Below are 57,671 nucleotides of genomic sequence, written 5' to 3' on the forward strand. Positions count from 1 at the left end.
GTAGCCGCCGTTGGCAAAGGTGCTCCAGCCGGTGGCGATTTCCATCGGCGTGAGGGTTGCGGTACCCAGGGCCAGGGACAGGTTCGGCGGCAGGTCCGACTTGGCGAAGCCAAAGCGCGTCATGTAGTCGATGGTCTTGCCTACGCCCATCGCCTGCAACAGGCGAATCGACACCAGGTTGCGCGACTTGTACAGCGCCTCGCGGATACGGATCGGGCCGAGGAACGTGTTGGTGTCATTTTTCGGGCGCCAGACCTTGTCCAGGTATTCGTCGACAAACACGATTGGCGCGTCGTTGACCAGGCTGGCGGCGGTGTAGCCGTTGTCCAGTGCCGCACTGTAGACGAACGGCTTGAAGCTGGAGCCTGGCTGGCGCTTGGCCTGGGTAGCGCGGTTGTAGTTGCTCTGCTCAAAGGCAAAACCGCCGACCAGCGCACGGATCGCACCGTTCTGCGGGTCCAGGGACACCAGGGCACCCTGGGCGAGCGGCACCTGGCTGAATTTGAGGCTGTCATCCTTCTGGCGTTGCACGCGGATCAGATCACCCGCCTGGGCCACGTCGGAGGGCTGCTTGGGCATCGCGCCCATGCTGTTGGTGTTCAGGAACGGGCGCGCCCACTTCATGCTGTCCCAGGCTACATGGGCTTCGCCAGAACGGGTCAGCACTTGGATGCCGTCTTTCGATACCTGGGTAACGATGGCCGGGTCCAGGCCGCTGATCGAACGCTGTTTGCTCAATTCGGTGGTCCAGGCACTCAGGGTCTTGCCCGGCAGGCGCGACTCGGGACCGCGGTAGCCGTGACGCTGGTCATAAGTAATCAGGCCTTCATGTACCGAATGGTTGGCGATTTCCTGCAAGTTGCTCGGCACCGTCGTGGTGACGCGGAAACCTTCGGTGTAGGCCTCGCTGCCATAACGGCCAACCATCTCGGCGCGGGCCATTTCAGCGATATAGGGTGCATTCACTTCGGGCGTCGGCACGTGATAGCTGGCATTCAGCGGCTCGGCCACGGCGCTTTCATAAGCGGCCTGGTCGATCTTGCCCAGCTTGTACATGCGGCCCAGGATCCAGTCGCGGCGTTCTTTGCTGCGCGCCGGGTTGGCCAGCGGGTTGAAGCGCGAAGGTGCCTTGGGCAGGCCGGCAATCATGGCCATCTGCGCCAGGCTGGCGTCACGAATCGACTTGCCGTAATAGACCTGGGACGCGGCCTCGATGCCGTAGGCGCGGTTGCCCAAGTAGATTTTGTTGACGTACAGCTCGAGGATTTCATCCTTGGTCAGCTGGCGTTCGATCTGCAGCGCCAACAGGATTTCGGTGGCCTTGCGGGAAAAGCTGCGCTCGCTGGTGAGGAAGAAGTTCTTCGCCACCTGCATGGTGATGGTGCTGCCGCCGGATTGAATGTGTCCGCTTTTTACCAGTTGTGTGGCTGCACGCACCAGGCTGCTGGGGTCTACGCCGTAGTGGTTGGCGAAATTATCGTCTTCGGCGGACAGCAATGCGCTGATGAAATTGGGTGGAATATCGGCGAAACGGATCGGTGTGCGGCGCATTTCGCCGAACTCCGCGATCAACTTGTCATCGCTGCTGTAGACCCGCAAAGGAATCTGCAACTGGATACTTCTGAGGGCCTCTACGGAGGGCAAACCCGGACTAAGGTAGAGGTAGGCCCCGCTGAACACGAGCAGCAGCCCGCAGACGATGGCGACAATGGAGTACCCGAAAAACTTCAGCAGACGAATCAAGGCTTTTGGATTTCCAGAGAAAAGAAAGAGTTACGCGTCGGGGCATGCATGGCAAACGATGGATCGACCCGGGCAGCAGATAAAAAGCGGGAAAAAACGCTGGGCATTAAAGCATTTTTCGGCTTGGGGCGTCATTCGCGAGCCTTGAACAAGCCGACCGAATGCAAGGTGCCTGGCAGCAATCAGGCGAGATGACAGCCGGTATGACAGGGAAAGTTTTGGGGAGTTTTATGGGAAAGGGATTTTTCAGGCGAAAAGTCGACACGGTGTTGGGGGTCGATATCAATGACAGTGGCATCAAGCTGATCGAACTGGGCCGTTCATCCGGCGGTTTCAGCGTCCAGGGCTACGCCACGCAAGTGCTGGCGCCCCACGCGGTGGTCGACGGCACCCTGCTGGACCTTGAGGGTGTGGGCCGGGGGCTGCAACAGGCGCTGTCGCGCCTGGGTACCTCGGCCCGGTACGCCGCCGTGGCGGTTGCGGGCCCGTCGGTAATTACCCGGCTGATTGACATGGACGCAGGCCTCAGCGACGAGGAAATGGCCTGGAAGATCCAGATGGAAGCCGACCAGTTCATCCCTTATCCATTGGATGAAGTGGCCATCGACTTTCAGGTTCAAGGGCCATCGGCTCAAGGGCCACAGTGGGTGGAGGTGATGCTGGCGGCGTGCCTGCGCGAGCAGGTCGAAGCGCGCGAGGCGGTTTTGGCCCTGGCGGGGCTGGTGCCGCGGGTGGTTGATGTAGAAGGGCTTGCATTGCAGCGCGCTTGCCTTCAGGATTTTGCCAGCTTCACGCCGGGTCACAGAGTCGATGGTGCACAATGGGCCTTGGATGCCCAAGGGATGGGAGTGGCTTGCGGGCTGGCCCTGAGGAGTTTCGCTGGATGACACGAATCAATCTTTTGCCTTGGCGCCAGGCCCTGGCGGAGCGCAGGCGCAAATACCTGTTGATGCTATTGCTGGCGTTTGCCTGCATGGCGCTCGCGGCATTGTGGTTGGCTGATCAAGTGATCGACCAGGCGATAGACCGGCAGGTAAGCCGCAACAGCCGCCTGGAAGAGCACATCGCCACCCAGGACTCGCGCATCAAGACGATCGACGATCTTCAGGAGCGAAGCCAGCAACTGGCCGAACGCATGAAGGTGGTTCAGGACCTGCACGATGCCCGCTCTTCCGGGGCTCGATTGTTCGAGCAATTGGCGCGTGCGGTGCCTGAAGGTGTCCATCTGCATGAGGTGGTCGCAAACGGCGACACCATCAGCATTCGCGGCACGGCTGAAAGCAACCAGGATATCGCCCGTTTGATGCAGCAGCTCAAGCCAACCCAGGGTTCCAGTTCGACCCGTCTGCAGCGCGTGCAGGCCGAAGGTGCGCGCGGCGAAAGTGAATTTCAGCTGATGGTGCGCCAGGGAGAATCCAGCGAGGCGCAACCATGAGCCTGCCCAGGCTCGATTTTTCCACGCTCTCTTACAACGCTGCTAAATGGTCCCTGCCGGGCAAGGTGCTGCTTGGCTGTGCGCTGGCCGGCCTGGTGCTGGTGATAGGCGAGGTTTCGCATGGGGGGCCGCAGCGGGAGCGATTGGACGGGCTTGAGGCGCGGGAGCAGGCGCTGCAGCAGCAACTCACAGAAAAGTCCGACCTGGCCGCGAGCCTTGAGCTGCGCACCCGGCAAGTCCGGAGCATGGAAGACAACCTTGCCAGCCTTCTAGGGCAATTGCCCGGCGAGTCCGAGCTGCCTGCCGTGCTGGAAGACATCGCCCGGCTGGCGGCTGCCCATGGGGTGTGGGTCGAAGGCATCACCGTGCTGGATGAAGCGCCTCGGCAGCTTTATATCGAACAACCCATGCAGATAAGCGCGTCCGGGGTTTACCACGACCTGGCGACGTTTGTCAGTGCCTTGGGTGGGTTGCCGCGGGTCGTTACCGTGCAGGATGTTGCGCTCGGGCATCAGGGTGCCTTGTTGCGTCTGAACATGCTCGCCAAGACCTATCGCAGCACCCTGCAAAACGGCAAGGCCCGCCAGGTGCTCGACCCAGGGCCGCAATTTGTCTACGAGCCCTCGTCCTTGCGCGACCCGTTCACGCCGCCCGCTTTGCAGGCACCCCACGTTCCAGGCCGGCCGGCCCTTGCCCCGGATTTCACCCGGCCACGGGGACTGTTGGAGGGTATGCGTCTCGACCAGTTCGAAATGGTCGGCACGTTGTCCCGTGGTGCGCAGGCCTTTGCCTTGTTGCGGGCTGGGGCCAGGGTGTATCGGCTGGCGGTGGGTGATTACCTGGGGCCGGACCATGGCCAGGTCACGGCCATTCAAGACGCTGCTGTCGAGCTGGTGGAGCTGTTTCCCGATGGACAGGGTGCCTGGCTGGAACGCCCGCGAACCCTTGTGCTGAACGTCAACTCATAACGGAATCAAACAATGAAAAGGACCTTCTCGTCCTTCGGTGTGGCGCTATGGATAGCGTTCACGGCACCGATGGCTGCTGCTGTGCCCAATCGCCTCGACCTTATCCAACTGCCGCCGCCCGACAGCGCCCCGCCGGTCAGCTATACAGGCGCCAAACTGACCCTGAATTTCCAAGACATCGACTTGCGTGCGGTATTGCAGCAAATCGCCGATGTCGCCGGGCTCAACCTGGTGACCAGCGATGAGGTGCAGGGCTCGATCACCCTGCGGCTCAAGGATGTGCCCTGGGACCAGGCTCTGGACCTGGTACTGCAAACCAAGGGCTTGGACAAGCGAGTCAAGGCGGGCGTGCTGCTGGTGGCGCCCGCCGATGAATTGGCTGCCCGAGAGCTGTTGATGCTGGAGTCGCGCAAGCAGATGGCCGAGCTGGCGCCCTTGCGTCGGGAGCTGCTGCAGGTCAATTACGCCAAGGCCGCCGACCTGGCCAAGCTGTTTCAGTCGGTGACCGGCTTTGAGGGCGCCACCGATGAGCGCGGTTCGGTGGCGGTGGATGACCGCACCAACAACATCATCGCCTACCAGACTGGCGAGCGGCTCGAAGAGCTGCGGCGCATCGTGGCGCAGCTGGATATCCCGGTACGCCAGGTCATGATCGAGGCGCGGATTGTGGAGGCCAATGTCGACTACGACAAAAGCCTGGGTGTGCGCTGGGGTGGGCGGCTCACCCGCGGCAACGGCGGCGTTGGCGGTATTGCCAAGCCGCCGGCGGAGGGTGCCGAGCCGCCGCAAAACCCACCCAGTTCACCCTTTGTCGACTTGGGGTCGCTGGCCGGAACCTCGGGCCTGGGGATCGCCTATATCACCGACAACCTGTTGCTGGACCTTGAGCTGACCGCCATGGAAAAAACCGGCAACGGTGAGATCGTCTCGCAGCCCAAGGTCGTCACCTCCGACAAAGAGACTGCACGCATCCTCAAGGGCACCGAGATTCCTTACCAGGAATCCACCTCCCAGGGCGCCACCTCGGTGTCGTTCAAAGAGGCTTCGCTGTCGCTTGAAGTCACGCCGCAAATCACCCCCGACGACCATGTGATCATGGCGGTCAAGGTCACCAAGGATGAGCCTGACTACCTGAATCGCCTCAATGACGTGCCGCCGATCAAGAAAAACGAGGTCAACGCCAAGGTTCTGGTCAGGGATGGCGAGACCATCGTCATTGGCGGGGTTTTCTCCAACACCCAGAGCAAAGTGGTAGATAAAGTGCCATTTTTGGGCGATGTGCCGTATCTTGGCCGCCTTTTCCGGCGCGATGTGCTGGCGGAGAAAAAATCCGAGCTGCTGGTATTCCTGACTCCGCGTATCATGAATAACCAGGCGATTGCTGTGAGTCGTTGATTCTGTGCGAAATTTGATTCTTGTAGGGCCGATGGGGGCTGGAAAAAGCACCATCGGCCGTTTGCTGGCCAAAGAGCTGCGCCTGCCGTTCAAAGATTCCGACAAGGAAATTGAATTGCGCACGGGTGCCAATATCCCATGGATCTTCGATAAAGAAGGCGAGCTGGGCTTTCGTGACCGCGAGCAGGCGATGATTGCCGAGCTGTGCGGCTGCGATGGCGTGGTATTGGCGACCGGTGGTGGCGCTGTCATGCGCGATGAAAACCGTCGGGCGCTGCATGCCGGTGGTCGAGTGGTGTATTTGCACGCGTCGGTCGAGCAGCAGGTGGGCCGTACCGCCCGTGATCGCAATCGCCCGTTGTTGCGCACTGCCGACCCGGCCAAAACCCTGCGTGACCTGCTGGCGCTGCGCGATCCGCTGTACCGGGAAATCGCCGATCTGGTGGTGGAAACCGATGAGCGGCCACCTCGGATGGTCGTGCTCGACATCCTCGAGCGCTTGCAACAGTTGCCACCCCGTTAAAGCCTGGCCCGAAATGCGCTATTCTCGGCGGCGCGCCATCACCCTGTAAGGTATGGCGTAGAGCCACTAGGCGGTGTCGAGATATCGACAGTGCCGGTCGTCAATACATCTTCAACGCGGGGACACATGCAGACACTTAAGGTCGATCTAGGCGAGCGCAGCTACCCGATCCACATTGGCGCAGGTCTGTTGGACCAGCCCGAACTGCTTGCGCCGCATATTGCCGGCCGACAGGTGGCGATCATCTCCAACGAAACGGTCGCGCCGCTGTATCTTGAGCGTCTGAGCCGCAGCCTGGCGGCGTACTCGGTGATCTCCGTGGTGTTGCCTGACGGCGAAGCCCACAAAAACTGGGAAACCCTGCAACTGATCTTTAATGGCCTGCTGACTGCGCGCCATGACCGTCGAACCACTGTGGTCGCCCTGGGCGGCGGTGTGATTGGCGACATGGCCGGGTTTGCCGCGGCCTGCTACCAGCGCGGCGTGGATTTCATCCAGGTGCCGACCACCTTGCTGTCCCAGGTCGATTCGTCGGTGGGCGGCAAGACCGGTATCAACCACCCGTTGGGCAAGAACATGGTCGGCGCGTTCTACCAGCCTCAGGCTGTGCTGATCGACACCGCTACCCTCAACACCTTGCCGCCGCGCGAGCTGTCGGCGGGGCTGGCGGAAGTCATCAAGTACGGCCTGATTTGCGATGAGCCGTTCCTGACCTGGCTGGAAGAACACATGGACGCCTTGCGCGGCCTCGACCAGGTGGCGCTTACCGAGGCGATTTCCCGCTCATGCGCGGCCAAGGCGCTGGTAGTCAATGCCGACGAGCGCGAGTCCGGTGTGCGGGCCACACTGAACCTGGGCCACACCTTCGGCCATGCGATCGAAACGCACATGGGCTATGGTGTGTGGTTGCATGGGGAAGCCGTAGCGGCTGGCACGGTGATGGCATTGGACATGTCGCAGCGCCTGGGCTGGATCAGCGCCCAAGAGCGTGATCGCGGTATCCGCCTGTTCCAGCGCGCCGGTTTGCCGGTTATTCCGCCCACGGATATGACCGAGGCGGATTTCCTTGAACATATGGCGATAGACAAGAAAGTGATCGACGGTCGACTTCGACTGGTACTGCTGCGCCACATCGGCGAAGCCGTGGTGACCGACGATTATCCAAAAGAGATTCTACAGGCCACGCTGGGAGCGGATTACCGCGCCCTGGCCCAGCTCAAAGGTTAATAAGACCCGATGACTAGTTTGCATGCCGACGAGGCGTTCCTCGGCCATTACCACTTGAGCCACGACCCCTTTGCTCCACGGGTGCCGGGTTTCAAATTCTTCCCCGCCCAGCGCAAGCCGGTACTGGGGCAGTTGCATCACCTCGCGCGCTACAGCCAGTTGCTGCTGGTGGTCACCGGCCCTCTGGGCAGCGGCAAGACCTTGCTGCGCCAGGCGCTGGTGGCCAGCACCAATAAGCAATCGGTGCAGAGCGTGGTGGTATCGGCCCGCGGTGCCGGTGATGCGGCCGGCGTATTGCGCCAGGTAGCGCAGGCGTTGGACGTCTCCAATGCCGAGCCGAACGCGATTCTCAAGCAAGTGGTGCAGTTGGGCCTGACCGGCCAGGAAGTCTACCTGCTGGTAGATGACGCCGAGCAGCTCGACGAATCCGCCCTCGAAGCGCTGCTGGCGCTCGCGGCGGGCACGCCGGAAGGTCGCCCGCATGTGTTCCTGTTCGGTGAGTCGTCGCTGATCGCCGATCTGGAGCAGATCAGTGGTGAGCAGGAGCTGTTCCACGTCATCGAGTTGCAGCCGTACGAAGAGGAAGAAACCCGCGAATACCTGGCACAACGCCTTGAAGGCGCCGGGGCGGGTATCGAACTTTTCACCGCTGCGCAGATCTCTGATATTCACGAAAGCTCCGATGGCTGGCCTGGAAACATCAACCAGGTTGCCCGCGATGCGATGATCGAAGCCATGATTGCCAGCCGCTCTGCGGTCAAGCGTCCAAAGATGGGGTTCACTATGCCTAAGAAGCACGTATTGGCTATTTCCGCCGTTGTCGTGGTCGCTGTAGCCGCCGCCTGGTTGATCCCGGGTCGCAACAAGGCACCGACAACCACCGGCGCGCCAACTGAGCAGGCGCAGTTGCCATTGGGCAAGCCCACGCCAAACGTCGAATTTGCCAACTCCGGCCAACCGACCAACCTGCCGATGGTCGGCCAACCGGTGATGCGCGGCCCGCTGGCAGAAGAAGCCGGTGGCATCTCCGAAGGCGACGACGGAGTGCCGGTGGAAGGCTCCAGCGCCACGCCGCCGACTGTGACCACCACCGCGCCACCTGCGGGCGTACCGGCTGGCACGCCAGCCACTCCGGTAGCGCCAGTCACACCGGTAGCGCCAGCGGCCAAGCCAACGCCTGCGCCGACCGTTGCCACCGCCAAGCCGGCACCGGTAGCAAAACCAGCGCCGGCTCCAGCGCCAGCCGCCAAGCCTGCTGAAAAACCAGCCGCCACCGTGGCCAAGGCCGGTGCCGCCGGCAGCAGCTGGTACAGCAGCCAGCCTACCGGCAATTTCGTGGTGCAGATCCTCGGCACCAGCTCCGAAGCTAACGCCCAGGCGTTCGTCAAAGAGCAGGGCGGCCAGTACCGTTATTTCAAGAAAGTGCTCAACGGCAAGCCTCTCTACGTGATCACCTACGGCAGCTTCCCAAGCCGCGCCGCAGCCGATTCTGCTATCAAAGCCTTGCCAGCGAAGGTTCAGGCTGGTAAACCTTGGCCTCGCACTGTTGCCAGCGTTCAACAAGAACTGGCAGCAACTCGCTGAAGATCCGGCGGCCTTACCCAGGCCGCCCTCCCGGCACCTCAAAAAAATCCGCAAGTGCGTGCAGTCTCCCGAGACCGCGCGCTTTGTGGTGTCTGCGTCACAGTGGCTTTTGAGTCGTAGCGGTCAGAATTAAAAAAGTTTTGACTAGCACAGCATATCGCTTTAAACCTTTCATAAATGCGACATAGATTTGCGACATTTCGTCGCTAAATTTGTGAGCGTCTGTGTCGGTGTGTACAATGACCTCCCTTTTGCCCCCGCTAAGCCGGCGTACGTTCGGCGTGGAAGGTAACCGGTTGAATTGAAAAGAAATTTGCCTCGATATAAGAGGCAGCCTGGTGAGAAAGTGTCTATGAAAGCAGGTCTGTACCAACCCGATGAATTCAAGGATAACTGCGGTTTCGGCCTGATAGCCCACATGCAGGGCGAACCCAGTCATACCCTTTTGCAAACGGCCATCGAGGCCCTGACCTGCATGACCCACCGCGGTGGGATCAACGCCGACGGCAAGACCGGTGACGGCTGTGGCTTGCTGATTCAAAAGCCCGACCAGTTCCTGCGTGCTGTCGCCAAAGAGCAATTTGCGGTCGAACTGCCCAAGCAGTACGCCGTGGGCATGGTGTTTTTCAACCAGGACCCGGTAAAAGCCGAGGCCGCTCGCGAGAACATGAACCGCGAGATCGTTGCCGCCGGCCTGCAGATCGTCGGCTGGCGCAAAGTGCCCATCGACACCAGCGTACTCGGCCGTCTGGCCCTGGAGCGCCTGCCGCAGATCGAACAAGTGTTCATCGCCGGCGATGGCCTGAGCGACCAGGACATGGCGATCAAGCTGTTCACCTCCCGTCGTCGTTCGTCGGTGCTCAACGCCGCCGACACCGACCATTACATCTGCAGCTTTTCCCACAAGACCATCATTTATAAAGGCCTGATGATGCCGGCGGACCTCACCGCCTTCTATCCAGACCTGAGCGATGAGCGCCTGCAAACCGCAATCTGCGTGTTCCACCAGCGCTTCTCCACCAACACCTTGCCGAAATGGCCGCTGGCTCAGCCATTCCGCTTCCTCGCCCACAACGGCGAGATCAACACCATCACCGGCAACCGCAACTGGGCTCAGGCCCGGCGCACCAAGTTCGCCAACGATTTGATGGACCTCGAAGAGCTCGGCCCGCTGGTCAACCGCGTGGGTTCGGACTCCTCCAGCATGGACAACATGCTTGAGCTGATGGTCACCGGTGGCATCGACCTGTTCCGTGGCGTGCGCATGATCATTCCGCCAGCGTGGCAGAACGTCGAGACCATGGACCCGGACCTGCGTGCGTTCTACGAGTACAACTCGATGCACATGGAACCGTGGGACGGCCCGGCCGGCGTGGTCATGACCGACGGCCGCTACGCGGTGTGCCTGCTCGACCGTAACGGCCTGCGCCCGGCGCGTTGGGTCACCACCACCAATGGCTTTATCACCCTCGCCTCGGAAATCGGCGTGTGGGACTACAAGCCTGAAGACGTGATTGCCAAAGGCCGTGTCGGCCCTGGCCAGATCCTGGCTGTGGACACCGAAACCGGACAGATCCTCGACACCGACGCCATCGACAACCGTTTGAAGTCGCGTCACCCGTACAAGCAATGGCTGCGCAAGAACGCCCTGCGCATCCAGGCGACCATGGAAGACAACGACCACGGTTCGGCTTTCTACGACATCGACCAGCTCAAGCAGTACATGAAGATGTATCAGGTCACGTTCGAAGAGCGCGACCAGGTGCTGCGCCCACTCGGTGAGCAAGGCTACGAAGCCGTAGGCTCCATGGGTGACGACACGCCAATGGCCGTGCTGTCCCAGCGCGTGCGCACGCCGTACGACTATTTCCGCCAGCAGTTCGCCCAGGTGACCAACCCACCGATCGACCCGCTGCGCGAAGCCATCGTGATGTCCCTGGAAGTGTGCCTCGGTGCCGAGCGCAACATCTTCCAGGAATCGCCTGAGCATGCGTCCCGCGTGATCCTCAGCTCGCCGGTCATTTCTCCGGCCAAATGGCGCTCGCTGATGACCCTGGAGCGTCCAGGCTTCGACCGCCAGATCATCGACCTGAACTACGACGAGAGCCTGGGCCTTGAAGCGGCTGTACGTAACGTTGCTGACCAGGCTGAAGAAGCCGTGCGCGCCGGCCGTACCCAGATCGTACTGACCGACCGCCACATCGCGCCGGGCAAGTTGCCGATCCACGCGTCCCTGGCGACCGGCGCGGTGCACCATCGCCTGACCGAAAAAGGCCTGCGCTGCGACTCCAATATCCTCGTGGAAACCGCCACCGCCCGCGACCCGCACCACTTTGCGGTGCTGATCGGTTTCGGCGCCTCGGCGGTGTACCCGTTCCTCGCGTACGAAGTGCTGGGTGACCTGATCCGTACCGGTGAAGTGCTGGGCGACCTCTATGAGGTGTTCAAGAACTACCGCAAGGGCATCACCAAAGGCCTGCTGAAGATCCTGTCGAAGATGGGTATCTCTACGGTCACCTCGTACCGTGGCGCTCAGTTGTTCGAAGCCATCGGTCTGTCCGAAGAAGTCTGCGAGCTGAGTTTCCGTGGCGTACCGAGCCGCATCAAAGGTGCGCGTTTCGTCGACATCGAAGCGGAGCAAAAAGCCCTGGCCTTGGAGGCCTGGAGCGCGCGCAAGCCGATCCAGCAAGGTGGCCTGCTCAAGTTCGTGCACGGTGGCGAATACCATGCCTACAACCCCGACGTGGTCAACACTCTGCAAGCCGCTGTACAGCAGGGTGACTACGCCAAGTTCAAGGAATACACGAGCCTGGTGGATAACCGCCCGGTGTCGATGATCCGCGACTTGTTCAAGGTGAAGACCCTGGACACGCCGATGGACATCAGCCAAGTCGAGCCGCTGGAATCGATCCTCAAGCGTTTCGACTCCGCCGGTATTTCCCTGGGTGCCTTGTCGCCGGAAGCTCACGAAGCCCTGGCCGAAGCCATGAACCGCCTGGGTGCGCGTTCCAACTCCGGCGAAGGTGGTGAAGACCCGGCGCGCTACGGCACGCTCAAAAGCTCGAAAATCAAGCAGGTGGCCACCGGCCGCTTTGGTGTGACCCCCGAGTACCTGGTCAACGCCGAAGTGCTGCAGATCAAGGTGGCCCAAGGCGCCAAGCCGGGTGAGGGTGGGCAACTGCCAGGCGGCAAAGTCAACGGCCTGATCGCCAAGCTGCGTTACGCCGTACCGGGTGTGACGTTGATCTCGCCACCGCCGCACCATGACATCTACTCGATTGAAGACTTGTCGCAGCTGATCTTCGACCTCAAACAAGTCAACCCTCAGGCCCTGGTCTCGGTGAAACTGGTGGCAGAAGCCGGCGTCGGCACCATTGCCGCTGGCGTGGCCAAGGCCTATGCCGACCTGATCACCATCTCCGGCTACGATGGCGGCACCGGCGCTTCGCCGCTGACCTCGATCAAGTACGCCGGTGCGCCGTGGGAACTCGGCCTGGCCGAAACCCACCAGACCCTTCGCGGCAACGATCTGCGCGGCAAGGTGCGGGTGCAGACCGACGGCGGCCTGAAAACCGGCCTCGACGTGATCAAGGCCGCGATCCTCGGCGCCGAAAGCTTCGGCTTCGGCACCGCGCCAATGATCGCCCTGGGCTGCAAATACCTGCGCATCTGCCACCTGAACAACTGCGCTACCGGCGTAGCGACTCAGAACGAAAAACTGCGCAAGGATCACTACATCGGCACCGTCGACATGGTGGTGAATTTCTTCACCTACGTCGCCGAAGAAACCCGTGAGTGGCTGGCCAAGCTGGGCGTACGTTCGCTGGAAGAGCTGATCGGTCGCACCGACCTGTTGGATATCCTCGAAGGCCAGACCGCCAAGCAACAACATCTGGACCTCACCCCGCTGTTGGGCAGCGATCACATCCCGGCAGACAAGCCACAGTTCTGCCAGGTGGACCGCAACCCACCGTTCGACAAAGGCCTGTTGGCCGAGAAAATGGTCGAAATGGCCGGCTCCTCGATCAACGACGCCAGCGGTGGCGAATTCGCCCTGGATATCTGCAACTGCGACCGTTCCATCGGCGCACGCATCTCCGGCGAAATCGCACGCAAGCACGGCAACCAGGGCATGGCGAAAGCGCCGATCACCTTCCGCTTCAAGGGCACTGCGGGCCAAAGCTTCGGCGTGTGGAACGCCGGCGGCCTGCACATGTACCTGGAAGGCGACGCCAACGACTACGTGGGCAAGGGCATGACCGGCGGCAAGCTGGTCATCGTCCCGCCGGCTGGCAGCGTGTACAAGACCCAGGACAGCGCCATCATTGGCAACACCTGCTTGTACGGCGCCACCGGTGGCAAGCTGTTTGCCGCAGGTACCGCCGGTGAGCGTTTCGCCGTGCGTAACTCCGGTGCCCACACCGTGGTGGAAGGTACTGGCGATCACTGCTGCGAGTACATGACCGGAGGCTTTGTCGCGGTACTGGGCAAGACCGGTTACAACTTCGGTTCGGGCATGACCGGCGGTTTCGCCTACGTGCTCGACCAGGACAACACCTTCGTCGACAAGGTCAACCACGAGTTGGTCGAGATCCAGCGCATCAGCGGCGAAGCCATGGAATCCTACCGGAACCACTTGCAGCACGTGCTGGACGAGTACGTCGAGGAAACCGGCAGCGAATGGGGTCGTAACCTCGCCGAAAACCTCGATGATTACCTGCGTCGTTTCTGGCTGGTCAAGCCCAAGGCTGCCAACCTGAAATCGTTGCTTTCCAGCATCCGTGCCAACCCGCAGTGATATGCGCCTGAACAGTTTGATGAGGTTTTAACATGGCTGAACGTCTGAATAACGACTTCCAGTTCATCGATGTCGGGCGCAAAGATCCGAAGAAGAAACTGTTGCGTCAACGCAAGAAAGAGTTCGTGGAAATCTACGAACCCTTCAAACCCCAGCACTCGGCCGACCAGGCCCATCGCTGCCTGGGTTGCGGTAACCCGTATTGCGAATGGAAGTGCCCGGTGCACAACTTCATTCCCAACTGGCTCAAGCTGGTGGCCGAGGGCAACATCCTCGCCGCCGCCGAGCTGTCTCACCAGACCAATACCCTGCCGGAAGTCTGCGGCCGGGTGTGTCCGCAAGACCGGCTGTGTGAAGGGGCCTGCACCCTCAACGACGGCTTCGGCGCGGTGACCATCGGTTCGGTGGAGAAGTACATCACCGACACCGCGTTCGCCATGGGCTGGCGCCCGGACATGTCCAAGGTCAAGCCGACCGGCAAGCGCGTCGCGATCATCGGCGCAGGCCCTGCTGGCCTGGGGTGTGCCGACGTGCTGGTGCGTGGCGGCGTGACCCCGGTGGTGTTCGACAAGAATCCGGAAATCGGTGGCTTGCTGACCTTCGGCATTCCCGAGTTCAAGCTGGAAAAAACCGTACTGAGCCACCGTCGTGAAGTGTTCACCGGCATGGGTATCGAGTTCCGTCTCAATACCGAAATCGGCAAAGACATCACCATGGAGCAACTGCTCGCCGAATACGATGCGGTGTTCATGGGCATGGGCACCTACACCTACATGAAGGGCGGCTTTGCCGGTGAGGACTTGCCAGGCGTGTATGACGCGCTCGACTTCCTGATCGCCAACGTCAACCGCAACCTGGGCTTTGAAAAGTCGCCGGAAGATTTCGTCGATATGAAGGGCAAGAAGGTCGTGGTGCTGGGCGGTGGCGACACCGCGATGGACTGCAACCGCACCTCGATCCGCCAGGGCGCCAAGTCGGTGACCTGCGCGTATCGCCGTGACGAAGCCAACATGCCCGGCTCGCGCAAAGAGGTGAAGAACGCCAAGGAAGAAGGCGTGAAATTCCTCTACAACCGCCAGCCGATCGCCATCGTCGGTGAAGACCGCGTCGAAGGTGTGAAGGTGGTCGAGACCCGTCTCGGCGAGCCGGATGCCCGTGGCCGTCGCAGCCCCGAGCCGATCCCGGGTTCCGAAGAAATCATCCCGGCTGACGCCGTGGTCATCGCCTTCGGTTTCCGCCCAAGCCCGGCACCGTGGTTCGAGCAGTTCGAGATCCAGACCGACAGCCAGGGCCGCGTCGTCGCCCCGGAGCAAGGCCAGTACAAGCACCAGACCAGCAACCCGAAGATCTTCGCCGGTGGCGATATGGTGCGCGGGTCGGACCTGGTGGTCACCGCGATCTTCGAAGGCCGTAACGCCGCCGAAGGCATCCTGGACTACCTCCAAGTCTGATGATCATTCCCACGCTCCGCGTGGGAATGCCGCCAGGGACGCTCCGCGTCCCGAACAGCATGACGCGGAGCGTCACAGGAGGCGTTACCACGCGGAGCGTGGGAACGATCCTGCGGCGGCATTGCCGCGACAAATTGACCCGATAGACAAAAGGCACGGTGCATTCCGTGCCTTTTGCGTCGCGCTCTGAGAAAATGCCCGCACTTTTTTTGCGGATGCCGACATGACTGCCCTCAAGAACGACCGTTTCCTTCGTGCCCTGCTCAAGCAACCCGTAGACGTCACCCCGGTGTGGATGATGCGTCAAGCCGGTCGCTACCTGCCGGAATACCGCGCCAGTCGCGCCAATGCGGGCGATTTCATGAGCCTGTGCATGAATCCTGCGTTCGCCTGCGAAGTCACGATGCAGCCGCTGGACCGCTACCCACAACTGGACGCGGCCATCCTCTTCTCCGATATCCTCACCATCCCCGACGCCATGGGCCAAGGCCTGTACTTCGAAACCGGCGAAGGCCCGCGCTTCAAGAAAGTCGTCAGCACCCTGGCCGATATCGAAGCCCTGCCGATCCCTGATCCACACAAAGACCTGGGCTACGTGATGGACGCCGTGAGCACCATCCGCCGCGAGCTTAACGGCCGTGTGCCGCTGATCGGCTTTTCTGGCAGCCCATGGACCCTGGCCACCTACATGGTCGAAGGCGGCTCGTCGAAAGACTTCCGCAAGACCAAGGCCATGCTCTACGACAACCCGCAAGCCATGCACCTGTTGCTGGACAAGCTGGCGCAGTCGGTCACCTCCTACCTCAACGGCCAGATCATGGCGGGCGCCCAAGCGGTACAGATTTTCGACACCTGGGGCGGCAACCTGTCGGCGGCGGCGTACCAGGAGTTCTCCCTGGCCTACATGCGCAAGATCGTCAGCGGCCTGATCCGCGAACACGAAGGCCGTAAAGTGCCGGTGATCATGTTCACCAAGGGCGGCGGCCTGTGGCTGGAAAGCATCGCCGACGCGGGCGCCGATGCACTGGGCCTGGACTGGACCTGTGACCTCGGCGAAGCGCGCCGTCGCGTCGGCAACCAGGTGGCCCTGCAAGGCAACATGGACCCGACCGTGCTGTACGCCAAGCCAGAAGCGATCCGTACCGAAGTAGGTCGCATCCTGGCCAGCTACGGCAAAGGCACCGGCCATGTGTTCAACCTCGGCCATGGCATCACCCCGGAAGTGAACCCGGAGCATGCGGGTGCGTTCTTGCGCGCAGTGCACGAACTGTCGGCGCAGTATCACGAATGACGAAAAAGCCCGGCTTGAAGCCGGGCTTTTTCATGGGTAAACACAAAACAAATGTGGGAGCGGGCTTGCTCGCGAATGCGCAGTGTCAGTCGACAAATTCGTCACTAGACCACCGCATTCGCGAGCAAGCCCGCTCCCACATAAAGCCAATCGCGTCAGGTCTGCATATTTCCCAGTGGCGGCAACTTCGCCAGCTTCAACGCCACCAGCAACGCGCCAATCAGCAGCGCGACGATAAACCCGCCAATCCCATTCCACCCGGCAAAGTGCCAGAAAAACCCTCCCGCCGTCCCGGCAATACTCGATCCCACGTAATAGCAGAACAGATACAGCGACGACGCCTGCCCCTTGGCTTTCACCGCACGGCGCCCGATCCAGCTGCTGGCGACCGAGTGGGCGCCGAAAAAGCCGAAGGTGAAGATCAGCATGCCCGGCACCACCAACCACAGCGGGGTGAACAGTGTCAGCGCCATGCCGGCGAGCATCAGCACGATGGTGCCCCACAGCACTCGGCGGCGGCCGAGGCGGTCGGCCAGGGAGCCGATCTTGGCCGAGCTGTAGATGCCCGACAGGTACACCACTGACAACAGGCCAACCACCGCCTGGCTCAGCTCATAGGGTGAGGCCAGCAGGCGATAGCCGATGTAGTTGAACATCGTCACGAAGGCGCCCATCAGCAGGAAGGCTTCAAGGAACAGCCACGGCAGGCCGGCGTCCTTGAAGTGCATGACGAAGCCGTCCACCAGGTTGCGCGGCTTGAGGCTGCTGGCGCGGAAGTTGCGCGACTCGGGGAGGATCCTCCAGAACACTGTGGCGGCGATCAATGCCAGGGCACCGATGATCAGCATTGCGGTGTGCCAGCTGACGAAGTCGATCAACACGCCGATGATCAGGCGCCCGCTCATGCCGCCAATCGCGTTGCCACCGATGTACAAACCCATGGCCAGGCCAATGTGTTGTGGGTGGATCTCTTCGCTCAGGTAGGTCATGGCCACGGCGGCCAGGCCGCTCAAGGACAGGCCCACCAGTGCGCGCATCAACAGGATGCCCTCCCAGCTCGGCATCAGGCCGCTGGCGATGGTGGCCAGCGCCGCACAGAACAACGCGGCAACCATCACCGGCTTGCGCCCCAGCCTGTCGGATATCGGCCCGGTGATCAGCAGGCCGCAGGCGAGCATCGCGGTGGCGACGGATAGAATCAGGCTGCTCTGCGCGGCATTGATGGAAAACTCGTGGGACAGCGCCGGCATCATCGGCTGCACGCAATACAACAGCGCAAAGGTGGCGAACCCGCCGGAGAACAGCGCCAGCACGGTGCGCATGAACATCGGCGTGCCTTTTTCGATGTACGCGTCGTTGAGCTGCGCCACTACGTCATCAAGGGCTGAGGGCGAGGTGTGTTGGGCAAGTGGGGCAACAGCAGGATTCACGGGGGACCTCGGGGAGGAAAGTCTGCCAGGACTGACAATGCAAAAAAGAATATAGCTGGCTAATGATTCTTTCCAATATATTGTTCGACCTGTTTGATAGCTTTTACGACCTAATGAGGCTTGCATGGAATTTCGCCATTTGCGCTACTTCATCGCCGTTGCCGAAGAACTGCACTTCGGCCGCGCCGCGCAGGTGCTGGGCATCTCGCAGCCGCCCCTGAGCCAGCAGATCCAGGCGCTGGAACACGAGCTGGGCGCACGCTTGTTCGAGCGTACCAATCGTCGGGTCGAGCTGAGCGAGGCCGGGCGCTTGTTCTTGCAAGAGGCACGGCTGGTGCTGGCCCAGGTCGACAAGGCGGCAGATGTGGCGCGGCGTGCGCAGTTGGGGGAACTGGGTGAATTGAAGATCGGTTTCACCTCGTCTGCGCCGTTCAACGCCAGCATTCCCCAGGCGATCTTTGCCTTCCGCCAGGCATTCCCGGCGGTGCATCTGAACCTGCAAGAAATGAGCAGCACCCAAGTGGCCGAGTCGCTGGTGGACGAGTCGATTCAGGTTGGGTTGATGCGGCCTTTGCCCTTGCCCGACTCACTGAACGTGATCGAGTTGATGCGCGAGCCATTAGTCGCGGTACTGAGCGCCGGCCACCCATTGGCCCACGGCAGCGAGCGCGGCTTGCATCTGGAGCAATTGGCCGAGGAGCCTTTTGTGTTCTTCCCGCGCAGTTACGGCAGCGGCTTGTACGCGCAGTTGCTCAACCTGGCCCGCGACGCCGGGTTCAGCCCGCACTTTGCCCAGGAAGCAGGGGAAGCAATGACCATCATCGGCCTGGTGGCAGCGGGGTTGGGGGTGTCGGTGTTGCCGGCGTCTTACCAGCGCATCCGCATTGACGGCGTGGTCTATCGCACCTTGCTCGACCCGCAGGCGGTGACGGCGGTGTGGCTGGTGCAGCGTAAGGGCGCGCAAACGCCGATGGCGAAAGGGTTTGTGGAGTTGTTGACGCGTAAGGCCGCTCAATAACCTGTGGCGAGGGAGCTTGCTCCCACTGGGTCGCGTAGCGGCCCTAAAAAATGGGCCTGCTGCGCAGTCCAGCGGGAGCAAGCTCCCTCGCCACAAGGGGGTCAGTTTTGGGGCGAAGTATTTGCTTCATTCACGCTGTAAGTACGCAACCCCGCCAGAATATCCCGATCCAGCATGCTCACCCAACGGTTGTAGTTGCGATGGATCTTACCGTCCTTGTAGCCCAGGTCGCGGCTGTCGCGGTAGGTGATGGCGTAGCTGTTGCGGGTGTAGCGGATGTCGATGGCGGCGTAGAACTGGCCGCGCACGGTGATCTCGGCCTGCACCAGTTGTGGGCTCAGGCGTTGTACCGTCCACTCGCGTTTTTGCAGGGCGGCGACGATCACTTGCTTCATTTTTTCTTCGCTGACCTGGCTTGTGGCCGGTAACTCATGCTGGGTGTTGAGCACGGGTTTGCTGGTGCAGCCAGCCGTGGTCAGCAGGGCCAGGGTGATCAGGGCAGCGCGTAGCAGGGAAGACATTCCGTTTTCTCCAATCGATTAAAAAGTCAGGCCCAGCGGCGGAAGATCAACGAGGTGTTGACCCCGCCGAAGGCAAAGTTGTTGTTCATCACGTAGTCGTTGTGCATCTGGCGAAAGCCACCTTGCAGGTAGTCCAGCTCGCCGCATTGCGGGTCGACCGCGTCCAGGTTGAAGGTGTGCACGTACTGGTCGCGGTTCATCATCTCGATGCTGAACCACGATTCCAACGCCCCGCACGCGCCCAAGGTGTGCCCCAGGAAACTTTTCTGCGAACTGATCGGCATACGGCTGCCAAACAGGCTGCTGGTGGCCAGGGTTTCAGCGATGTCGCCCTGGTCGGTAGCCGTGCCGTGGCCGTTCACGTAGCCGATGGCGGACGGTTCAAGACCTGCGTCTTCCAGGGCCAGCTCCATGGCGCGGCGCATGGTTTTCTGTTCCGGGCGGGTGGTGTGCTGGCCGTCGGCGTTGCTGCCGAAGCCGACCAGCTCCGCATGAATATGCGCGCCTCGCGCGAGTGCGTGTTCCAACTCTTCGAGCACCAACATGCCGCCACCTTCACCGATCACTAGGCCGTCGCGGCCGCTGTCGTAGGGACGAGGGCTGGTTTGCGGCGCATCGTTTTTCAGGCTGGTGGCGTACAGCGCATCGAACACCATGGCTTCGGTGGGGCACAGTTCTTCTGCGCCGCCCGCAAGCATCAACGGCAGGCGCCCGAACTTGATTGCCTCATAGGCGTAGCCGATGCCCTGGCTGCCGCTGGTGCAGGCGCTGGAGGTAGGAATCAGCCGGCCCGTGAGGCCAAAGAAGATGCTGATATTTGCCGCCGTGGTGTGCGGCATCATGCGCACATAGGAGTTGGCATTGAGCCCCTCGGCCACCGAGTTGAGCAGCATATTGCCGAACGCCTTGATCTCATCGGTGCTGCCGGTGGACGAGCCACAGGCCACGCCCATGCGCCCGTCCTTGATCGACTCGTCACCCAGCAAGCCGGCGTCCCGCAACGCCTGCTCCGCCGCCCACACCGCCAGGCGCGAGACGCGGCCCATGCTGCGCAGTTGTTTGCGCGTCCAGTGAGCGGGCACGACGAAATCGTCGATAGGGCCGGCCAGGCGGGTGTTCAGTTCGGTGAAACGGTCCCACTCATCCATGCGCCGAATGCCGCTGCGGTTGGCGCGAAAGTTCGCGGCGATGGTGTCCCAGTCGCTGCCCAGGGAGGTCACGCCGGCCATGCCGGTGACGACAACGCGCTTCATCAGCACAGGCCCCCGTTCACGGCCAGCACCTGGCGCGTGATGTAGCCGGCTTCGGCCGACATCAGGAAGTTCACGGCGCCAGCGACTTCTTCCGGCGTGCCCATGCGTTGGGCCGGGATCATTTTCATCAGTTCTTCTACCGGCACGTTTTCATCCAGCATCGCGGTGTCGATCAGGCCCGGCGCCACGCAGTTGACGGTGATCTTGCGCTTGCCCAATTCAATGGCCAGCGCCTTGGCCGCACCGATCAAGCCGGCTTTGGAGGCGCTGTAGTTGACCTGGCCGCGGTTGCCGATCAGCCCGGACACCGAGGTGATACACACGATACGCCCGGCGGCGCGGCGCCGAATCATCGGCATCATCACCGGGTGCAGCACGTTGTAGAAACCATCCAGGTTGGTGCGCATCACCACATCCCAATCGTCTTCCGACAGCGCAGGAAAGGCGCCGTCGCGGGTCAGGCCGGCATTGAGCACCACGCCGTAATAGGCGCCATGCTGCTCCACATCGGCCTCAAGGATCTCTTTGCACGCAGCGCGATCCGCCACGTCGAACTGCAGCACGCGTGCCTCGCGCCCCAGGGCTTGGACCTCGAGCTGTACCGCGTCGGCTTCGGCACGGCCGCTGCGGCAATGCAGCACGATGTCATGGCCGGCCTGGGCCAGGCGCAGGGCAATGGCGCGGCCGATACCACGGCTGGAGCCGGTGACCAGTACGGATTCAGTCATGGCGTTTCGTCCTTCGATTCATCTAAATAGTTGGCCGCCTGGGGCGGTCGAAATACGTTCAAGCGCGCGCTGGCCTGGATACCGTCGCCGGTGAGGTGGCATTCGAACACGCCCATGCCGTTGTCGTCTTCCAGGGAGCGCAGGCCGTGGATATTCAGCTCGAGGCCGGCCGGAAAGTGCTCCACGTTGCACTCGAACTTACGTGTGCCCAACAGGAAACCGAGTTCCACGGCCTTGCCTTGCTGGCGTGCATGGCAACCGGCATAGGCGGCGACGCTTTGCGCCATCAGCTCGATGCCGACCCAGGCGGGCAGGCTACCGTCAGCACGGTTGAACAGGCCGCCGGGCTTGACGGTGACGCGGGTGTGGATCTGCTCTTCATCGAACGACAGCACCTGGTCGATCAGGATCATGTCGCCCGCATGGGGCAGCAGTTCGGCAAGTGGCCAATCGATCATGGGGCCTCTGCGATTATCAGGCTGACATTGTTACCGCCGAAGGCAAACGAGTTGCTCATCAGGCAGGGTTTTTTCAAGCTGTCGCCGCTGCGCGCCCATTGCAACGCGGGCAGCGCCGGGTCGGGGTGGCCGTCCCATACGTGGGGTGGCAGCAGGCGATGGGTCAGGCTCAGCCAGCAGAACGCGGCTTCCAGTGCCCCGGCAGCGCCGAGGGTGTGGCCGGTCATGGGCTTGGTCGATGAGCAGGCGACGCCGCCTGGAAACAGGCTGGCGACCGCCAGGCTTTCCATGGCGTCGTTGTGTTGGGTTGCGGTGCCGTGCAGGTTCAGGTAGCCGATCTGCTCGGGCGAAAGCTTTGCACTGGCCAGGGCCTTGCGCATGGCCAGCAACGCGCCCTTGCCGCTGGGCTCGGGCGCAGAGATATGGTGCGCGTCGCAACTGGCGCCGCTGCCCAGCAAGGCGATGGGGGCCGGCTCGCGGCTCATCAGGAACAGCACCGCCGCTTCACCGATATTGATGCCGTTGCGGTTCACCGAGAACGGATTACAGCGCTCCGCAGACACGGCTTCCAGCGCGGTAAACCCGTTCAGTGTCAGCTTGCACAGGCTGTCCACGCCGCCGCAGATCACCGCATCGCACACCCCCAGGTCCAACAGGCGCTGGGCGCTCATCAATGCTCGGGCGCTGGAGGTGCAGGCGGTGGAAATCACATAGGCCGGGCCGCTCACGTTCAACCAGTCAGCGAGGAAGTTGGCCGGGGCGCTGAGTTCCTGTTGCTGGTAATCGTAGTCGGCGGGGAACTGCGTGTTTTGCAGGTAATGGGCAATGCCACGGCTGGCTTCGTCAATGCCCGAGGTGCTGGTGCCGAGCACAACCCCGACCCGGCCAGGGCCGTAGGTTTGGATGGCCTGACGAATCTGATCTTCAATTTGCAGCGCCGCTTCCAACAGCAACTGGTTATTGCGACTGCTTTGCTTGGCCAGTTCCGGGGGCAGGCTCGCCAGTTCGCCGTGTACGGCGGCCACCGGCACTACGCGTTCCGGCACCCAGCCGCTTTCGGCACGCATGCCCGAACAGTCGCCGGCAAACAGCTTGCGGCTGACTTGCGCCTGGCCACGGCCAAGGGCGCAGATCACGCCAAGGGCATTGAGGTAGGCGGTCATCGGCTCATACCCAGCGGGGTGATGCGGTAACTCAATGGCGGGTCGGCCATGTTCACGCTGAACACCTCCGAAGACTGGTAGACGATCTGCCAGTGGCCCGGCAGCGTGCGCGTCAGGTCCATGGCCTGGGCCGTGGGATACAACGCTGGTACGTCACCGGGCGCGGTCAGGGCAAACAGCAGCGCGGCAAATAGCGTGCGCGCCTGGGGGTTGGGCGGCAGCAAGCCGTCTGCCTGCCACTGCCCATCAAGCAGTTTTTGCCGGGCCAGGGGAATGCCCAGCGGGTCCATCATCGACCAGCGAATCGCGCGGCCTTCGCGCTGGATCACCAGCAGCCAGTCCTGGCTCTGGCTGTCCGCCAGGCGCTGCACATGCAATTGCATCGGCAAGGCCAGGGCCGGCATTTTTTCCGGCAGCGGCGCCTGGCTGGCACAGGCACCGAGCAGCAACAGGCAACTTATCAACAGCAGGCGCATCATGGGACCGCATTCTCCACAGGTTTACGGGCCACGCAGTTGACCAGGGTTTCCTCGCGCTGGCCCACAGGCGGTGCCTTGCGCAGGCCCCAGCGTTCCAGCAGGCCGAAGTCACTGGAACGGCTCCACCACAAGTAAGGGTACGAAATGTTCTGAGCATCGAATTCAAAGCCCTGCTCGCGCAGCATCTCCAAGTACTCGTCGGCGCTCTTTTGCACATGCATCGGGTGGCGGAACAGCCAGCGAATCACCCAGGTGTCGATGTAAGCTTCGGTTGATTCGGCAAACAGCAGATAGCCGCCCGGCTTGAGCACCCGATAGAACTCCTTGAGTGCGCGATGTTGTTCCACCAGATGATGGAAGGTCTGGTGGCAGAACAGGATATCGACGCTGGCATCCGCTAGGTTGAGGGTCGCGCAGTCGCTGCCGATCAACTCCACGTCCAGGCCCAGCCGCGCGGCTTCTTCGCGGCTCAGTGCCAGGCTGTGAGGGTCCGCATCCAGGCCGATCAGGCGCGAAGGCGCAAATACCTGATGCAGCAACTGGAAGGATTTGCCTTGGCCGCAACCGGCATCCAGCAACACCGGCGCCACCGGCAGCGGCTCGCTGAACAGGCTGCGCAGGTCATTGATCGCCACGCGCAACACGTGATGCTGCCAGGTATGGCTGCGCAGGAACCAGAAACCGAACTTGGTTTCTTCGACGTAGTTTTGACTCAGGTAGTTTTTTTCGACGCCCGGGCTGCTCATACCGCTTCACTCGCACAAATATCCGACAACATCCGCAAGCGCCGTTTCGGCTCGCTGACAAACGGGTTGCGTTCATCCCAGGCGTAACCGGCCAGGATAGAGCTGATCATGCGGCGAATCTCCGGTGAACTGCCAGGATGGAAAATCACGTCCTGGAACGTGCCCGCATACCAGCCTTCGACGTAGCAACGGAAGGTATCGACACCGCGCTTGAGCGGTTCGGCGAACTCGGTTTGCCAGTCCACTGTTTCGCCGCTCAATTGGCGGTGCAGCACCCCTGCGGCCATGCTCGCCGAACGCATGGCAATGGTCACGCCGGAAGAGAACACCGGGTCGAGGAACTCCGCCGCATTGCCCAGCAGCGCAAAGCCTGGGCCGTGCAGGGTTTTGACGTTGGCCGAGTAGCCGCCGATGGTGCGCGCCGGGGTGTCCCAGACGGCATTTTGCAGCACGCCGGACAGGCTTGGGGTTTGCTCGATAAAGCCGCGCAGGCAGGCGTCGAGGTCGCTGTCGGCACCCTCGAAATGCTCCTTGGCCGCAACCACGCCCACCGAACAACGGCCATTACTGAACGGGATGGTCCAGAACCAGATATCGCGCTGGGTCGGGTGAGTGGTCACCAGGATTTTGCTGCGGTCAAAGCCTGGGTGTTCGATACGGTCTTCGACGTGAGTGAACACGGCCTGGCGCAGCGGGAAATTCGACGGTGCTTCCAGGTCCAGCAGGCGTGGCAACACACGGCCATAGCCACTGGCATCGAGCACGAACCTGGCCTTGAGGTGGTACTCGCTGCCATTCTGGCGGCGCACATGCAAATACCGGCTCTCGGCAGAAAAATCCACGCCGACAATGGTTTGGCCATAGCGGATTTCCACGCCTTGCAGTGCCGCCTGGTCGGCCAGCAATTTGTCGAACTCGCCGCGCTGCACCTGGAAGGTGGTGGGCTTGCCGTTGCTGAAGGTGTCGCTGAAATCAAAGGCACTGTAGCGCTCGCCCCAGGCGAAGGCCGCGCCGGTTTTTACCTGGAAGCCTGCAGCTTGCACAGCGTCGAGCATGCCGGCTTCTTCGATAAAGTCGATGCAGTGCGACAGCAGGCTTTCGCCAATCGAGAAACGCGGGAAATGCTCGCGCTCGATGATCAATACATCATGCCCTTTGCGCTTTAACAGCGCGGCCGCGATGGCACCGGAAGGCCCGGCACCGATCACCACCACCTGGCGACGTTCCATTTCAACTGTGGGCACGAGGGCTCCTTGCCGCATAGGCGCTAATCACATTCATAAGGCGTGTTTCTGCCGGCCGGCCCAGGGCGCCAGCATAAAGCTGAACGCCAGGCCCAGGCTGACCGACAAGCCGAAATTACTCACGGCCGGTGTACTGGAGACCGCCAGCAGGCCGAACGACAACCAAGTCGTCAGCGCTGCCAGCAGTGTTCCCAACAGGCTGACGGCAGGGCCGCCGATCTGCTCGCGCATCAAAATCGCATAGTCGACGCTGATGGCCGTGACCAGCAGCAGGCCAAACAGGCTGAACAAAGTCAGCGGCTGGCCCAGCCAACCGAGGCTGGCCAGGCTGCACAACGCGGCCAGCAGCGGCAGGGCGACGATACGCAAGGCGCCGCCAACGCCGAAGGGCGCAATCAGCAATAGCACGATCAGCACGCAAGACAGCAACTTCAATTCGGCAGCGCTGATCTGCGTGTCGGCAAATACGCGGTTCAAGTCGCCCAGGCGGTCGACCAGTTGCACACCGGGCAAGTCCAGCGCCTGCACCCGCAGCAGCGCCGGGTTGTTCAAGCCTTGCAGGCTGACCATGGCCGCCACGCCACCGTCCACCGGGCCCAGCCACAGCGTGCGCCACGGCTCGGCCAGCGGGCCTTGCAGTGCGGCGTCGATGTCTGCGGTAGGCAGCGCCTGCAATTGCGCCACTTCGGCTTGCAGGGCACTGAGGGGCAGGCCGAGGTCCAGTAGCGGTTGCCAGTGTAGCGCCAGGTTGTTCAGCGCCTCGCGCAACTGTTGTTGTTCTGCGGGGAGGTTGACCAGTTGATTGAGCGCCAGGTAGCCCTGAAGCTTGTCCATCTGCACCAACTGGTCCAAACGTTTGCCCAGGGCGGCCTGGCGTTCCAGCAACTGCTGCTGATTGTCCGCCCGCACCAGGAAAAACTGGCTGGTGGGCTGGAACCCGGTGATGCGCGCCACGGCCTGGGCTTCCTGCAGCAACTGCGGCGGCGCACCGATCCATTGGCGGATATCGTTTTTAGTGTTCAGTTGCCAGAGGCCCGCCGCGCAGAACAGCAGCACCCCCACCAGCAGTACCGAACTGGGCACGCGTTTGAGCAAGGCCGTGCGCAGCTGCCATAGGCTTTGGGCGACACGCAGCGGCCATTGCGCCGGGCGCAGTTCCACGCCCTTGAGCAGCGCGGGCAACAGGCACACGGCACACAAATAGGCACCGACCAAACCGGCAGCCGAAAACACCGCAATCTGGGTCAGCGCCGGGAACGGCGTCCAGGCCAGCGCCAGGTAGCCGATAGCGCTGGTGGCCAGGCTCAGGCTCAGCCCTGGCAGGGTCAGGCGCAACGCCGGCCAACTGCGCCACGGCTGCAGGCTCCAGCTTTTGGACAGGTAGTGCAGTGGGTAATCCACCGCCACGCCGATCAGGCTGGAACCCAGCACCAGGGTCATCACATGCATATGCCCAAACAGCGCCACACATGCCACCGCGCCAAACAGCATGCCCACCAGTACCGGCACGAACGCCAGCAGCACCCGCCAGCGTCGGAACGCCAGCAGCAGCAATAACAGGATGCCCAGGGTGGCGCCGCCGCCGACCCAGGTCATTTCCCGCGTGGCCTGCTGCTGCCCGTTGGCCGCATAGAGTAAACCGCTGGCGGCGAGCAGTTGCGCGCCGTGTGCGCCGGCTTGCTCGCGGCTGGCCTTCAGCAAGTCCGCCACTTGCAGCGGCAGCTTCATATCGAAGGCGTTGCCGGTAGTGCGCGCTCGCAGTAGCACCCAACTCTTGCCGTCGGCATCGGCGATCAAGGCGCCGCTGCCGATGTCCATTTGCACCGCACCGTGTTGCGGCTGGCTGTTCTGGATGCGCCCGGTCAGGCCGAGCCAATCGTCCTGGCTTGGTACCAGGCTGAAACCGGTGAAGGGGTCGAACAGCGATTGCACGCGTTGCTGGATGAACGCCTCAGGCTGCTGGATCAGTTGTTCGCGGTCCTTGGACGAGAGCATCGACAAACGCCCACGCAGCAGTTGTTCGCGCAACGCTGGCAAGTCGGCTTGCAGGTTCCACTGCACCTTTTCAAACAGGCCGCTGGCCTGCCAACGCTCACCCAGTTGCTGCGCCACGGCCACCGCTTGCTGGCGGTCGGCATGCCCCACCAGTACCAGCATTTCGCGGTTGAGCGGCTCTTGCATGCGCTGTTCGGCTTGCAGTTCCAAGGCGTCCGGCGTGCTGCCGGGCACCAGTTCCATCAGGTTGGCCGACAACGGCGCGCCATCACGCCACTGCCAGCCTGCCAGGGCCAGCACGGCCACCAGCAAGGTCAGGAACAGGCGCGGCAGCAGGCGCTCACTGGGCAAAGTCGTGTTGCTCCGCATTGCTCAACGGCTGGTCGGCGGTATTGTCCTGCATGCGCAACAGCGTGCTGTCGCCTTGGGTTTCCAGCAGTTCAATGGTGCGCACCAGTGCGCCGCCGTCGATATTGATCTGGGTGAAGACTTGCTTGAGCAGCAGTGAGCGTGGGGTCAGCGTGAGCTTCCATTGTTGGGCCTCGCCTTGCAGTTGCAGGTCGAAGTCGCGCTGCAGGCCACTGCTGTCGCCCTGCAGTACTGCCAGGAACAAACGATTCTGTTCGGCGCCGGCACTCTTGTTTGGCAGTAGTTGCCAGCCATTGGCATCGCGGCGGGCAATGCCCTGGGCTGTAATGCGGTAGTCCTGTTGCAGCGGGCTTTTCAACAGCCACAGCAGGCCTTGATCCTTGGCGAGCACGAAGGTGCCTTTGCTCACCAGTGGCTGGGGCAGGGCACGCAGGTGTTTTTCCTGGATGAAGTTGCCGTGGATCACGGAGGGTTTGGCAAGCTGATCGCTCAACTGCTGGAGGTCGAAGGCGTGGGCGCTGAAGCTCAGCAACAACGCGATCAATGTGGGCGCGGGCTTGCCGGCGAAGAACCTGAGGGCGCTGCGCAGCGTCAGGCGACCTGCGTTATCGTTAACGTCCATCGCGGGCAAGCCCGCTCCCACAGGGGATCTCATTTCAAGGCTCTCTCTACGGCATCGGTGAAGACTTTGGGCGAGGCCAGTTGCATCTCGCGGCTGGCGATTTCCACCGCTACTTGCACGGTGCTGGCGCGGGTCAAGCGTTCGCCGCTGGCCAGGTCGGTAATCAGGTAGTTCACCTTCAAACGGTTCTCCCATTCCACCAGGCTGGCGCGCACATTGATGGTCTGGCCGAAGGTCGCGCCGCGTACATAGCGTAGCTGCATGTCGATCACTGGCCAGGCGTAGCCGGCTTCGAGCATCGCCGTGTAGTTATGGCCGATCTTGTCCAGCAACGCACAGCGCGCCACTTCCAGGTACTTCACGTAGTGCCCGTGCCACACCACGTTCATGGTGTCGATGTCGAAAAACGGCACGAGGATTTCAGTGTCGCTGTGCAACACGCCGGGGCTACGCATGCAGCCTCCAGTGTTGCGCGGCGATGCGTTGCAGGCACAGGCGCAGTTCGCCTTCCAAGGCGCGGTCTTCGATGACCGGCGCAAAGTCCTGGGCCAGTTCCGCGTGCATCGCGGCCAGTGCCGGTGGCAGTGGGCGGGCATCCTCGGCCTGGGCGCGCAGCCACACGCCCTGGTTGGCGGCGAGCAGGGTCGCGGCGGCCACCTGTTCGGTCAACTCCAGCACGCGGATCGCATCGCGGGCAGCGATGGTGCCCATGCTCACCTTGTCCTGGTTGTGGCACTCGGTAGAGCGTGAGAACACGCTGGCCGGCATGGTGTTTTTCAGCGCTTCGGCGGTCCAGGCGCTGGTGCCGATCTGCACGGCCTTGAAGCCATGGTTGATCATCGCGCGATCAGCCGGGGCGCCCGACAGGTTGCTCGGCAGGCCATGGTTGTAGCGCACGTCCACCAACAGTGCGAGCTGGCGGTCGAGCAGGTCGGCAACGTTGGCGACCAGGGTCTTGAGGCTGTCCATGGCGAAGGCGATATGCCCGCCGTAGAAGTGCCCGCCATGCAGTACGCGTTCTTCTTCAGCGTCGATGATCGGGTTGTCGTTGGCGCTGTTGAGCTCGATTTCGATGAACGAGCGCAGCCAGCTCAAGCTATCGGCCAGCACGCCGAGTACGTGGGGTGCGCAGCGCAGCGAATAGCGATCCTGCAAGCGATGCAGCGGTGCGGTCGGTGCATCGATCGCCAGGTCGTGGCGCAGCCACGCAGCCACTTGCATCTGCCCTGGGTGCGGCTTGGCGGCGAAGAGGCGCTCGTCGAAGTGTTCCGGGTTGCCTTGCAGCGCCACCACATTGAGCGCGGTGATGCGCGTCGCCAGGTGCAGCAGGTAGTCGGCGCGGGCGAAGGCCAGGCAGGCCAGGCCGGTCATCACCGCGGTGCCGTTCATCAGTGCCAGGGCTTCCTTGGGGCGCAGGACCAACGGCTCCCAGCCCAGCTCGCGGTGCACGTCGGCCGCCGGACGGCGTTCACCACGGAATAGCACCTCGCGCTCGCCGGACAAGGTCGCGGCCACGTAGGACAGCGGCGTCAGATCACCACTGGCACCCACCGAGCCTTCTTCCGGGATCAGTGGCAGCACATCGTGTTCGAGGAAGGCGTGCAAGCGCTCCAGCAGCTCCACGCGTACGCCCGATACGCCATGGCACAGCGACTGCAAACGCGCCGCCAGCACGGCACGGGTGGCTTGGGCGTCGAGCAACGTGCCCAGGCCGCAACCGTGAAAGGTGTACAGATGACGCGGCAAGGCTTCGACGTGCTCCAGCGGCACCGCCACTACGCAGGAGTCGCCGTAGCCGGTGGTCACGCCGTAGATCACGCCTTCCTTGTCCAGCAGCGAGTCGAGGAACTGCGCGCCCTTGGCGATGCGTTGGCGGTACGCGGCATCGTCCTGCAGGCGAGTGGGTACCTGGCGGTTGGCCAGGGCCAGCACGTCTTCGATGCGCAGGGGACGTTCACCAAAGGTGATGGGCTCAAGAGGCGTCGTCATCGGTCTTCCAGAAAGGGTAAAAGTTGAACCATTGTTGGGGCGCTTGCAGGCAGAACTGGCCCAAGCGTGCGGCGTAGCGGGCGGTCCACAGGGCGATGACCTGCTCGCGGGTACTGCGCTTCCACTCGATCAAATCGGCAAAGGGCTCGATAGTCAGGCGATAGCGGCCCTGGTGCTTAAGACACATCAGCAGATTGACCGGGCACTTGAGCAAGCCCGCCAGCAGCCATGGGCCTTGGGGAAATGCCGCCGTATGGCCGAGGAAGTCCACGCGCACCGTACGCCCGCCGTGCAGCGGGATGCGGTCGCCGGCAATCGCCAGCCACTCGCCATCGTCCAGGCGCTGGCTGAGCAGCAGCATGGTGGCCGGGTCCAGTTCGCTCACCTGAATCAGGCGCAAATGGGTCGCGCCGGCCTCGCCCAGCAGGCGGTTGAAACGCTCGGCGTGCTTGGTGTGCACCAGCACGTTCATGGTGACCTGCTCACCAATCTCCGCGAGGGCGCGGCACACTTCCAGGTTACCCAGGTGCGCACCCACCAGCATCTGCCCGCGCTCGCCACGCAGTTGGCTGCGCAACTGCGCCGGATCGTTGATCTCGATTTGCTCCAGGCGCAGCTTGCCGTTCCACACGTCCAGCTTGTCCAGCAGCGAATCGGCGAAGGCCATGAACTGGGCAAAGACGGTGCGGTGGCTCGGCAGCAAGTCATCGCGCCCGCTCCATTGCGCCAGCCGCTGCTGGTATTGCCACGCGCTGTGGCGTGCGGTGCGGCCGAACAGGAAGAAGTAAAAGACGATGCTGTAGAGCAACGGGCTCAATAGGCGACGGCCGAGGACTTTGACCGCGACCGCGGTGAATTTCATCAGCCAGAAGCTGCCGCGTTCCTCGCGGTCGGCCCAATGTTTGGTGCTGTCGTTCATGCTTGCCACCGTCGCCACAGGATCATCGGCGCGCGCACGAGCATGCCGAAGAACAACCGCGTGTGCATGGCGCTGATGCGCAGGTTGTCACGCAACAAGCGAAAGTGCGACAGGCCGTCGGCGGGGTAGTGCACCTGGGTGGGCAGCCAACGCATAGGCTGGTTGCGCCAGGCCAGGCGTACCAGGATGTCCGAGTCGAAATCCATGTGCGTGCCGATGTAGGCCGAGTCCATCAGCGCCAGGGTCGGCGCCAGCGGGTACACGCGAAAGCCGCACATCGAGTCGCGAATCTCAAGCGACAGGGTATTGATCCACACCCACACGTGGGTCAGGTAACGTGCGTACAGGCGACCCTTGGGCACGCTGTCGTCGTATTCGGGGTAGCCGCAGATAACGGCGTCGGGATGCTGGCGTGAGGTGTGGATAAAGGTCTCGACTTCGCGCAGGTCGTGCTGACCATCGGCGTCCACTTGCAGGGCGTGGGTGTAGCCCAGGCGCGCTGCCTCGCGAAAGCCGGCCATCACGGCGGCGCCCTTGCCCTGGTTGCTGGGCAGGGTCAGCAGGGTGACGTTGTCCAGCGTCGCCAGGTGCGCCAGCACTGCTGCGCAGGCGGCGCTGCTGCCATCGTCCACCAAGAGGCAGGGCAGGCCGCTCTTCAGCACACTGTGGACCACGGCCGGCACGGCGGCTTCGTGGTTGTACACCGGGATTAAAGCGCAGGGGTTATGCATGATGGGGGGCAACCGATACACCGCGCCGCCTGCATCGCAGGCAAGCCAGCTCCCACATTGGATTTGCTGTGCACACAAGATTGTTGGCCGACACTGATCCAGTGTGGGAGCGGGTTTGCCCGCGATTGAGCACGAAGTGCTCACCCGGCTTATGCATGCGCGGCCTCCAGCACGATCCGCCCGCTTGAGCACGCCGCAACCCCATTGCGATAGGCGAAGTACAGTTTGCTACGCTCCCGATCAAAGCGCAGGTGCAGTTCGATGTGATCGCCCGGGCGCACCAGTTGCTGGAACTTGAGCACTTCCATGCCGGCGAACCGGGTTGGCAGGTCGAGCAATTGCTGGCCCAGGTTGAACGCCCATTCCACCTGCACCACCCCCGGCAATACCGGCGTGACCGGGAAGTGCCCGCTGAAATAGGCCAGGTCCGGTGGGATGCTCAGTTGCAAGGTCCATTCACCTTCGGTTTCGACTTGCGCCAACACCTCTGGGCCCTTGGGGCGAGGCGCCAGCAACAAGGCTTCGACATCGGCCTGAGGTAGCTTGCCCTGGCTGTTCAGCGGCAGTTGGCGCAGCAAGCGCCAGCGGCGCGGCAAGGCCAGGGCCTCGCAATGTTGGCTCAAGTGCTGGCGCAAGGTTTGGGTGAGCGTGCGGCGGCCCTGGTTGCGCAGGGCATGCAAGCCATCGCTGCTGAGCACCACCAGCGCGCCGAGGGAGGCGCGGTTTTCCTGCACCACGCCCAAGCGGGTTTCGGCGACCCACGGGTGGGTCATCAACGCCTGTTCGAGCATCGGCAGGGAGATGCGTTTCTCTTCCAGCTTGACGATACGGTCCAGGCGGCCCAGCAACTCAAAACGGCCATCGGCATGGATGCGTGCAGCGTCGGCAGTCTGTTCGATGTGCCCTTCGGGCAGGTATTTTGATGCGATACGCAGAGCGCCGTCGGCATCCTGGCTCAGTTGTACATCGGCAAACGGCTGCCAGGGTTGCGCACCCTGGCGCCAGGCGATGCCGCCGGTTTCCGAGCTGCCGAGGATTTCCGTCGGCCATTGCTGTAAACGGTCGTAGAGGCTGCCGGCAGCTTCAATCGGCAATGCACCGCCGGAGGAAAACACTCGCGCAACCTGGCTCAGTGCCGGCCAGTCGAGGTTGTCGCCCATGCGCTTGAGCAACGCCGGGCTGGCCACCCAGGCAAATTGCCGGTGCTCACGGCTGGCGCGCTGCATGTCTTCGGGGAACGCCAGTTGCTTGCGCACAAAGGTGCGGCCAGCACACAGCGGCCACAGCACGCGAAACAGCAAGCCGTAGATATGCTGGGTGGCGACACTGCCGATGATGCAGGCGTCCTTGAGGTCTTTGCCCCACAGGGCCTCCAGCGCCTCTACTTCATTGGCCAACTGGCGCAGGGACTTGTCGATGCGCTTGGGCTCGCCGCTGGAGCCGGAGGTGCACAGGCTCAGTTGGCAAGTGTCCAGGTCGAGGGCGGCGGCGCTCAAGGGCACTTGATACAGCGCGTCCAGGTCGCTGGCTTCGACCAGCCAGGCATCCACGGCGTCGGTCCAGCGTTGGCGCGTCTGGGGTTGCAGGTCGGCGGGCAGCAGCACGCTCGCGCCTGCGCGCCAGGCGCCCAGCAGCGCAATCGCCAGCAGCCCGGCGTCTTCCAGGTGCACGGCCAGGCGCCGGATACCCCGGGCTTGCAGGCCCGCCGCCAGGCTCAGCGACTGCTCCCACAGTTGCGCGTGGTTCATGAGGGGCTCGGTGGTCACCCCGCGATCTTGCAGTGGCTCAAGCAGCAAATGCTCAAGTTTCAACCCTTTCATACGCGGCCTCGAACCCTTTGTCGTACCAGCCATTCCACGGCAAACAACAGCCCCATCAGCCCGTAGGCGATCAGGCCGTTGTACAACGTCCACCAGCTCAGCGGCGCCCACAGGGTGAGCGCGGCGGCGAGCAGGCCATTACAGAGAAAAAACACACTCCACACCAGGGTGACCCGGCGGGTATACACCACCGCGTGGGGCGGCAGGTGCGGGTCGGTCATGCGTGCCAGGCGCTCGACCATCGGCGGGCCGTATTTCAGGCTCAGGCCGAACAGCGCCAGCATGAATCCGCTGACCAGGCTCGGGTACCAGCGCAGCCACTGCGGGTTATCGAACCATGCCAGTGCCAGGCAAAACACGATCACCACCACCGCCATCCAACGGCTGCCCGGGCGCCGCGCAGCGGTGAGCGCGCGCAACAGCCACAGGCTGCCCAGCAGCAAGCCGAACTGCCAGGGTGCAAAATGCTCGGTGCCGTAATACACGGCGAAGGGGTACAGCAGCCCCGCCAATAACAGGCCAAGGCCGATCAGCCGGCTCATGCGGCGGGCTGGACCAGACGGTACACCGCCTCTACCACGTCGTTCACCGTGCGTACCGCCTTGAACTCTTCGGCGGCGATTTTCTTGCCGGTCTGGCGCTTGATGTGGTCGATCAGGTCCACGGCGTCGATGCTGTCGATTTCCAGGTCCTGGTACAGGTTGGCGTCGAGGGTGACGCGTTCCGGGGGCAGTTCAAACAGTTCCACCAAGGCGTCGCGCAGGGTGTTGAAGATATCGTCACGAGTTTGCATGGTACGGTCTCAAGCTGCCTGTCGGGCCGTGACGAATGCCGCAAGGCTGGCCACGTTGGTGAAGTGATTGCGGGTGTCCTTGGCGTCGGCATCGATTTTGATGCCGTATTTTTTCTGAATCGCCAGGCCCAATTCCAGCGCATCGACCGAATCCAGGCCCAGGCCTTCGCCAAACAGGGTCTGGTCGCTGCCAATGTCGTCGACGCTGATGTCTTCCAGGCCCAGGGCCTCGATGATCAGCGTCTTTATGTCGTGCTCAAGGCGGTGTTGGTCGCTCATCTTCGGCGAGCTCCTTAATGAAATAGTGATGCAGGTGATCGTTGAGCTTGCGTGAAGCCTGGGGCGCGGCGCCGAGCGCGGCGAACGCTTGTGGTTCTATATCGGCCCCCACGCGCAAACTGAAGTGAAATCGACGGTGGGGAATGCGATACCAGGGTTCGGCCTTGGTCAGCGTGGTGGGGCTGACCTTGATCACCACTGGCGTGATGATTGTCGCACCACGCAGCGCAATGGCCGCGCCGCCGCGATGAAAGGCCGGCGCCGCGCCCGGCGTGGTGCGGGTGCCTTCGGGAAAGATGATCAGCGTCTGGCCGGCGCGCAGGGCGTCGGCTGCGGCATCGAGCATGTCGGCACTGCCGTCATTGCTGATATAGCCGGCATCGCGCACCGGGCTGCGGGTGAACGGGTTCTGGAACAGGCTCTGCTTGACCACGCAGTTGGTCTGGCGCATCAGGCCGATCAGGAACACCACGTCGATCAGCGACGGGTGGTTGGCGACGATCATCTGGCCAGGGCGGCCAAGCTTTTCGGCACCCTCGACGCTGTACGTGAGAATGCCCAGGCCCTTCATCAGGCGAATGAAAAACCAGAACAGGCAACTGATGGTGTGGCGTGCGCGCCGTTGGTGCTGGCTGGCGTCGCCCGGCAGGCAACTGAGCAACGGAAATACCAGCAAACGCAGGCACAGCCCGCCGATGCCAAACAGGCAAAAGCTGAGGGCCGTGGCGAACAGGCGCCAATAATAGGCCTGCCGTGGCTTGTGGGTCAGGGCTTGCGTTGCCAGTTCCATACTCGGTTCTTCCAGGCATGTTGGCAGGCGCCCTGTTCGGTCAGCAGGGTGCGCAGCAGGTTCAGGGCGTGGGGCCACTGGGTTTGAGTGAGTTGGACAGTGCCGGTGGTGAGTTCCAGTTGCCACTCGTCGCCCGGCGTGAGCAACAGGCCGAGGGCGTAGGGGAAGGGCACATCCCTAATCCAGCTGGCGTAGGCGTGGGGCGGTTGTTCTTCGGTGATCACCAGCAATACGGCGGCGGCGCCTTCGTTGAGCAACGCGGCGGCTTCGAGCAGGCCGTGTTCGAGGCCATCGCCGGCGGCGGCGAGGGCGGTCATCTCGCTGGTTTCATTGCGCAGGATCGACCACAGGCCAATCACCGCGTTATGCACCGACAGGCTGAACTGAGTAGGCGACAGCGGCTGCTCGTTGGCCAGGTCACTGAGGATGTCCAGGGTGCGCGGGGTTTCGCCGTGGCGGGAAATAAACACCAGCGGCAGGTCTTCAAGGCCCTCGGCCAGCGGCCAGCCGACGCTGAACGCCATGCGCGCCAGCCGGCTCAGACGGCGGCGCTGCATGGCTGGCAAAAATGACACATCGGGGGACGCTTCGCTGACAGGCGGCAACACCGGGTCCCGGCACCAGGCGTACCAGTCGTCCGCACTCGCAAGGCCAGGAGCCCAGGCGCGCCATTGGGCGATGTTGAAGTTGATCACTGAGAAGTTATCCCGCCCCTGCGGGCTTCCATGTGCGGCCAATGGCCCCGGATTCCGGGACAGGGAGCAATGGCCGTATGGCGCGCATTATCCCGGTGCCGTGGAGTTCTAGCAAATAGTGGTGAAAGTTTGTTCACTATTGATCACAAATAAGTTGGAAGAATTTGCAGATTATCGGCGATCAAAGGCCGGACTCGATCGTTACGCGGTTTCCATTCATTTGTGAGCCAGACAGCGCGCAAGGATGAACGAGGTAGCTAACCGGCGCTTTTGCGCTCTACACTCGGGGGATTCATTGATACACGGAGGTTTTTCCATGCGGCGCGTGGTGTTCAATCAAAAAGGCGGTGTGGGCAAGTCCAGCATCGCCTGCAACCTGGCGGCGGTCAGCGCCAGTGAAGGTTATCGAACCCTGTTGGTGGACCTCGATGCACAGGCCAACTCAACCCAGTACCTCACCGGGCTGACGGGTGACGACATCCCCATGGGGATCGCGGATTTTTTCAAGCAGACGCTGTCTTCCGGGCCGTTTTCGAAGAAGAACAAGGTAGACATCTACGAAACGCCGTTCGACAACCTGCACGTGATCACCGCCACCGCCGAGCTGGCAGACCTGCAGCCCAAGCTCGAAGCCAAGCACAAAATCAACAAGCTGCGAAAGCTGCTGGATGAGCTGAGCGAGGATTACGACCGCATTTACCTGGATACGCCTCCGGCCTTGAACTTCTATGCGGTTTCGGCGCTGATTGCCGCTGATCGGGTGCTGATCCCCTTCGACTGCGACAGCTTCTCGCGCCAGGCTTTGTATGGCCTGCTAGCAGAGATCGAAGAATTGAAGGACGACCATAACGAAGGCCTGGAAGTGGAAGGCATCGTGGTCAACCAATTCCAGGCACGGGCGAGCCTGCCGCAACAGATTCTCGATGAGTTGATTGCCGAAGGGCTGCCGGTACTGCCGGTGTACCTGGCCAGCTCCGTGCGTATGCGCGAGTCGCACCAGGAGAGCAAGCCGCTGATTCATCTGGACCCACGGCATAAGCTGACGCAGCAGTTTGTGGAGTTGCATAACTTACTTGAGAACGCCTGACCCCACAGGCAACACCGAACACTGTGGGAGCCGGGCTTGCCCGAGATGAGGGCGGCACATTGAGTCAATGTGTCGCCTGGAACACCGTTATCGCAGGCAAGCCAGCTCCCACAGTTTGGATTGCATGTCGGCAGGTGAGTTGGATTTGTCCCACAAGGTATGTAGGAAGGGGCTGGCAATTGGGCTTGTGCCTTGTAACCTTGCCTACAGCTACGCCAGAATCCGCCGGCTTGTGCGTCTGGATGGGCGTCTCTAAGGTTTGCCGGTCGCTGAATGTTCAGTGATCGGGTTTAGTAGCCCGACCGACCAAAGCATGTGCACCTGCTCCAAAAGCATGGCGTTTATCGCCTATCTGATGGTGGCTGTGCGCAGGGCACCTTCGGGTGCGCCGGTCTTTGCTTTGTTCCCCGGTCTACTAACCTGCGTACAGCTGCCACCCTTCGTTTAGTAGCGAAACGGTAGTGGCCCTATCAGGGAACAAATGCATGTCTATCCGTCTTTTCAATGTTTCACCCAACCTCCCCACCGAACCCTCGTACTCAACAGCTACGAAACCTTCTCCTCAGTGCGCACCTTGCTGCTCAACCTGTCCAACGACCTCACCGGCGAACACCGCGACGTAGCGCTGGCCATCCACCAGTTAAGCGAACTGGGCGTCATGCTGGTCAGCCAGATGATGGACCACGAAGCCCCGCTGACCTAACGCATGAAATGCATCTAATGTGGGAGCTGGCTTGCCTGCGATGGCATCACCTCGGTGTACCAGGCAGACCGAGTCGCCTGCATCGCAGGCAAGCCAGCTCCCACATTGACCGAGTTGATGGAGGGGGATGTTTACACCCCCTGGCTACGCAACCAACTCATCAACTGCGGCAACGGAAACGCCCCACTCTGGCGCGCCACTTCGCGGCCGTTCTTGAACAGGATCAAGCTGGGAATCGAGCGAATCCCCAGCTGAGCCGACAGCTGCTGGTTAGCCTCACTGTCCAGCTTCGCCAGCCGGCACTTGCCTTCCAACTGCCCGGCGGCCTGTTCGAATATCGGAGCAAACGACTTGCACGGCCCGCACCAGTCGGCCCACACATCGACCAGCAGCGGCAGGTCGCCCTTGATCTGGTTGGCATAGTCACCCTGTTTCAAATCAAAGGGTTTGTTCAGCAACACCGACTGCTTGCAGCGCCCGCACTTGGGCGCATCACCCAGGCGTTCGCCGGGGATGCGGTTGAGGCCGTTGCAATGAGGGCAGGGGATTACAAGAGATTCGGACATCGGGGGCTCCTTGGGGGCGGCTATTGGCTTCAATCTGGTGTCGGCGACGCGGTTTATCAACACGCGAAAAAAGGACAAAGCATGAACCACGCTCTAAAACTGGCCATTGAACATTGGCCTTACGTTGCAACGCTGCTGCGCAAACCCCAAACCGAGGATGATTATGGCGTCCTGGTCGAGGCGATTGATGAGCTGCTCGATATCACAGGAGAAGATGAAGACCATCCAATGAGTGGGCTACTTGACATCATTTCTGACTGGGTGGAGGCCTATGATCTGGAGCATCAGCGTATGCCTCAGATCTGATGAGCCTACTCACCGCAGAATAATCCGACCGTCTTTAGGACTTACGACGAACAACTAATCTCCAAATGCTTGCCCCAATCCGGCGGTCGTTGCGCGTACTGCTCCATCCCCGCTTGTTCCTCAAACGGTCTGGTCAGCACGTCATGCAGCCGCCGCACTTCGCTGTAGTCGCCTGATTCGGCGGCGGCGATGGCGTTTTGGGCCAGGTAGTTGCGCAGGATATATAGCGGGTTGACCGCGTGCATGCGCTCACGGCGCTGTTCCTGGGTGTAATCCCCGTCCCGCGCCACGCGGGGCTTGTACTGCTCGGCCCAGGCGTCGAACCCGGCCAGGTCGACAAAGTCATCACGTAGCCGCGCCACGGCCAGAGCAGCGGGTTCATCGCCCAGATGGCGCAAGAACAGCGTGTAGTCCACGCCGCTGTTCTGCATCAGCTTGAGCAAGCGCTCCACCAACTGCTGGTCGGCGTCTTCGGCGGTGGTCAGGCCCAGGCGGCGGCGCATCAAGTCCAGGTAGTGCGCTTGGTACAGCGGCAGGTACAGGCCGAGGGCTTCTTTGAGTGCGTCAACGCTGATAAACGGCGTGAGCGCCTGGGCCAAGGCGCTGAGGTTCCACTGCCCGATCGGCACCTGGTTGCTGAAGGAGTAGCGGCCTTCATGATCGGAATGGTTGCAGATGAAGTGCGCGTCAAAATCATCGAGAAACGCGAAGGGCCCGAAGTCGAAGGTAATGCCCAGGATCGACATGTTGTCGGTGTTCATCACGCCGTGGCAAAAACCATAAGCCTGCCACTTGGCGATCATTTCGGCGTTGCGCTCGACGATCTCGCGGAACATCGCCAGGTAAGGCTCGGGTTGCTCGCGGCATTCGGGGTAGTGCAGGTTCAGCACGTGCTCGGCCAGTTCGGCCTGTTGCTCAGGCTTCTTGGTGTAATAGAAATATTCGAAGTGCCCGAAGCGAATATGGCTGTGGGCCAGGCGTAAAACCATCGCCCCGCGTTCCTGTTTCTCCCGCCATACCGGCGTGCTGGAACCGATCACGCACAGGGCGCGGCTGGTGGGGATGCCTAGCGCATGCAGGGCCTCGGAGGCGAGGAATTCACGAATCGAAGAGCGCAACACCGCCCGCCCGTCGCCCATGCGCGAGTAAGGCGTCATCCCGGCGCCCTTGAGGTGTAAATCCCAATGCTCGCCGGCCTCGTTATAGACCTCGCCCAGCAATAACCCGCGGCCATCGCCCAACTGCGGGGTGTAGCCGCCGAATTGATGCCCGGAATACACCATCGCCCGTGGCTCGGCTTCGGCCCACAGTTTGTGGCCGCCAAACAGTTCGGCAAACACGGAGGTTTCGGCCACGGCCGGGTCGAGGTCGAGCAGCGCCATGGCGGCCTTGCTCGCTACCACCAGGCGCGGTTCGTCCAGGGGTTCGGGCAGAACGTGGGTTGAGAACGCATCGCCCAGGCGTGCGAAGCGATTGTCGAAGGTCAGTTCGTCGAGGGCTTTCACCGGCCATCTCCAGCAGAATGTCCGAGCATTCTGCTGGGGATAGGGCATTTAGTCGAGTTTGCTGGGTGGCGGCTCCGGCGCATCCACCACTTTGCCCGCAGGTGGCTCTGGGGCGTCGGGCTGGTCGACGGGCTGCACGATGGTCTTGCGCTCATCCTCGGCCGGCACCAGTTTGTATTCCTGGCCGTGGAGGTTTTTCAGGTAGATCTCCATCTGCCGGAACGAGATGTTGATGTGCTGTTTCTTGAACTCACGGTTGATAAAGCGGTTGACCTCGTCGAGCACCGGGTTGCGGTCGCCCAGGTCGCGCACGTGCATGCGCAGCTCGTGGTCCAGTGTGCTTTCGCCGAAGTTGAGGAAGTACACATGGGGTTCCGGTTCTTTCAGGACCCGAGGGTTTTCCCGAGCGGCTTTCAGTAACAGTTCCTTCACCAGGTCGAGGTCGGAGCCGTAGTCCACGCCGAGTTTGAGGGTCACCCGAGTGATGGTGTCGGTCAGCGACCAGTTGATCAACTGCCCGGTAATGAAGGTCTTGTTGGGGACAATGATGTCTTTATTGTCGAAGTCGGTAATGGTGGTGGCACGAATACGGATCTTGCTCACCGTACCCGACAGGTTGCCGATGGTAATGGTGTCGCCGATGCGCACCGGGCGTTCGAACAAAATCATGATGCCGGAGATGAAGTTGGCGAAGATCTCCTGCATGCCGAAACCCAGGCCCACCGACAGCGCGGCCACCAGCCATTGCAGCTTGTCCCAACTCACACCGAGGGTGGAAAGGGTGGTGACAAAACCCACGCCGGCAATGATGTAGGACAGTAAGGTGGTGGTGGCGTAGGCACTGCCTTGGGCCAGGTCGAGCTTGGACAGCACCAGCACTTCCAGCAGGCCGGGCAGGTTGCGCGCCAGGGCGAAGGTGATACCGATGATAATCGACGCCCCCAGCAGGTCGCCGATGCTGATGGGCACCATGCTGATATTCGCACCGGTACCGCTGGTGTATTCGTACAGCGTGACGTTGTCCAGGTAGGAAAATACCGAGATCAGGTCCGACCACACCCAATACAACGCCGCGATAAAGCCGCCGAGCAGGGCCAGGCGGATCAGGCGCATGGACTGTTCGTTGACCTGCTCGATGTCCAGGGTCGGCTCTTCGATCACCGCTTCGCCGTCACCGGCCTCCTTGGCTGCCTGGCGTTTGGCCAGGGCGCGGGCGTAGGCCAGGCGCCGTGCGGCAACACCCAGGCCGCGCACGAAGGTGGCTTCGATCACCAGCCAGAACATCAGCAGGTACAGGGTGTTGATCAGCCGGTCACTGAGTTTCAGCGCGGTGTAGTAATAGCCAAAGCACACGGCAATAAACAGCGCGATGGGCAGGGCGGTGAACACCACGCCGATTGCTTTGCGAAACAACGAGGCCTTTTCATGGGTTGGGCTGTTCAGCAGCAGGCGGCCCAGCAGCCAGGCCATCAGCCCGTAGCAGGTCAGCACCACGGCGATACCCAACACGTCGTCAGCCAGCGCGGCCGGTTGATGTTCGGCAATTGCGACCACGGCCACCAACGCCAGTACCACCAGCCCGAGCTTGCGTATCCAGCCTTGCAGGAATTCGACCTGCGGCCTCTCCCAGCGAAAGTGCAGCTCCGCCACGCCGCCCGGCGCGAGGATGCGGTAGGCGGTGTAGAACACCAGCCAGGCTTGGGCGATCTGCAGCAAGGCCGCGCCCAGGTTGGCGTTTTGCCCGCGGGCGTCGATCTGCAACGCGTAGCCGCACAGCGCCAGGCCCAGGGCCACGGGCATCGCCAGCAGGATGTTGATCAGGATGGCCTGCGGCGTATGCCACTGGCTGTCGCGCTTGAAGTGGCCGATGTCTTGGTGAACCTTTTTCAGGCGCACATACAGCGCATTGCGCCGCCACAGCAGCGCGCCGATCAGCAACAGCAACGGCAGGAACAGCAGCGGGCGTTGGGTCAGGCCGTCATACAGCTCACTGACGCTGGACGCCCAGGGCAGGGTGGTGACCTGTTTGCTCAGATGCGCCGGTACGGTTTCCAGCCATTCAGTGTCCAGCGGCTTGTTGCTGGGGATCCAGAACATTTGCTCATCGAGCGTGGCGCGCAGGGTGCTGGCGGTGCTGAGCAGTTGTTTCTGGTTCAGTTGCAGGGTGATGGATTCGTTGAGCAGTGCGCTCAGTTCGCGGCTCAGGCGTTCCAGCAGGTCGCTGCGGGTGATCGCCACTTCCAGCAGGGTGCGGCGCAGTTGCGGGGTGACTTCATCTGGCGGCTGGTTGGCCAGCAGGTTGTCCACATAGGCGCTGGGGGAGGTGATCAGCTCTCGCTGTTGGTTGACCTCGAACTGGTACAGGCGAATGTTGGCGATGTCGTCGGCCAGGTCTTTGTCCACGGTCAGACGCGGCAGGGCCTGCTTTTGTTTATAGAGAATCTTGGACAGCAGCAGGCTGCCCTTGAGCACGTTGATCTGCTCGTCCAGGGCCGAATCGCTTTGGGTCACGGTGTCCAGTTGCTGCTTGGTCTGCAGGTTTTTCTGGGTCAGGTCGTTGAGGCGGTCGGTGCTTTTGAGCAGGTAGTCGGACAGCTTCAGGTTGTCTGCGCTTTCCTTGGCCAGGATGCTGCTGCCCCCGGCTTTCTGCGCTTCGATGGACTGTTGGGTCACCGTCTGCTGGGACTGGGCCAGGCGTTTCTGGTTGATCAGGGTTTGCAGGTCCTGGATTTCCTGCTCCAGGCGTGCGGTTTTTTCCTGGATCAGGTCATGCTGGCTGTTGCCCAAATCTTGCAGCTGGCTGTTGCCGGCCAATTCCTGGCGGCGCAGGGGAATCAAGGCATTCAGGGCCGCCAGTTCGGCGTTGAGCTGGTTGCGCTGGTCGCTGCTGAGGGGCTTGCCGTTGTCTTTGCCAAGCTTGAGCGTCGCGTTGATTTGCTGGATGCGCGTCTGGCTGCTGCTGATTTCGGTCTGAGCGCGCTCGGGGCGGGTCTGGGCGGCGATGGTCAGGCTGTTGGCGTCGGCCAGTTCTTTTTGCAGGTCGCCTTGCTGGGTGCTGCGTTGCACCAATAACTGCTCAAGCTGCGGCACCGGCAGGCTGGCGTAGCGTTGGGCCACCGGAATGATTTTGGTGGCCTTGAGGCGCGCCAGCTCACGCTGGTTCTCATTGGTCTGGCGCGGGGCCTCTTCCAGCTGGCGCTTGAGGTCGGCCAGGCGCTGCTCGTAGTCCTGCTGATTGCCCAAGTAGGTCAGGGTCTGTTGCAGGGTCGCCTGCAGCGCCTTCATGTCGGCGTCAGGCAGCTTGCGGTCGGGCAGTTTATCCAGGCTTTGCTGGACGGCTTCGGCGCTGGGCGGGTCGGCGGCATATACGCTGCCAACACAAAGGGTCAGGCCCAGCAGGGCAGTGGCGAGAAAAGTACGCAGGGTTGGCATAGAGACCGGTCTTGCAAAGTGAAGAATCGGGGCGTCGTTGTCCCGCAGTTTAGAGGAAGAGTCCGGGGCCCGGGCGACTTCCTTCGGGGAATCTGACGCCGACTTTGCCAATCTTGTTCCCGTCCATGACGGCGACGGTCCAGATGGTGTTGTTCCACTCCACCTGGTCGCCGACTACCGGTGCACCGCCCACCTTCTGGGTAATGAAGCGGCTCAATGGCATGTCCGGGTCGATACCTTCAAGCTTGAGCCCGTACAAGGCGGAAACCGCGCCCAGCTGGGCGTCGCCTTCGAGGACGAAGTCGCCGAAGAAGCGCAAATCGAGGCCCCGTTGCGGTGCCTGGCTGAACAGTTTGCCCAGAGCCGGCAGGTTGTGTTCGTGGCCGATCACACAGAGCAAATCGTCGACTTCCAGCACCGTACTACCCGACGGATGGAGCAGTTGTTGGCCACGAAACAGCGCGGCGATGCGCGTGCCTTCGGGCATTTTCAGCTCGCGCAGGGCCGCGCCGATGCACCATTTTTCAGCGCCTAGGCGGTAGACGAACAACTCCCACTCGCTGGTAACGTGCACTTCCAAGGCCGCGCGGGAGATCGGCGCCGGGTCTGGCGGTACGGTGACTTTAAGCAACTTGGCCACCCACGGCAGGCTGGTGCCCTGCACCAACAGCGAGACCAGCACGATAAAGAACGCCAGGTTGAAGTACAGCTGTGCATGGGGCAAACCGGCCATCAGCGGGAACACCGCGAGGATGATCGGTACCGCGCCGCGCAGGCCGACCCAGGCGATAAAGGCCTTTTCGCGCCCGTGGAACGCTTTGAATGGCAGCAAGCCAACCATCACCGACAGCGGCCGGGCAAACAGGATCATCCACAGCGCCAGGCCCAGGGCGGGCAGGGCGATGGGCAGCAAATCGTGAGGCGTGACCAGCAGGCCCAGCACCAAGAACATCCCGATCTGCGCCAGCCAAGCCATGCCGTCGAGCATGTGCAAAATGCCATGGCGGCTGCGCACCGGGCGGTTGCCGATCACCAGCCCGCATAGGTACACGGCGAGGAAGCCGCTGCCGTGCAGGGCGTTGGTCAGGGCAAACACGAACAGGCCGCCGGCGATCACCAGGATCGGGTACAGGCCGTTGGCCAGGTTGATACGGTTGACCAGCTGCAACATCAGCCAGCCGCCACCCAGGCCTACCAGGCCACCGATGCCGAATTCGCGGATCAGGTGCGTGAGCAGGCTCCAGTGCAGGCCGGTCTGGCCGCTGGCGAGCATGTCGATCAGGGTGACGGTGAGGAACACCGCCATCGGATCGTTACTGCCCGATTCGATTTCCAGGCTGGCGCTGACCCGCTCGTTGAGGCCCTTGCCGCCCAGCAGTGAGAACACCGCCGCGGCGTCCGTGGAGCCGACAATGGCGCCAATCAGCAGGCCCTGGATGATATTGAGGTCGAATAGCCAGGCCGCGGCCATGCCGGTGAGGCCGGTGGTAATCAACACCCCCACCGTGGCCAGGGACAAGGCCGGCCACAGCGCCACGCGGAAACTCGCCACCCGGGTGCGCAAACCGCCGTCGAGCAGGATCACGGCGAGGGCGAGGTTGCCCACCAGGTAGGCGGTCGGGTAGTTATCGAAAATGATGCCACCGCCATCGACCCCGGCGGTCATGCCCACGGCCAGGATAATCACCAGGATGGGGATCCCCAGGCGTGACGAAAGCGAACTCACCAGAATGCTCGCAGTCACCAGCAACGCGCCGATCAAGAACAGGCTGTTGATGGTCGTCGCATTCAAAGGCAGTACTCCAAGGCAGGGGAAGACAGGACGCAAACTGACCATGCAGTCTGCGTGCCAGGGATTCTAACCTGTTGAATTGCTGCGCTGTCAAAAAGCTTTTGTGGCTGCGCATCGATCAAATGTGGGAGCTGGCTTGCCTGCGATTGCGGTGTGCCAGGCGCCAGGGGCGTTAGCTGATAGATTGCTATCGCAGGCAAGCCAGCTCCCACAGGGTATGCGGTGTGAGCAAAGGCTTATTTCAGAGGCGGAACCTTCCGACCATCCCGTTCAGGTCCACCGCCAACCGCGACAATTCGCCGCTCGCCGCACTGGTCTGGCTGGCGCCGGTGGCCGATTGCACCGACAGGTCACGGATATTCACCAGGTTGCGGTCCACTTCCCGCGCCACCTGGGCCTGTTCTTCCGCCGCGCTGGCGATCACCAGGTTGCGCTCGTTGATCTCCACAATCGCCGTGTTGATGGTGTCCAGCGACAGGCCCGCGCCTCGGGCAATGTTGAGTGTCGATTCGGCCCGCTCAGTGCTGTTGCGCATCGAATCCACCGCGTGCTCAGTGCCTGTCTGGATGCTGCCGATCATGCGCTCGATTTCGCTGGTGGACTGCTGGGTGCGATGGGCCAGCGCCCGCACTTCATCAGCCACCACGGCGAAACCACGCCCGGCTTCCCCGGCTCGCGCTGCTTCGATCGCGGCGTTCAGGGCCAGCAGGTTGGTCTGGTCGGCCAGGCCACGGATCACGTCCAGCACTTTGCCGATATCCCGCGATTCATTGGCCAGGTCGCCAATCAGGGAGGCGGTGGCCTGCACATCGGTACTCATGCGTTCGATGGCGCTAACGGTTTCCTGCACCAGGTCGCGGCCGTCGCCGGCAGAGGTGGTGGCGTTGCGCGAGGCTTCGGAGGTGCTCACCGCGTTGCGTGCGACTTCTTCCACCGCGCTGGTCATCTCGTTGACGGCAGTGGCGGCCTGTTCGATTTCGTTATTCTGCTGGGTCAGGCCACGGGCGCTTTCGTCGGTGACCGCATTCAGCTCTTCAGCGGCAGACGCCAGCTGGGTAGCGGAGCCGGCGATACGTTGCAGGGTGTCGCGCAGTTTGTGTTGCATCTTGGCCATGGCCGCGAGCAGGCGTCCGGCTTCGTCGTTGCCGTCCACGGTGATCGGGCGCGTCAGGTTGCCTTCGGCCACTTCTTCGGCGGCTTCTAGCGCCTGTGCGATGGGCAGGGTGATGCTGCGTGTCAGCAGCCAGGCGAACAGCAAGGTCAGCGCCGTGGCAACCAACAGCAGGCCTACTACCAGGTCAAAGGCCATGTCGTATTGGTCTTTGGCGCGCTGGTTGGTGGCGTTGGCGTCGTCGTTATTGATATCCAGCAAGCGGGTCAAGACCGCATTGACCTGCTCGGAGTTGTCCAGCAACTCGGTGTTGAGCAGGCTGCGCAGCTCGTTGACCTGATTGGCGCGAGACAGGCTCTTCATGCGCTCTTCAATCTGGCGGTACTGACCCAGCAAGCGCACGTACTCGTTGTAAGCGTTGCGCTCTTCGGTGCTGGTGATCAGTTTTTCGTAGATGTCCTGGGCTGTGCGAATCTGCTGATTGCGCAGTTCGAAGGCTTCCAGGGTCTTTTGCTGTACATCTGGCTCGCGGTTGGTCAGTAAGCGGTACGACAGCACGCGCAGGCGCAGGGTCAGTTGGGTGAATTCATCCAGGGCGCGAATGCTGGGCACGCTGGCCGAGGTGATGTCTTCGGTGGCTGCACGAATTTTGCTCATCTGGTTCAGGGCGAACACACCGAGCAACAACATCAAGGCGCCAATAAACGCGAAGCCAAGGAAGGCCCTCGGGGCGATATTCATATTACGAAGAGACATGCTGGAGTCCTGGGGGAGGCGCTATCCATGCGGCCATGAGACGAGGTGTGCCCGCCTTATCGGCCCTGCGACTAAAGTCTTAAGGGGGCGCGCGCTTTTGTCGCATCGGACCAGGGGTTGGGTGAGTTCAGGAACCAGATCGGGTAAATGCAGTCACTAAGGCTCGAAAGTGCGGCCCGGCCTTGCAACATCGGGCTGCGCGGCCGGGGATAACCCTGGCATCCAAGGTGAATTTTCTTTATCGTCACCGCCCTTTTTAAACGCCCGAGAAATCAAAATGTTAGAAGCATCCCTCAGCCAATTGGAACAACTGGTCAGCGACCTCGTACAGCAGAATCAAGAACTGCTGGGCAGCAACGAATCCCTCAAGGCCGAGCTGGCCCGCGCCAAGGACGAAAACGACAGCCTGCAACTGAACCTGATGGAACAGGAAGAAAAGCACGGCGCCACCGCCGCCCGCATCCAGGCGCTGGTTGAGCGTGTAAGTGCAGGGCCTGTCAGCGCATGAGTGAGGGCATAAAGGTCGTTTCGATTCTCGGAGAGGATTACTCGATCAAGGCACCGGCCGGCGAAGATCAGACCCTGATGCATGCCGTGACCATGCTCAAGGCCTCCCTGGCGGTTACCAAGAAAAAGTACCCGACCCTGATCGGTGACAAGCTATTGGTACTGGCCGCGCTGAACCTGTGCGCCGAGCAGATTGAAATGCAACAGGCGCACCAGCAGGAACTCGACCGTTACCAAGAGCAAGTCAGCGCCACGGTCGATGTGATCTCTAAGGTGATCGGTCAGCCCTGAGGGCTAGAACCATTCCTCTTGCATGCCCAGGCACGTATCGTCGCGTGCCTCCAGAATCGCCAGTTCATGATGGCAGCTCGGTACTTCCCAGGTCAGGAAGTACCGGGCGGCCTGGAGCTTGCCCTTATAAAAGGCCGCGTCAGCCGCTTCCCCCTTGGCCAGCCCTTCTTCGGCGCGGATCGCCTGTTCCAGCCAGCGCCAGCCAATCACCGTGTGCCCGAACACTTTCAAGTACAGCGCCGAGTTCGCCAGGCTGCTGTTGACCTTGCCTTGGGCGAGATCGGTCAGCAGGCCAATCGTGACGCTTTGCAGCCGGTTTACCAGTTGCTCCAGAGGCTCTCGCAGTGCCGTGAGTGAAGGGTGCTTTTGCGCCCGGGCTCCGGTTTCGGCGATCAGGCGAATCAACTGCTTTAAACCGGCGCCGCCGTTCTGCGCCAATTTGCGCCCGAGCAGGTCCAGGGACTGGATGCCGTGGGTGCCTTCATGGATGGGGTTCAGGCGGTTGTCGCGGTAGTACTGCTCCACCGGGTATTCGCGGGTGTAGCCGTGGCCGCCGAGAATCTGGATCGCCAGCTCGTTGGCCTTGAGGCAGAACTCCGACGGCCAGGATTTGACGATGGGCGTGAGCAGGTCGAGCAGTTCGTGGGCTTGCTTGCGCTCGGTGTCGGTTTGCAGGGTGGTGGTGTCGTCGAATAGCCGCGCCGCGTAGAGGCCGAGGTCAAAGGCGCCTTCCACATAGGCTTTCTGGGTCAGTAGCATGCGCTTGATGTCGGCGTGCTGGATGATCGCCACCGGTGCGGTGCTCGGGTCTTTACTATCAGGCAGGCGCCCCTGGGGCCGTTCGCGGGCGTAGTCCAGGGAGTAGAGGTAGCCGGCGTAACCGAGCATCACCGCGCCCATGCCCACGCCGATGCGTGCCTCGTTCATCATCTGGAACATGCAGCTCAGCCCCTGGTGCGGCTTGCCCACCAGATAGCCGACACAGTTGCCGTTATCGCCAAAGTTAAGCGCCGTGGACGTGGTGCCGCGCCAGCCCATCTTGTGGAACAGCCCTGCCAGCAGCACATCGTTGCGAGCGCCCAGGCTGCCGTCCTCGTTGACCAGGAACTTGGGCACGATAAACAGCGAAATGCCCTTCACGCCTGCGGGAGCGTCCGGCAATTTTGCCAGCACCATATGCACGATGTTTTCCGACAGCGAATGGTCGCCACCGGAGATAAAGATCTTGTTGCCCTTGAGCCGATAACTGCCGTCAGCCGCGGGTTCTGCACGGGTACGAATGTCCGACAGGGAAGAACCGGCATGGGGCTCGGTCAGGGCCATGGTGCCGAAGAAGCGCCCGTCGATCATTGGCTGCAGGAAGCGTTGTTTCTGCTCCTCGGTGCCGAAGCTTTCGATCAGGTTGGCGGCGCCCATGGTCAGGAACGGGTAGGACGTCGAGGCGGCGTTGGCCGATTGGAAGTGCGCGAAACAGGCCTGGGACAACAGGGTCGGCAGTTGCATGCCACCTGCTTCAAAGCTACGTGCTGCGTTGAGGAAGCCGGCTTCAAGGAAGGCGTCCACGGCGGGTTTGACCTCGGGGATCAGGATCGCCTGGCCGTTTTCATAGCGCGGTTCGTTTTCGTCGTTCTTGCGGTTGTGAGGGGCGAAGTACTTTTCTGCGATGTTGCGCGCCGTGCTGATCGCGGCATCGAAGGTTTCACGGTTGTGTTCGGCAAACCGCTCGCGCTGGGTCAGGCCCTCGGCATCGAGGACTTCGTACAGCTCGAAAGCCAGATTGCGGGAACTGAGCAGCGTCTCGGACATGGCGGCGTACCTTTGAAGGAATTGGCCTGAGTCTAATTCCGCGAATGGAGGGTGGGTAGCAAGATTGATCTAAGTGATAGAGGGGCAGAACGCTGGCGAGGCATCGAGATCGTTCCCACGCTCTGCGTGGGAACGCCTCTTTTGACGCTCCGCGTCACGCTTCTGGACGCAGAGCGTCCTTAAGCTGCATTCCCACGCGGAGCGTGGGAACGATCAGCCGCGATCAGCCGCGTTGTGTCAGTTAGCCGATGGTCATCAGGCTGGCGTTACCACCCGCCGCGGCGGTGTTTACGCTCAACGCACGCTCGATCACCAGACGCTCCAGCGCAATCGCCGTTTCGCCTTGCGACAGGCCATGCACCCCGACAATCGCCCCACTGCGCTGCGCCACTTGCTGGCACACCGCACGCAGTTGGTCGGAATCACCGTGATGCAGCACGGCGTCAAACACTACGTCGTCCTTGGTCCAGTCAGCCACGCGCTTGATCTTCGCCTGAATCTCTTTAGGCAGACGTGGGAACAAGGCCTTGGTCAGCTCGGTTTCCGGCCATACCGCCGAACCACCGACGGCCAATACCGCCGCCAGTTGGGTCAGCAGGTCGCCTTCCACTTCGGCCAGGCACAGTACGTGCTCGCGCGGCAGGATGGCGTAGCTGTTGCGCTCGCCGGTCGGGCCGGCCAGTTGGCGGGTGATACCGCTTTGCGACTGGGCGGCGAATTGCGTGCACAGGGCGCTTAGTTCACTGAACTTATTGCCGTCGGCCCAGGTTTTCAGGGCGGTCAGCGATTGGCTCATGGCATCACGCAGGCGCACATCCGGCGCGGCCAACTTGTCGCCGCGTACGAAGGATTGCTCGATCGCATCGGTAGGACGAGTCGACAGCAAACGGTACAGGTACAGCGGGCCACCGGCTTTCGGGCCTGTGCCGGACAGGCCTTCACCGCCGAACGGCTGCACGCCGACCACGGCGCCAACAATGTTGCGGTTGACGTAGACGTTACCGGCATTGACGTTGTCGATCACCTTGGCGATGGTCTCGTCAATGCGCGTGTGCACGCCCAGGGTCAGGCCGTAGCCGGAAGCGTTGATCTGGCCGATGAGCTGGTCGATCTCTTTGCGCTTGTAGCGCACTACGTGCAGCACCGGGCCGAAGATCTCGCGTTGCAGTTCGTCGAAGCTTTCCAGCTCGATCAGGGTCGGCATCACGAAGGTGCCGCGCTTGATCTCTTCACCGTCGGCAATCGCCACCTGGTAAACGTTGCGGCCTTTGTCGCGCATGGCCTGGATGTGTTTCTCGATACCGGCCTTGGCTTCGGCGTCGATCACCGGGCCGATGTCGACCGACAGGCGTTCCGGGTTACCCAGGCGGCATTCAGCCATGGCGCCCTTGAGCATTTCGACCACACGGTCTGCCGAATCTTCCTGCAGGCACAGTACGCGCAGGGCCGAACAACGTTGACCGGCGCTGTCGAAGGCCGACGATACGACGTCGATCACCACTTGTTCGGTCAGCGCCGAGGAATCGACGATCATCGCGTTCTGGCCACCGGTTTCGGCGATCAGCGGAATCGGGCGACCCTGGGCATCCAGGCGACCGGCGACATTGCGTTGCAGCAGGCGCGCCACTTCGGTGGAGCCGGTGAACATCACGCCTTTGACGCGATCATCACCCACCAGACGGGCACCGACGCTTTCGCCCTGGCCTGGCAGCAATTGCAGCACGCCTTCCGGAATACCGGCTTCAAGCAGAATACGTACGGCCTGGGCAGCCACCAGCGGCGTCTGCTCGGCAGGCTTGGCCAGCACCGGGTTACCAGCAGCCAGCGCTGCAGCTACCTGGCCGCTGAAGATGGCGAGCGGGAAGTTCCACGGGCTGATGCACACCACCGGGCCCAATGGGCGGTGGGCGTCATTGGTAAAGTCGTTGCGCGCCTGCACCGCGTAGTAACGCAGGAAGTCCACGGCTTCACGCACTTCGGCGATGGCGTTGGCGAAGGTCTTGCCGGCTTCACGGGCCAGCAAGCCCATCAGCGGCTGGATCTCGCCTTCCATCAGGTCGGCGGCGCGTTCCAGGATGGCAGCGCGTTCGGCGGGCGGGGTGGCCTGCCAGATCGGCGCGGCGCTGATGGCGCACTGGATGGCGTTGTCGACGTCTTCGACGGTGGCTTCCTGTACCTGGCCGACCACATCACGCAGGTCGGACGGGTTCAGCACCGGTTGTGCCGCTTCATTGCTGGCGGCGCAACCGAGCATCGGTGCGGCTTTCCAGTTGTTGTGAGCAGTGGCGAGCAGGGCGCAGGACAACGAGGCCAGGCGATGTTCGTTGGCCAGGTCGATACCGGCCGAGTTGGCGCGGTCGCTGCCGTACAGGTCGCGCGGCAAAGGGATGCGCGGGTGCGGCAGGCCGAAACCGCCTTCCTGGGTTGCCATTTGCTCGATGCTGGCCACCGGGTCGGCTACCAGTTCCTGGATCGAGATGGACTGGTCAGCGATGCGGTTGACGAACGAGGTGTTGGCGCCGTTTTCCAGCAGGCGGCGTACCAGGTAGGCCAGCAGCGTTTCGTGGGTACCGACCGGCGCGTACACACGGCACGGACGGTTCAACTTACCTTCGGAAACCTTGCCTACAACCTGTTCGTACAGCGGTTCACCCATGCCGTGCAGGCACTGGAACTCGTACTGGCCGGGGTAATAGTTCTGACCGGCGATGTGGTAGATAGCCGACAGGGTGTGGGCGTTGTGCGTGGCGAACTGCGGGTAGATGACTTCCGGCACCGACAGCAGTTTGCGCGCGCAGGCAATGTAGGAAACGTCGGTGTACACCTTACGGGTGTACACCGGGTAGCCTTCCAGGCCTTCGACCTGGGCGCGCTTGATTTCGCTGTCCCAGTACGCGCCTTTTACCAGGCGGATCATCAGGCGATGGCGGCTGCGGCGGGCCAGGTCGATGACGTAGTCGATCACATACGGGCAACGCTTCTGGTACGCCTGGATCACAAAGCCGATGCCGTTCCAGCCAGTCAATTGCGGCTCGAAGCACAGGCGTTCGAGCAGGTCCAGGGACAGCTCCAGGCGGTCGGCTTCTTCGGCGTCGATGTTCAGGCCGATGTCGTACTGCTTGGCCAGCAAGGTCAGCGACAGCAGGCGCGGGTACAACTCGTCCATCACACGCTCGTACTGCGCACGGCTGTAGCGCGGGTGCAGGGCGGAGAGCTTGATGGAGATGCCCGGGCCTTCATAGATCCCACGGCCATGGGAGGCTTTGCCGATGGAATGAATGGCTTGTTCGTACGAGGCCAGGTACTTCTGGGCGTCGTGTTCGGTGAGGGCGGCTTCACCGAGCATGTCGTAGGAATAGCGGAAGCCCTTGGCTTCGAACTTGCTCGCATTGGCCAGGGCTTCGGCGATGGTTTCGCCGGTAACGAACTGCTCGCCCATCAGGCGCATGGCCATGTCGACGCCCTTGCGGATCATCGGCTCGCCGCTCTTGCCGATGATGCGGCTCAGGGACGAGGTCAGGCCCGCTTCGTTGTGGGTCGACACCAGCTTGCCAGTCAGCAGCAGGCCCCAAGTGGCGGCGTTGACGAACAGCGATGGGCTGTTGCCCAGGTGTGGCTGCCAGTTGCCGGTGCTGATCTTGTCGCGGATCAGCGCATCGCGGGTGCCTTTGTCCGGGATACGCAGCAGCGCTTCGGCCAGGCACATCAGCGCCACACCTTCCTGGGACGACAGGGAGAATTCTTGCAGCAGGCCCTGAACAATACCGGCACGGCCGCCGGCACTCTTCTGATTGCGCAGTTTTTCGGCAATGCTCGCGGCCAGCTTGTTGGTGGCTTCGGCCATCGGCGCCGGCAGGCGCGCCTGTTCGATGAGCATCGGCACCACTTCCGGCTCGGGGCGACGGTAAGCGGCGGTGATTGCGGCACGCAATACCGATTGCGGCAGGATGCTCTCGGCGAACTCAAGGAAGCACTGGTGGGCGTGGTCGGCCTGGACCTCGCCGGCATCATCGGCCTCCTTGCTGCTCAAGCCATTGAGCTCGGACAGGGTTGCACCACCCTCGAGTTTCTCCAGGTAATTGAAAATCGCCTGCTTGATCAGCCAGTGCGGCGTACGATCAATGGAGGTCGCGGCGGCCTTCAGGCGTTCGCGGGTCGGGTCGTCGAGTTTGACCCCAAGGGTGGTCGTTGCCATTTTTTTATCCTCATGGGTGCCACTACCGAGTGGCATCTGCTGGCGGCAAGATTAGCTTTGCCCATCCCGAGGTGCAACCGGGTGCAACCCTTTTGTTGGTTAAATGTTCGACGCTTGATCGGAAAAAAATAAACAGGCGACCGAATCCGCTCCGCGCTGGTGCATTTGCTTCTGAGATCGGCTGTTCTTGCTCCGAAAAGGAGCAAAAAAAGCGCGTTTGTCCTAAAACATACTTGGGTGCAACTTAATCGGCAGAAACTGGTTGCACCTTATTTGCTTTGTTGAATAGCATTCGCGCACCAAGGTGCAACCAACCCTCAGGGTGGGTTCATCGGCTGGCGGCTTTCCTGGGGAAACGCCAGTCATAAATGCGCGGCATGCAGGTTCGTCTATCCGGTTATCCACGGGTGGCCGTCCCCATGACCGTCGCTACATAAAAACAAAGCCAGGGCGTCACTCCTATGAGCGTTAGCAATCCAACCCTGATCACGTTCGTGATCTACATCGCAGCAATGGTGCTGATCGGCCTGATGGCCTATCGCTCCACCAACAACCTTTCCGATTACATCCTGGGCGGTCGCAGCCTCGGTAGCGTGGTGACAGCCTTGTCCGCCGGTGCTTCCGACATGAGTGGCTGGCTGTTGATGGGCTTGCCGGGCGCGATCTACATGTCCGGTCTGTCGGAAAGCTGGATTGCCATCGGCCTGATCGTCGGTGCTTACCTCAACTGGTTGTTCGTGGCCGGCCGCCTGCGGGTGCAGACCGAACACAACGGCGACGCCCTGACCCTGCCGGATTACTTCTCCAGCCGCTTCGAAGATAAGAGCGGCCTGCTGCGGATCATCTCCGCCGTGGTGATCCTGGTGTTCTTCACCATCTACTGCGCCTCCGGCATCGTCGCCGGCGCCCGCCTGTTCGAAAGCACCTTCGGCATGTCCTACGAGACCGCGCTGTGGGCCGGTGCTGCAGCGACCATTGCCTACACCTTCATCGGTGGTTTCCTGGCAGTCAGTTGGACCGACACCGTACAAGCCACGCTGATGATCTTCGCGCTGATCCTTACGCCGATCATCGTGCTGCTGGCCACCGGCGGCGTAGACACCACCTTCCTGGCCATTGAAGCCAAGGACCCGACCAGCTTCGACATGCTGAAAAACACCACCTTCATCGGCGTTATTTCGCTGATGGGCTGGGGCCTGGGCTACTTCGGCCAACCGCACATCCTTGCGCGTTTCATGGCGGCGGACTCGGTTAAGTCGATCGCCAAGGCGCGTCGTATTTCCATGACCTGGATGATCCTGTGCCTGGGCGGCACCGTGGCAGTGGGCTTCTTCGGTATCGCTTACTTCTCGGCGCACCCGGAAGTAGCAGGCCCGGTGACTGAAAACCCAGAGCGTGTGTTTATCGAACTGGCCAAAATCCTGTTCAACCCATGGGTTGCCGGTGTGTTGCTGTCGGCCATTCTGGCGGCTGTGATGAGCACCCTGAGCTGCCAATTGCTGGTGTGCTCCAGCGCCCTGACCGAAGACTTCTACAAGGCGTTCCTGCGCAAGGGCGCGTCCCAGCGTGAACTGGTATGGGTCGGTCGCCTGATGGTGCTGGTCGTGGCCTTGATCGCCATCGCCATGGCAGCCAACCCGGAAAACCGCGTACTGGGCCTGGTCAGCTACGCCTGGGCCGGTTTCGGTGCAGCCTTCGGCCCTGTGGTACTGATCTCGGTAATCTGGAAAAACATGACCCGCAACGGCGCGCTGGCCGGCATCCTGGTCGGCGCAATCACCGTGATCGTGTGGAAGCACTTCGAATTGCTGGGCCTGTACGAAATCATCCCAGGCTTCATCTTCGCCAGCCTGGCGATCTACTTCGTGAGCAAGATGGGCGCACCGACGGTGGGTATGGTCGAGCGTTTTGACGCGGCGGAAAAAGATTACAACTTGAACAAGTAATTCGCTGGGCGTTTAACGCCTGCTGAGCGAACAAGAAAGGCCCACGTCCGAAGGACGCTGGGCCTTTTTTTGCTGGGCTGATTGGTGCAATAGCCGCCGATGCCCGTGGATTCCAGCGGTGCTCACGTAGGACCTTACTTATTTGCCGAGGCAGCGCTCGGCCAGGCGAACGGCTGGTGCAGAATCGGTCGCCCACCCTTCGCAGAGAAACACCGGATGTTCGCTCCTGCCAACCAACCTGCATTTACCCTGGCCCTGGATGGGGCGCCCAGTGACTTCAAGGTGTTCGCGTTCGACGGCACCGAGGCCATCAGCCAGCCTTACCGGTTTGAACTTGAGCTGGTCTGCGAGCAGCCGGATATCGATCTGGAGGGCTTGCTGCATCGCCAGGTGTACTTGGGCTTCGATGATCAGGGGCATGGCGTTCATGGCCTGGTGTATCGGGTAGCCCAGGGCGACTCGGGCCGGCGCTTGACGCGTTACCAACTCAGTCTTGCGCCGCATCTGGCGTACCTGGCGCACAGCAGCCATCAGCGTATTTTTCAGCATAAGACGGTGCCGCAGATTGTTGCTCAGGTGCTGGCCGGGCAGGGGATTCACAGTGATCGCTTTGAGTTCCGGTTGAGCGGTGATTACCCGGAGCGTGAATATTGCGTGCAGTTCGGCGAGAGCGACCTGGCGTTCATTCAGCGCCTGTGTGCCGAGCTGGGGATTCACTATCACTTCCAGCATTCCCCCGAAGGGCATCTGCTGGTGTTTGGCGATGACCAGACGGTGTTTGCCCAGATGGATCAGCCCACGCCTTACCGGCCAGGTTCGGGAATGGTGGCCGATACCCCTGGGATCAAGCGCTTCACCTTGCAATTGGCGACCCGGACCACGGCGTTGAACCTGCGCGATTACGACTTTCGCAAACCCCATGTCGAGCTGGAAAGCGCAGCCGTCGATGAGTCTTTGCCCAAGCTTGAAGCGCAGCACTACCCCGGCAATTTTTCCGACCGAGCCCATGGCCGATACCTCGCCCAGCGTGGCTTGGAACGGCACCGCAGCGACTACCGCAGTGCCCATGGCCAGGGCGATGAGCCGGCATTGGCCAGTGGCCGGTTTTTGCAGTTGCGCGAGCACCCCCGCGAGGACTGGAATGATTTGTGGCTGGTGACGCAGGTGCGCCATGAAGGCAAACAACCCCAGGTGCTGGAGGAGGCGGTTAC

Annotated in this window: 45 protein-coding genes and 3 pseudogenes (2 of these 48 running past the window's edge); 18 read left to right on the forward strand and 30 right to left on the reverse strand. The window is 61.9% G+C overall.

What is annotated here, in order from left to right:
* Positions 1–1,740 carry the 5' portion of a penicillin-binding protein 1A gene (locus tag AB9N64_RS19700; RefSeq protein WP_371360394.1) on the reverse strand. Its footprint begins 723 nt before the window's first position, so 1,740 of the gene's 2,463 nt are visible here — the first part of the coding sequence; it begins with the start codon at positions 1,738–1,740; its stop codon lies off the left edge, out of view.
* A gap of 233 nt (positions 1,741–1,973) precedes the next feature.
* On the opposite strand from AB9N64_RS19700, the gene pilM reads away from it, so the two are divergent.
* The 10 genes and pseudogenes from pilM to hemE all read left to right on the forward strand — a co-directional run bounded on the left by pilM (position 1,974) and on the right by hemE (position 16,415).
* Positions 1,974–2,630: a type IV pilus assembly protein PilM gene (gene pilM, locus AB9N64_RS19705; protein WP_371359626.1), complete on the forward strand. Its 657-nt coding sequence runs from the start codon at positions 1,974–1,976 to the stop codon at positions 2,628–2,630.
* Entirely contained in the window at positions 2,627–3,178 is a 552-nt protein-coding gene (locus AB9N64_RS19710) for a PilN domain-containing protein (protein WP_102666455.1), read from the forward strand. Before pilM ends, AB9N64_RS19710 begins: the two co-directional genes overlap by 4 nt.
* Positions 3,175–4,146 (forward strand): pilus assembly protein PilP, encoded by a 972-nt coding sequence (locus AB9N64_RS19715; RefSeq protein WP_371359627.1) that lies wholly within the window; start codon positions 3,175–3,177, stop codon positions 4,144–4,146. The genes AB9N64_RS19710 and AB9N64_RS19715 overlap by 4 nt, the downstream gene beginning before the upstream one ends.
* Before the next feature lie 138 nt (positions 4,147–4,284).
* A pseudogene (locus tag AB9N64_RS19720) lies at positions 4,285–5,541 on the forward strand (type IV pilus secretin PilQ); the annotation flags it as partial.
* Positions 5,542–5,545: 4 nt separating this feature from the next.
* Positions 5,546–6,064 carry a shikimate kinase AroK gene (gene aroK, locus AB9N64_RS19725; protein ID WP_071482666.1) on the forward strand — a complete coding sequence of 173 codons (519 nt, stop codon included), beginning with the start codon at positions 5,546–5,548 and terminating at the stop codon, positions 6,062–6,064.
* 126 nt (positions 6,065–6,190) lie between these two features.
* On the forward strand, positions 6,191–7,291 hold the full coding sequence (gene aroB, locus AB9N64_RS19730) for a 3-dehydroquinate synthase (protein WP_371359628.1): 1,101 nt from the start codon (positions 6,191–6,193) through the stop codon (positions 7,289–7,291).
* Between the two features lie 9 nt (positions 7,292–7,300).
* Complete coding sequence (locus tag AB9N64_RS19735; protein WP_014716583.1) at positions 7,301–8,875, forward strand: SPOR domain-containing protein; 1,575 nt, start codon at positions 7,301–7,303, stop codon at positions 8,873–8,875.
* A 352-nt stretch (positions 8,876–9,227) separates the two neighbouring features.
* Positions 9,228–13,673: a glutamate synthase large subunit gene (gene gltB / locus AB9N64_RS19740; RefSeq protein WP_019818335.1), complete on the forward strand. Its 4,446-nt coding sequence runs from the start codon at positions 9,228–9,230 to the stop codon at positions 13,671–13,673.
* Between the two features lie 32 nt (positions 13,674–13,705).
* Positions 13,706–15,124 carry an FAD-dependent oxidoreductase gene (locus AB9N64_RS19745; RefSeq protein WP_003187920.1) on the forward strand — a complete coding sequence of 473 codons (1,419 nt, stop codon included), beginning with the start codon at positions 13,706–13,708 and terminating at the stop codon, positions 15,122–15,124.
* Between the two features lie 223 nt (positions 15,125–15,347).
* Positions 15,348–16,415: a uroporphyrinogen decarboxylase gene (gene hemE / locus AB9N64_RS19750; protein WP_038448562.1), complete on the forward strand. Its 1,068-nt coding sequence runs from the start codon at positions 15,348–15,350 to the stop codon at positions 16,413–16,415.
* A 155-nt stretch (positions 16,416–16,570) separates the two neighbouring features.
* On the opposite strand, the gene AB9N64_RS19755 is transcribed toward hemE, so the two are convergent.
* Entirely contained in the window at positions 16,571–17,785 is a 1,215-nt protein-coding gene (locus AB9N64_RS19755) for an MFS transporter (RefSeq protein WP_019818333.1), read from the reverse strand.
* A gap of 184 nt (positions 17,786–17,969) precedes the next feature.
* Between AB9N64_RS19755 and AB9N64_RS19760 the strand changes: the two genes are divergently transcribed.
* The gene (locus tag AB9N64_RS19760) at positions 17,970–18,863 is read left to right on the forward strand and encodes a LysR family transcriptional regulator (protein WP_014716587.1); all 894 of its coding nucleotides are present in this window, start codon (positions 17,970–17,972) and stop codon (positions 18,861–18,863) included.
* A gap of 101 nt (positions 18,864–18,964) precedes the next feature.
* Here the strand turns inward: AB9N64_RS19760 and AB9N64_RS19765 are convergent, their stop codons facing one another.
* From AB9N64_RS19765 to AB9N64_RS19860, 20 genes are all read right to left on the reverse strand, one after another.
* Positions 18,965–19,384, reverse strand: a complete 420-nt coding sequence (locus tag AB9N64_RS19765) for a hypothetical protein (protein WP_020301670.1) — start codon at positions 19,382–19,384, stop codon at positions 18,965–18,967.
* A gap of 26 nt (positions 19,385–19,410) precedes the next feature.
* Positions 19,411–20,637 (reverse strand): beta-ketoacyl-ACP synthase, encoded by a 1,227-nt coding sequence (locus AB9N64_RS19770; RefSeq protein WP_014716588.1) that lies wholly within the window; start codon positions 20,635–20,637, stop codon positions 19,411–19,413.
* Positions 20,637–21,365 (reverse strand): 3-oxoacyl-ACP reductase FabG, encoded by a 729-nt coding sequence (fabG, locus tag AB9N64_RS19775; protein ID WP_014716589.1) that lies wholly within the window; start codon positions 21,363–21,365, stop codon positions 20,637–20,639. The genes AB9N64_RS19770 and fabG overlap by 1 nt, the downstream gene beginning before the upstream one ends.
* The gene (locus tag AB9N64_RS19780; protein WP_032904086.1) at positions 21,362–21,823 is read right to left on the reverse strand and encodes a hotdog family protein; all 462 of its coding nucleotides are present in this window, start codon (positions 21,821–21,823) and stop codon (positions 21,362–21,364) included. Before AB9N64_RS19780 ends, fabG begins: the two co-directional genes overlap by 4 nt.
* Positions 21,820–22,986 (reverse strand): beta-ketoacyl-[acyl-carrier-protein] synthase family protein, encoded by a 1,167-nt coding sequence (locus AB9N64_RS19785; RefSeq protein WP_137270865.1) that lies wholly within the window; start codon positions 22,984–22,986, stop codon positions 21,820–21,822. The genes AB9N64_RS19780 and AB9N64_RS19785 overlap by 4 nt, the downstream gene beginning before the upstream one ends.
* The gene (locus tag AB9N64_RS19790) at positions 22,983–23,465 is read right to left on the reverse strand and encodes a hypothetical protein (RefSeq protein WP_058410288.1); all 483 of its coding nucleotides are present in this window, start codon (positions 23,463–23,465) and stop codon (positions 22,983–22,985) included. Before AB9N64_RS19790 ends, AB9N64_RS19785 begins: the two co-directional genes overlap by 4 nt.
* The gene (locus AB9N64_RS19795; protein ID WP_038448570.1) at positions 23,462–24,211 is read right to left on the reverse strand and encodes a class I SAM-dependent methyltransferase; all 750 of its coding nucleotides are present in this window, start codon (positions 24,209–24,211) and stop codon (positions 23,462–23,464) included. The genes AB9N64_RS19790 and AB9N64_RS19795 overlap by 4 nt, the downstream gene beginning before the upstream one ends.
* Positions 24,208–25,455 carry an NAD(P)/FAD-dependent oxidoreductase gene (locus AB9N64_RS19800; protein WP_014716594.1) on the reverse strand — a complete coding sequence of 416 codons (1,248 nt, stop codon included), beginning with the start codon at positions 25,453–25,455 and terminating at the stop codon, positions 24,208–24,210. The genes AB9N64_RS19795 and AB9N64_RS19800 overlap by 4 nt, the downstream gene beginning before the upstream one ends.
* 33 nt (positions 25,456–25,488) lie before the next feature.
* Positions 25,489–27,819, reverse strand: coding sequence for an MMPL family transporter (locus AB9N64_RS19805; RefSeq protein ID WP_236466308.1), 2,331 nt, complete (start codon positions 27,817–27,819; stop codon positions 25,489–25,491).
* Positions 27,791–28,474, reverse strand: a complete 684-nt coding sequence (locus AB9N64_RS19810) for an outer membrane lipoprotein carrier protein LolA (RefSeq protein ID WP_371359629.1) — start codon at positions 28,472–28,474, stop codon at positions 27,791–27,793. The genes AB9N64_RS19805 and AB9N64_RS19810 overlap by 29 nt, the downstream gene beginning before the upstream one ends.
* On the reverse strand, positions 28,471–28,896 hold the full coding sequence (locus AB9N64_RS19815) for a thioesterase family protein (protein WP_003187940.1): 426 nt from the start codon (positions 28,894–28,896) through the stop codon (positions 28,471–28,473). Before AB9N64_RS19815 ends, AB9N64_RS19810 begins: the two co-directional genes overlap by 4 nt.
* Positions 28,889–30,430, reverse strand: a complete 1,542-nt coding sequence (gene hutH, locus AB9N64_RS19820) for a histidine ammonia-lyase (protein ID WP_020301664.1) — start codon at positions 30,428–30,430, stop codon at positions 28,889–28,891. Before hutH ends, AB9N64_RS19815 begins: the two co-directional genes overlap by 8 nt.
* Positions 30,414–31,349: a glycosyl transferase gene (locus AB9N64_RS19825; RefSeq protein ID WP_014716599.1), complete on the reverse strand. Its 936-nt coding sequence runs from the start codon at positions 31,347–31,349 to the stop codon at positions 30,414–30,416. Before AB9N64_RS19825 ends, hutH begins: the two co-directional genes overlap by 17 nt.
* Positions 31,346–32,080 carry a glycosyltransferase family 2 protein gene (locus AB9N64_RS19830; RefSeq protein WP_014716600.1) on the reverse strand — a complete coding sequence of 245 codons (735 nt, stop codon included), beginning with the start codon at positions 32,078–32,080 and terminating at the stop codon, positions 31,346–31,348. Before AB9N64_RS19830 ends, AB9N64_RS19825 begins: the two co-directional genes overlap by 4 nt.
* Before the next feature lie 149 nt (positions 32,081–32,229).
* Positions 32,230–33,900, reverse strand: a complete 1,671-nt coding sequence (locus AB9N64_RS19835; protein ID WP_014716601.1) for an acyl-CoA synthetase family protein — start codon at positions 33,898–33,900, stop codon at positions 32,230–32,232.
* The gene (locus AB9N64_RS19840; RefSeq protein ID WP_014716602.1) at positions 33,897–34,442 is read right to left on the reverse strand and encodes a membrane protein; all 546 of its coding nucleotides are present in this window, start codon (positions 34,440–34,442) and stop codon (positions 33,897–33,899) included. Before AB9N64_RS19840 ends, AB9N64_RS19835 begins: the two co-directional genes overlap by 4 nt.
* A complete protein-coding gene (locus AB9N64_RS19845) occupies positions 34,439–34,693 on the reverse strand; it encodes an acyl carrier protein (protein ID WP_003187949.1) in 255 nt (84 codons plus the stop codon). Before AB9N64_RS19845 ends, AB9N64_RS19840 begins: the two co-directional genes overlap by 4 nt.
* A gap of 9 nt (positions 34,694–34,702) precedes the next feature.
* Positions 34,703–34,972 (reverse strand): phosphopantetheine-binding protein, encoded by a 270-nt coding sequence (locus AB9N64_RS19850; RefSeq protein ID WP_032904077.1) that lies wholly within the window; start codon positions 34,970–34,972, stop codon positions 34,703–34,705.
* A complete protein-coding gene (locus tag AB9N64_RS19855) occupies positions 34,950–35,762 on the reverse strand; it encodes a 1-acyl-sn-glycerol-3-phosphate acyltransferase (protein WP_032904076.1) in 813 nt (270 codons plus the stop codon). Before AB9N64_RS19855 ends, AB9N64_RS19850 begins: the two co-directional genes overlap by 23 nt.
* A complete protein-coding gene (locus tag AB9N64_RS19860; protein ID WP_014716605.1) occupies positions 35,738–36,457 on the reverse strand; it encodes a beta-ketoacyl synthase chain length factor in 720 nt (239 codons plus the stop codon). The genes AB9N64_RS19855 and AB9N64_RS19860 overlap by 25 nt, the downstream gene beginning before the upstream one ends.
* A 316-nt stretch (positions 36,458–36,773) precedes the next feature.
* On the opposite strand from AB9N64_RS19860, the gene AB9N64_RS19865 reads away from it, so the two are divergent.
* Together AB9N64_RS19865 and AB9N64_RS19870 are read left to right on the forward strand one after the other, a co-directional pair.
* The gene (locus tag AB9N64_RS19865; protein WP_020301660.1) at positions 36,774–37,544 is read left to right on the forward strand and encodes a ParA family protein; all 771 of its coding nucleotides are present in this window, start codon (positions 36,774–36,776) and stop codon (positions 37,542–37,544) included.
* A 485-nt stretch (positions 37,545–38,029) separates the two neighbouring features.
* Positions 38,030–38,247: pseudogene (locus AB9N64_RS19870) on the forward strand (DUF6124 family protein).
* 131 nt (positions 38,248–38,378) lie between these two features.
* Here AB9N64_RS19870 and trxC read toward each other — a convergent pair.
* A complete protein-coding gene (gene trxC / locus AB9N64_RS19875; protein ID WP_201913802.1) occupies positions 38,379–38,813 on the reverse strand; it encodes a thioredoxin TrxC in 435 nt (144 codons plus the stop codon).
* An 81-nt stretch (positions 38,814–38,894) separates the two neighbouring features.
* On the opposite strand from trxC, the gene AB9N64_RS19880 reads away from it, so the two are divergent.
* The gene (locus AB9N64_RS19880; protein WP_032904074.1) at positions 38,895–39,119 is read left to right on the forward strand and encodes a hypothetical protein; all 225 of its coding nucleotides are present in this window, start codon (positions 38,895–38,897) and stop codon (positions 39,117–39,119) included.
* A 41-nt stretch (positions 39,120–39,160) separates the two neighbouring features.
* Here the strand turns inward: AB9N64_RS19880 and selO are convergent, their stop codons facing one another.
* The 5 genes and pseudogenes from selO to AB9N64_RS19905 all read right to left on the reverse strand — a co-directional run.
* Positions 39,161–40,624: a protein adenylyltransferase SelO gene (selO, locus tag AB9N64_RS19885; RefSeq protein ID WP_371359630.1), complete on the reverse strand. Its 1,464-nt coding sequence runs from the start codon at positions 40,622–40,624 to the stop codon at positions 39,161–39,163.
* Between the two features lie 48 nt (positions 40,625–40,672).
* Positions 40,673–44,056, reverse strand: coding sequence for a mechanosensitive channel MscK (gene mscK, locus AB9N64_RS19890; RefSeq protein ID WP_014716611.1), 3,384 nt, complete (start codon positions 44,054–44,056; stop codon positions 40,673–40,675).
* 49 nt (positions 44,057–44,105) lie between these two features.
* Positions 44,106–45,848: a potassium/proton antiporter gene (locus tag AB9N64_RS19895; RefSeq protein WP_014716612.1), complete on the reverse strand. Its 1,743-nt coding sequence runs from the start codon at positions 45,846–45,848 to the stop codon at positions 44,106–44,108.
* 241 nt (positions 45,849–46,089) lie between these two features.
* Complete coding sequence (locus AB9N64_RS19900; RefSeq protein ID WP_370694794.1) at positions 46,090–46,962, reverse strand: methyl-accepting chemotaxis protein; 873 nt, start codon at positions 46,960–46,962, stop codon at positions 46,090–46,092.
* 30 nt (positions 46,963–46,992) lie between these two features.
* Positions 46,993–47,715: pseudogene (locus tag AB9N64_RS19905) on the reverse strand (MCP four helix bundle domain-containing protein); the annotation flags it as partial.
* Between the two features lie 277 nt (positions 47,716–47,992).
* Here AB9N64_RS19905 and AB9N64_RS19910 point away from each other — a divergent pair.
* The gene (locus AB9N64_RS19910) at positions 47,993–48,223 is read left to right on the forward strand and encodes a hypothetical protein (protein WP_003187970.1); all 231 of its coding nucleotides are present in this window, start codon (positions 47,993–47,995) and stop codon (positions 48,221–48,223) included.
* Positions 48,220–48,513, forward strand: a complete 294-nt coding sequence (locus AB9N64_RS19915; protein WP_003187971.1) for a cell division protein ZapA — start codon at positions 48,220–48,222, stop codon at positions 48,511–48,513. The genes AB9N64_RS19910 and AB9N64_RS19915 overlap by 4 nt, the downstream gene beginning before the upstream one ends.
* Positions 48,514–48,516: 3 nt before the next feature.
* Here AB9N64_RS19915 and AB9N64_RS19920 read toward each other — a convergent pair whose 3' ends face one another.
* Positions 48,517–50,319 (reverse strand): acyl-CoA dehydrogenase, encoded by a 1,803-nt coding sequence (locus tag AB9N64_RS19920; RefSeq protein WP_371359631.1) that lies wholly within the window; start codon positions 50,317–50,319, stop codon positions 48,517–48,519.
* Positions 50,320–50,560: 241 nt separating this feature from the next.
* Entirely contained in the window at positions 50,561–54,514 is a 3,954-nt protein-coding gene (putA, locus tag AB9N64_RS19925) for a trifunctional transcriptional regulator/proline dehydrogenase/L-glutamate gamma-semialdehyde dehydrogenase (protein ID WP_371359632.1), read from the reverse strand.
* A 461-nt stretch (positions 54,515–54,975) separates the two neighbouring features.
* On the opposite strand from putA, the gene putP reads away from it, so the two are divergent.
* A complete protein-coding gene (putP, locus tag AB9N64_RS19930; RefSeq protein WP_137270870.1) occupies positions 54,976–56,460 on the forward strand; it encodes a sodium/proline symporter PutP in 1,485 nt (494 codons plus the stop codon).
* Between the two features lie 216 nt (positions 56,461–56,676).
* Positions 56,677–57,671, forward strand: partial view of a type VI secretion system tip protein TssI/VgrG gene (gene tssI / locus AB9N64_RS19935; protein ID WP_371359633.1) — the beginning only. The gene runs 1,027 nt beyond the window's last position; 995 of the gene's 2,022 nt are visible here — the first part of the coding sequence; it begins with the start codon at positions 56,677–56,679; its stop codon lies off the right edge, out of view.

The sequence above is a fragment of the Pseudomonas sp. KT_2_4 genome (genome assembly GCF_041410225.1).
In the GTDB taxonomy this organism is placed as follows: Bacteria; Pseudomonadota; Gammaproteobacteria; order Pseudomonadales; family Pseudomonadaceae; genus Aquipseudomonas; species Aquipseudomonas paracarnis.

Coding starts and splice junctions, on each gene's coding strand:
- pilM (WP_371359626.1), top strand. CDS start 1,974: ATGGGAAAGGGATTTTTCAGGCGAAAAGTCGACACGGTGTTGGGGGTC.
- AB9N64_RS19710 (WP_102666455.1), top strand. CDS start 2,627: ATGACACGAATCAATCTTTTGCCTTGGCGCCAGGCCCTGGCGGAGCGC.
- AB9N64_RS19715 (WP_371359627.1), top strand. CDS start 3,175: ATGAGCCTGCCCAGGCTCGATTTTTCCACGCTCTCTTACAACGCTGCT.
- aroB (WP_371359628.1), top strand. CDS start 6,191: ATGCAGACACTTAAGGTCGATCTAGGCGAGCGCAGCTACCCGATCCAC.
- AB9N64_RS19735 (WP_014716583.1), top strand. CDS start 7,301: ATGACTAGTTTGCATGCCGACGAGGCGTTCCTCGGCCATTACCACTTG.
- gltB (WP_019818335.1), top strand. CDS start 9,228: ATGAAAGCAGGTCTGTACCAACCCGATGAATTCAAGGATAACTGCGGT.
- AB9N64_RS19745 (WP_003187920.1), top strand. CDS start 13,706: ATGGCTGAACGTCTGAATAACGACTTCCAGTTCATCGATGTCGGGCGC.
- hemE (WP_038448562.1), top strand. CDS start 15,348: ATGACTGCCCTCAAGAACGACCGTTTCCTTCGTGCCCTGCTCAAGCAA.
- AB9N64_RS19760 (WP_014716587.1), top strand. CDS start 17,970: ATGGAATTTCGCCATTTGCGCTACTTCATCGCCGTTGCCGAAGAACTG.
- AB9N64_RS19765 (WP_020301670.1), bottom strand. CDS start 19,384: ATGTCTTCCCTGCTACGCGCTGCCCTGATCACCCTGGCCCTGCTGACC.
- AB9N64_RS19770 (WP_014716588.1), bottom strand. CDS start 20,637: ATGAAGCGCGTTGTCGTCACCGGCATGGCCGGCGTGACCTCCCTGGGC.
- fabG (WP_014716589.1), bottom strand. CDS start 21,365: ATGACTGAATCCGTACTGGTCACCGGCTCCAGCCGTGGTATCGGCCGC.
- AB9N64_RS19780 (WP_032904086.1), bottom strand. CDS start 21,823: ATGATCGATTGGCCACTTGCCGAACTGCTGCCCCATGCGGGCGACATG.
- AB9N64_RS19785 (WP_137270865.1), bottom strand. CDS start 22,986: ATGACCGCCTACCTCAATGCCCTTGGCGTGATCTGCGCCCTTGGCCGT.
- AB9N64_RS19790 (WP_058410288.1), bottom strand. CDS start 23,465: ATGATGCGCCTGCTGTTGATAAGTTGCCTGTTGCTGCTCGGTGCCTGT.
- AB9N64_RS19795 (WP_038448570.1), bottom strand. CDS start 24,211: ATGAGCAGCCCGGGCGTCGAAAAAAACTACCTGAGTCAAAACTACGTC.
- AB9N64_RS19805 (WP_236466308.1), bottom strand. CDS start 27,819: ATGCGGAGCAACACGACTTTGCCCAGTGAGCGCCTGCTGCCGCGCCTG.
- AB9N64_RS19810 (WP_371359629.1), bottom strand. CDS start 28,474: ATGAGATCCCCTGTGGGAGCGGGCTTGCCCGCGATGGACGTTAACGAT.
- AB9N64_RS19815 (WP_003187940.1), bottom strand. CDS start 28,896: ATGCGTAGCCCCGGCGTGTTGCACAGCGACACTGAAATCCTCGTGCCG.
- hutH (WP_020301664.1), bottom strand. CDS start 30,430: ATGACGACGCCTCTTGAGCCCATCACCTTTGGTGAACGTCCCCTGCGC.
- AB9N64_RS19825 (WP_014716599.1), bottom strand. CDS start 31,349: ATGAACGACAGCACCAAACATTGGGCCGACCGCGAGGAACGCGGCAGC.
- AB9N64_RS19830 (WP_014716600.1), bottom strand. CDS start 32,080: ATGCATAACCCCTGCGCTTTAATCCCGGTGTACAACCACGAAGCCGCC.
- AB9N64_RS19835 (WP_014716601.1), bottom strand. CDS start 33,900: ATGAAAGGGTTGAAACTTGAGCATTTGCTGCTTGAGCCACTGCAAGAT.
- AB9N64_RS19840 (WP_014716602.1), bottom strand. CDS start 34,442: ATGAGCCGGCTGATCGGCCTTGGCCTGTTATTGGCGGGGCTGCTGTAC.
- AB9N64_RS19845 (WP_003187949.1), bottom strand. CDS start 34,693: ATGCAAACTCGTGACGATATCTTCAACACCCTGCGCGACGCCTTGGTG.
- AB9N64_RS19850 (WP_032904077.1), bottom strand. CDS start 34,972: ATGAGCGACCAACACCGCCTTGAGCACGACATAAAGACGCTGATCATC.
- AB9N64_RS19855 (WP_032904076.1), bottom strand. CDS start 35,762: ATGGAACTGGCAACGCAAGCCCTGACCCACAAGCCACGGCAGGCCTAT.
- AB9N64_RS19865 (WP_020301660.1), top strand. CDS start 36,774: ATGCGGCGCGTGGTGTTCAATCAAAAAGGCGGTGTGGGCAAGTCCAGC.
- trxC (WP_201913802.1), bottom strand. CDS start 38,813: ATGTCCGAATCTCTTGTAATCCCCTGCCCTCATTGCAACGGCCTCAAC.
- AB9N64_RS19880 (WP_032904074.1), top strand. CDS start 38,895: ATGAACCACGCTCTAAAACTGGCCATTGAACATTGGCCTTACGTTGCA.
- mscK (WP_014716611.1), bottom strand. CDS start 44,056: ATGCCAACCCTGCGTACTTTTCTCGCCACTGCCCTGCTGGGCCTGACC.
- AB9N64_RS19900 (WP_370694794.1), bottom strand. CDS start 46,962: ATGGCCAAGATGCAACACAAACTGCGCGACACCCTGCAACGTATCGCC.
- AB9N64_RS19910 (WP_003187970.1), top strand. CDS start 47,993: ATGTTAGAAGCATCCCTCAGCCAATTGGAACAACTGGTCAGCGACCTC.
- AB9N64_RS19915 (WP_003187971.1), top strand. CDS start 48,220: ATGAGTGAGGGCATAAAGGTCGTTTCGATTCTCGGAGAGGATTACTCG.
- AB9N64_RS19920 (WP_371359631.1), bottom strand. CDS start 50,319: ATGTCCGAGACGCTGCTCAGTTCCCGCAATCTGGCTTTCGAGCTGTAC.
- putA (WP_371359632.1), bottom strand. CDS start 54,514: ATGGCAACGACCACCCTTGGGGTCAAACTCGACGACCCGACCCGCGAA.
- putP (WP_137270870.1), top strand. CDS start 54,976: ATGAGCGTTAGCAATCCAACCCTGATCACGTTCGTGATCTACATCGCA.